The 51,167-nt window shown below is 71.1% G+C and carries 48 protein-coding genes and 1 pseudogene; 28 read left to right on the top strand and 21 right to left on the bottom strand.

Going from position 1 to position 51,167, the window contains the following annotated elements:
- Positions 1-127: 127 nt before the first annotated feature.
- On the bottom strand, positions 128-1,090 hold the full coding sequence (locus ACFYW9_RS36605) for a right-handed parallel beta-helix repeat-containing protein (protein WP_389159418.1): 963 nt from the start codon (positions 1,088-1,090) through the stop codon (positions 128-130).
- Positions 1,091-1,390: 300 nt separating this feature from the next.
- Here ACFYW9_RS36605 and ACFYW9_RS36600 point away from each other — a divergent pair, with 300 nt between their 5' ends.
- From ACFYW9_RS36600 to ACFYW9_RS36585, 4 genes are all read left to right on the top strand, one after another.
- A complete protein-coding gene (locus ACFYW9_RS36600; protein ID WP_389159420.1) occupies positions 1,391-2,917 on the top strand; it encodes a flavin monoamine oxidase family protein in 1,527 nt (508 codons plus the stop codon).
- Positions 2,918-3,095: 178 nt separating this feature from the next.
- Positions 3,096-4,034, top strand: coding sequence for a PAC2 family protein (locus ACFYW9_RS36595; RefSeq protein WP_328453617.1), 939 nt, complete (start codon positions 3,096-3,098; stop codon positions 4,032-4,034).
- A 76-nt stretch (positions 4,035-4,110) separates the two neighbouring features.
- Positions 4,111-4,743 (top strand): dephospho-CoA kinase, encoded by a 633-nt coding sequence (gene coaE / locus ACFYW9_RS36590; RefSeq protein ID WP_389159417.1) that lies wholly within the window; start codon positions 4,111-4,113, stop codon positions 4,741-4,743.
- 50 nt (positions 4,744-4,793) lie between these two features.
- The gene (locus ACFYW9_RS36585; RefSeq protein ID WP_351873043.1) at positions 4,794-5,174 is read left to right on the top strand and encodes a tetratricopeptide repeat protein; all 381 of its coding nucleotides are present in this window, start codon (positions 4,794-4,796) and stop codon (positions 5,172-5,174) included.
- Between the two features lie 63 nt (positions 5,175-5,237).
- On the opposite strand, the gene ACFYW9_RS36580 is transcribed toward ACFYW9_RS36585, so the two are convergent.
- A complete protein-coding gene (locus ACFYW9_RS36580) occupies positions 5,238-5,549 on the bottom strand; it encodes a DUF6343 family protein (protein ID WP_351873040.1) in 312 nt (103 codons plus the stop codon).
- A 93-nt stretch (positions 5,550-5,642) separates the two neighbouring features.
- On the opposite strand from ACFYW9_RS36580, the gene ACFYW9_RS36575 reads away from it, so the two are divergent.
- From ACFYW9_RS36575 to ACFYW9_RS36565, 3 genes are all read left to right on the top strand, one after another.
- On the top strand, positions 5,643-6,629 hold the full coding sequence (locus ACFYW9_RS36575; protein ID WP_389159416.1) for an acyltransferase domain-containing protein: 987 nt from the start codon (positions 5,643-5,645) through the stop codon (positions 6,627-6,629).
- 117 nt (positions 6,630-6,746) lie between these two features.
- Complete coding sequence (locus ACFYW9_RS36570) at positions 6,747-7,424, top strand: class I SAM-dependent methyltransferase (protein WP_351873034.1); 678 nt, start codon at positions 6,747-6,749, stop codon at positions 7,422-7,424.
- A gap of 106 nt (positions 7,425-7,530) precedes the next feature.
- Positions 7,531-7,980: a DoxX family protein gene (locus tag ACFYW9_RS36565; protein ID WP_389159415.1), complete on the top strand. Its 450-nt coding sequence runs from the start codon at positions 7,531-7,533 to the stop codon at positions 7,978-7,980.
- A 264-nt stretch (positions 7,981-8,244) separates the two neighbouring features.
- Here ACFYW9_RS36565 and ACFYW9_RS36560 read toward each other — a convergent pair whose 3' ends face one another.
- Positions 8,245-8,745, bottom strand: coding sequence for an RNA-binding S4 domain-containing protein (locus ACFYW9_RS36560; protein WP_389159414.1), 501 nt, complete (start codon positions 8,743-8,745; stop codon positions 8,245-8,247).
- A 407-nt stretch (positions 8,746-9,152) separates the two neighbouring features.
- Here ACFYW9_RS36560 and ACFYW9_RS36555 point away from each other — a divergent pair, with 407 nt between their 5' ends.
- From ACFYW9_RS36555 to ACFYW9_RS36545, 3 genes are all read left to right on the top strand, one after another.
- On the top strand, positions 9,153-10,511 hold the full coding sequence (locus tag ACFYW9_RS36555) for a M20/M25/M40 family metallo-hydrolase (protein WP_389159413.1): 1,359 nt from the start codon (positions 9,153-9,155) through the stop codon (positions 10,509-10,511).
- Between the two features lie 19 nt (positions 10,512-10,530).
- Positions 10,531-12,078 carry a YfcC family protein gene (locus ACFYW9_RS36550; RefSeq protein WP_389159412.1) on the top strand — a complete coding sequence of 516 codons (1,548 nt, stop codon included), beginning with the start codon at positions 10,531-10,533 and terminating at the stop codon, positions 12,076-12,078.
- Positions 12,079-12,143: 65 nt separating this feature from the next.
- Positions 12,144-12,947 (top strand): uracil-DNA glycosylase, encoded by an 804-nt coding sequence (locus ACFYW9_RS36545; RefSeq protein WP_389159411.1) that lies wholly within the window; start codon positions 12,144-12,146, stop codon positions 12,945-12,947.
- A 14-nt stretch (positions 12,948-12,961) separates the two neighbouring features.
- On the opposite strand, the gene ACFYW9_RS36540 is transcribed toward ACFYW9_RS36545, so the two are convergent.
- Positions 12,962-13,399 (bottom strand): RidA family protein, encoded by a 438-nt coding sequence (locus ACFYW9_RS36540; RefSeq protein ID WP_389159410.1) that lies wholly within the window; start codon positions 13,397-13,399, stop codon positions 12,962-12,964.
- 273 nt (positions 13,400-13,672) lie between these two features.
- On the opposite strand from ACFYW9_RS36540, the gene ACFYW9_RS36535 reads away from it, so the two are divergent.
- The 3 genes from ACFYW9_RS36535 to ACFYW9_RS36525 all read left to right on the top strand — a co-directional run bounded on the left by ACFYW9_RS36535 (position 13,673) and on the right by ACFYW9_RS36525 (position 17,405).
- Entirely contained in the window at positions 13,673-14,410 is a 738-nt protein-coding gene (locus ACFYW9_RS36535; protein WP_261703435.1) for a hypothetical protein, read from the top strand.
- A gap of 690 nt (positions 14,411-15,100) precedes the next feature.
- Complete coding sequence (locus ACFYW9_RS36530) at positions 15,101-16,999, top strand: FUSC family protein (RefSeq protein WP_389159409.1); 1,899 nt, start codon at positions 15,101-15,103, stop codon at positions 16,997-16,999.
- A gap of 232 nt (positions 17,000-17,231) precedes the next feature.
- A complete protein-coding gene (locus tag ACFYW9_RS36525) occupies positions 17,232-17,405 on the top strand; it encodes a hypothetical protein (protein ID WP_329299068.1) in 174 nt (57 codons plus the stop codon).
- Between the two features lie 171 nt (positions 17,406-17,576).
- Here ACFYW9_RS36525 and ACFYW9_RS36520 read toward each other — a convergent pair whose 3' ends face one another.
- Both ACFYW9_RS36520 and ACFYW9_RS36515 read right to left on the bottom strand, forming a co-directional pair.
- The gene (locus ACFYW9_RS36520; RefSeq protein WP_389159408.1) at positions 17,577-18,023 is read right to left on the bottom strand and encodes a hypothetical protein; all 447 of its coding nucleotides are present in this window, start codon (positions 18,021-18,023) and stop codon (positions 17,577-17,579) included.
- Entirely contained in the window at positions 18,020-18,835 is an 816-nt protein-coding gene (locus tag ACFYW9_RS36515) for an ATP-binding protein (RefSeq protein ID WP_389159407.1), read from the bottom strand. The genes ACFYW9_RS36520 and ACFYW9_RS36515 overlap by 4 nt, the downstream gene beginning before the upstream one ends.
- A 188-nt stretch (positions 18,836-19,023) precedes the next feature.
- Between ACFYW9_RS36515 and ACFYW9_RS36510 the strand changes: the two genes are divergently transcribed.
- From ACFYW9_RS36510 to ACFYW9_RS36500, 3 genes and pseudogenes are all read left to right on the top strand, one after another.
- On the top strand, positions 19,024-19,884 hold the full coding sequence (locus ACFYW9_RS36510) for a helix-turn-helix transcriptional regulator (RefSeq protein ID WP_328453649.1): 861 nt from the start codon (positions 19,024-19,026) through the stop codon (positions 19,882-19,884).
- A complete protein-coding gene (locus ACFYW9_RS36505) occupies positions 19,885-20,163 on the top strand; it encodes a DUF397 domain-containing protein (protein ID WP_326788416.1) in 279 nt (92 codons plus the stop codon). It abuts the gene before it with no gap.
- A 160-nt stretch (positions 20,164-20,323) separates the two neighbouring features.
- Positions 20,324-20,449 (top strand): annotated as a pseudogene (locus tag ACFYW9_RS36500) (SAM-dependent methyltransferase); the annotation flags it as partial.
- A 63-nt stretch (positions 20,450-20,512) separates the two neighbouring features.
- Here ACFYW9_RS36500 and ACFYW9_RS36495 read toward each other — a convergent pair.
- The 3 genes from ACFYW9_RS36495 to ACFYW9_RS36485 form a co-directional block, all read right to left on the bottom strand.
- The gene (locus ACFYW9_RS36495; RefSeq protein WP_389159406.1) at positions 20,513-22,006 is read right to left on the bottom strand and encodes a glutamate synthase subunit beta; all 1,494 of its coding nucleotides are present in this window, start codon (positions 22,004-22,006) and stop codon (positions 20,513-20,515) included.
- Positions 22,007-22,246: 240 nt separating this feature from the next.
- Entirely contained in the window at positions 22,247-22,726 is a 480-nt protein-coding gene (locus ACFYW9_RS36490) for an anthrone oxygenase family protein (RefSeq protein WP_351873005.1), read from the bottom strand.
- 441 nt (positions 22,727-23,167) lie between these two features.
- Positions 23,168-23,863, bottom strand: coding sequence for a DUF2293 domain-containing protein (locus tag ACFYW9_RS36485; RefSeq protein WP_389159405.1), 696 nt, complete (start codon positions 23,861-23,863; stop codon positions 23,168-23,170).
- 141 nt (positions 23,864-24,004) lie between these two features.
- On the opposite strand from ACFYW9_RS36485, the gene ACFYW9_RS36480 reads away from it, so the two are divergent.
- Positions 24,005-24,646 (top strand): uridine kinase, encoded by a 642-nt coding sequence (locus ACFYW9_RS36480; RefSeq protein WP_351872999.1) that lies wholly within the window; start codon positions 24,005-24,007, stop codon positions 24,644-24,646.
- Positions 24,647-24,767: 121 nt separating this feature from the next.
- Positions 24,768-25,205 carry a CBS domain-containing protein gene (locus ACFYW9_RS36475; RefSeq protein WP_326788422.1) on the top strand — a complete coding sequence of 146 codons (438 nt, stop codon included), beginning with the start codon at positions 24,768-24,770 and terminating at the stop codon, positions 25,203-25,205.
- 66 nt (positions 25,206-25,271) lie between these two features.
- Here ACFYW9_RS36475 and ACFYW9_RS36470 read toward each other — a convergent pair whose 3' ends face one another.
- Positions 25,272-26,399, bottom strand: a complete 1,128-nt coding sequence (locus tag ACFYW9_RS36470) for a magnesium and cobalt transport protein CorA (protein WP_389159404.1) — start codon at positions 26,397-26,399, stop codon at positions 25,272-25,274.
- A 224-nt stretch (positions 26,400-26,623) separates the two neighbouring features.
- Here ACFYW9_RS36470 and ACFYW9_RS36465 point away from each other — a divergent pair, with 224 nt between their 5' ends.
- Positions 26,624-27,418: a methyltransferase domain-containing protein gene (locus tag ACFYW9_RS36465; protein WP_351872993.1), complete on the top strand. Its 795-nt coding sequence runs from the start codon at positions 26,624-26,626 to the stop codon at positions 27,416-27,418.
- 62 nt (positions 27,419-27,480) lie between these two features.
- Here the strand turns inward: ACFYW9_RS36465 and ACFYW9_RS36460 are convergent, their stop codons facing one another.
- Together ACFYW9_RS36460 and ACFYW9_RS36455 are read right to left on the bottom strand one after the other, a co-directional pair.
- Positions 27,481-28,404, bottom strand: a complete 924-nt coding sequence (locus tag ACFYW9_RS36460; protein WP_389159419.1) for a carbohydrate kinase family protein — start codon at positions 28,402-28,404, stop codon at positions 27,481-27,483.
- Positions 28,405-28,475: 71 nt separating this feature from the next.
- Positions 28,476-29,381: a pseudouridine-5'-phosphate glycosidase gene (locus tag ACFYW9_RS36455; RefSeq protein ID WP_389159403.1), complete on the bottom strand. Its 906-nt coding sequence runs from the start codon at positions 29,379-29,381 to the stop codon at positions 28,476-28,478.
- A 329-nt stretch (positions 29,382-29,710) separates the two neighbouring features.
- Between ACFYW9_RS36455 and ACFYW9_RS36450 the strand changes: the two genes are divergently transcribed.
- On the top strand, positions 29,711-30,073 hold the full coding sequence (locus tag ACFYW9_RS36450; protein WP_351872989.1) for a cupin domain-containing protein: 363 nt from the start codon (positions 29,711-29,713) through the stop codon (positions 30,071-30,073).
- Between the two features lie 56 nt (positions 30,074-30,129).
- On the opposite strand, the gene ACFYW9_RS36445 is transcribed toward ACFYW9_RS36450, so the two are convergent.
- Complete coding sequence (locus tag ACFYW9_RS36445) at positions 30,130-30,684, bottom strand: methylated-DNA--[protein]-cysteine S-methyltransferase (protein ID WP_389159402.1); 555 nt, start codon at positions 30,682-30,684, stop codon at positions 30,130-30,132.
- Positions 30,685-30,759: 75 nt separating this feature from the next.
- On the bottom strand, positions 30,760-31,626 hold the full coding sequence (locus ACFYW9_RS36440) for a glycerophosphodiester phosphodiesterase (protein ID WP_389159401.1): 867 nt from the start codon (positions 31,624-31,626) through the stop codon (positions 30,760-30,762).
- Positions 31,627-31,904: 278 nt separating this feature from the next.
- Here ACFYW9_RS36440 and ACFYW9_RS36435 point away from each other — a divergent pair, with 278 nt between their 5' ends.
- The 6 genes from ACFYW9_RS36435 (at position 31,905) to ACFYW9_RS36410 (ending at position 40,339) form a co-directional block, all read left to right on the top strand.
- Positions 31,905-32,777, top strand: coding sequence for an MHYT domain-containing protein (locus ACFYW9_RS36435; RefSeq protein ID WP_351872980.1), 873 nt, complete (start codon positions 31,905-31,907; stop codon positions 32,775-32,777).
- Positions 32,778-32,816: 39 nt separating this feature from the next.
- Complete coding sequence (gene uvrB / locus ACFYW9_RS36430; protein WP_351872978.1) at positions 32,817-34,949, top strand: excinuclease ABC subunit UvrB; 2,133 nt, start codon at positions 32,817-32,819, stop codon at positions 34,947-34,949.
- Positions 34,950-35,108: 159 nt separating this feature from the next.
- Positions 35,109-35,687, top strand: coding sequence for a TerD family protein (locus tag ACFYW9_RS36425; protein ID WP_351872976.1), 579 nt, complete (start codon positions 35,109-35,111; stop codon positions 35,685-35,687).
- A gap of 43 nt (positions 35,688-35,730) precedes the next feature.
- The gene (locus ACFYW9_RS36420) at positions 35,731-37,758 is read left to right on the top strand and encodes a TerD family protein (protein WP_389159400.1); all 2,028 of its coding nucleotides are present in this window, start codon (positions 35,731-35,733) and stop codon (positions 37,756-37,758) included.
- A gap of 332 nt (positions 37,759-38,090) precedes the next feature.
- Positions 38,091-39,080 (top strand): TerC/Alx family metal homeostasis membrane protein, encoded by a 990-nt coding sequence (locus ACFYW9_RS36415; protein WP_389159399.1) that lies wholly within the window; start codon positions 38,091-38,093, stop codon positions 39,078-39,080.
- 158 nt (positions 39,081-39,238) lie between these two features.
- Positions 39,239-40,339 carry a calcium:proton antiporter gene (locus tag ACFYW9_RS36410; protein ID WP_389159398.1) on the top strand — a complete coding sequence of 367 codons (1,101 nt, stop codon included), beginning with the start codon at positions 39,239-39,241 and terminating at the stop codon, positions 40,337-40,339.
- A 25-nt stretch (positions 40,340-40,364) separates the two neighbouring features.
- Here ACFYW9_RS36410 and ACFYW9_RS36405 read toward each other — a convergent pair whose 3' ends face one another.
- Together ACFYW9_RS36405 and ACFYW9_RS36400 are read right to left on the bottom strand one after the other, a co-directional pair.
- Entirely contained in the window at positions 40,365-41,666 is a 1,302-nt protein-coding gene (locus ACFYW9_RS36405) for an MFS transporter (protein WP_351872965.1), read from the bottom strand.
- Between the two features lie 60 nt (positions 41,667-41,726).
- Positions 41,727-42,773 (bottom strand): S66 peptidase family protein, encoded by a 1,047-nt coding sequence (locus ACFYW9_RS36400; RefSeq protein ID WP_389159397.1) that lies wholly within the window; start codon positions 42,771-42,773, stop codon positions 41,727-41,729.
- Positions 42,774-42,874: 101 nt separating this feature from the next.
- On the opposite strand from ACFYW9_RS36400, the gene aroQ reads away from it, so the two are divergent.
- Positions 42,875-43,348, top strand: a complete 474-nt coding sequence (gene aroQ, locus ACFYW9_RS36395; protein ID WP_351872959.1) for a type II 3-dehydroquinate dehydratase — start codon at positions 42,875-42,877, stop codon at positions 43,346-43,348.
- 121 nt (positions 43,349-43,469) lie between these two features.
- Here aroQ and ACFYW9_RS36390 read toward each other — a convergent pair whose 3' ends face one another.
- The 5 genes from ACFYW9_RS36390 to ACFYW9_RS36370 all read right to left on the bottom strand — a co-directional run bounded on the left by ACFYW9_RS36390 (position 43,470) and on the right by ACFYW9_RS36370 (position 47,746).
- On the bottom strand, positions 43,470-44,237 hold the full coding sequence (locus ACFYW9_RS36390) for an amino acid ABC transporter ATP-binding protein (RefSeq protein WP_389159396.1): 768 nt from the start codon (positions 44,235-44,237) through the stop codon (positions 43,470-43,472).
- Positions 44,234-45,160, bottom strand: a complete 927-nt coding sequence (locus ACFYW9_RS36385) for an amino acid ABC transporter permease (RefSeq protein ID WP_389159395.1) — start codon at positions 45,158-45,160, stop codon at positions 44,234-44,236. Before ACFYW9_RS36385 ends, ACFYW9_RS36390 begins: the two co-directional genes overlap by 4 nt.
- Positions 45,157-46,041 (bottom strand): ABC transporter substrate-binding protein, encoded by an 885-nt coding sequence (locus tag ACFYW9_RS36380; RefSeq protein ID WP_389159394.1) that lies wholly within the window; start codon positions 46,039-46,041, stop codon positions 45,157-45,159. Before ACFYW9_RS36380 ends, ACFYW9_RS36385 begins: the two co-directional genes overlap by 4 nt.
- Before the next feature lie 349 nt (positions 46,042-46,390).
- Positions 46,391-47,047, bottom strand: a complete 657-nt coding sequence (locus ACFYW9_RS36375; protein WP_351872948.1) for an MBL fold metallo-hydrolase — start codon at positions 47,045-47,047, stop codon at positions 46,391-46,393.
- A gap of 9 nt (positions 47,048-47,056) precedes the next feature.
- On the bottom strand, positions 47,057-47,746 hold the full coding sequence (locus ACFYW9_RS36370; protein WP_389159393.1) for a maleylpyruvate isomerase family mycothiol-dependent enzyme: 690 nt from the start codon (positions 47,744-47,746) through the stop codon (positions 47,057-47,059).
- A 223-nt stretch (positions 47,747-47,969) separates the two neighbouring features.
- Here ACFYW9_RS36370 and uvrA point away from each other — a divergent pair, with 223 nt between their 5' ends.
- On the top strand, positions 47,970-51,008 hold the full coding sequence (uvrA, locus tag ACFYW9_RS36365) for an excinuclease ABC subunit UvrA (protein WP_389159392.1): 3,039 nt from the start codon (positions 47,970-47,972) through the stop codon (positions 51,006-51,008).
- The last annotated feature ends 159 nt before the right edge of the window (positions 51,009-51,167 follow it).

Raw genomic sequence — 51,167 nt, 5'->3', positions numbered from 1 at the left:
CCCCCCCCCCCCCCCCCCCCCCCCCCCCCCCCCCCCCCCCCCCCCCCCCCCCCCCCCCCCCCCCCCCCCCCCCCCCCCCCCCCCCCCCCCCCCCCACTTCCATGGGGGGTCGTTCTCCGGGAGGGTGTCAGGGCGTCACCGTGATGTTGGTGAGCCCCTTGCCGCCCGTCACCGTGTTCGAGGCGTACACGGTGGTCCTGCATCCGGTGCCGTAGTTGGTGACGTTGACCGCCAGCTGCTTGTCGCCCGTGGCGCCCCGCAGGTCCGAGGTGTTGCCCCGGAACACCGTGCCGCAGCCCCAGCCGGACTGCTGGGTGTGGGTCTCGTAGCCGTCGTTCGTCGTGGCCGTGCCCTTGTTGTTCTCCACGAGGACGTCGTTGCCCTTCACGTCGACCCAGGAGTCGTCGTAGTTGGCGCCGGTCAGGCCGCTGCCGTCGAAGGTGTTGCCGGTGATGCGCGCCCCCGTCGTGCCCTCCTTGATGTCGACGTTCTCGCCGCCCACGTCCGGCCCGATCGTGTTGCCGGTGATCTGGACACGGTCGCTCTTGTCCGAGGTCCCGCCGGCCGTGCCCACGTACACGCCCTCGCCCATGCCGCGGCCGTCGTTGCCGGTGTCGTAGATCTTCGAGTTGCTGATCACGCCGTCCGTGCTGGAGTTGCGGAAGTGGACGCCCTCCATGTCGAGGCCGTGGACGGTGACCCTGTCGACGACGACACCCTTCGCCGAGTCGATCATGATGCCCTTCTGGCCGCCGGTGACGGTGATGCCCTGGACCGTCCAGTACGAGGCGCCGTTGAGGTGCAGTCCGTAGCCGCCGCCCGCCGTGAGGACGGCCTTCGAGGAGCCGCTGAGGGTGATGCGGGAGCCCGCGCCCGCGGCCTTCGTCGCCTTGAAGTTGCCGGTGTACGTGCCGTCCGCGAGGTGGATCGTGTCGCCGGGGGCGGCCGAGGTGAGGGCGGACTTCAACTGGGCGGCGGTGGATACCTCGATGACCTGGGCCGCGTTCGCCGGAAGCGCCGCCGCCGGCGCCACGGCCGTGACCGCCGCGGCGCCGAGCAGGGGGATGAGAAGCGTGCGTCGGATGCGCATGTGGGGGGTGACCTTCCCGTCGGTTCGCAAGAGATTTGTTCTCGTACATGAACTTGGGGTGCCCATATGAACGTAGGGAGGTTGCGGGTCCGCGTCAAGGTCTGGACCAGGCCGGTGTGCGAGGAGGGAAACGTGTCGGATACACGAGTAACCGCAGGGCTGTAACGGGCCGTTGCCAGGATCCCCGGGTCATTCAAGATCGTGAGGGGAGTCGAAGGCATGGCAGCACACGAGCGACCGACAGCGGCGAGCCGGCGGGCGTTCCTGCGCAACGTCGGTCTGACCGGCGGCGCGGGCGCGATGTTCGCCACCATGGGAGCCCTCGGCCTTGCGCCCACCGCGCAGGCCGCCCAGCGCGAACAGCCCTTCCGCGCACCGAAGCCGGGCGATTTCACGCTCTCCGGGAGGGGGGCCGCGAAGGTCGTGATCGTAGGTGGCGGCATCGCGGGCCTCGCCTCCGCGTACGAGCTCGGCAAGGCGGGTTACGACTGTACGGTCCTGGAGGCGAGAGACCGCACCGGCGGCCGCAACTTCACCGTGCGCGGCGGTGACTCGACCACCGACCTGTACGGCAACACGCAGACGGCCCGGTTCGGTGAGGGTCAGTACATGAACGCGGGTCCGGCCCGCCTCCCGCAGTGGATGGTCACCCTCGACTACTGCCGGGAACTCGGCGTCCCCGTCGAAGTGTTCACGAATACGAACGCGGACGCGTACATCTACAACGAGTCGGCCGGCATGACCAGGCCGATGCGCCACCGGACCGCGAAGGCCGATGTCTACGGCTACGTCTCCGAGTTGCTGGCCAAGGCCACCGACAAGGGCGCCCTGGACAAGGAGCTGACAGCCGCCGACCGGGAGCGGCTCGTCGAGTTCCTCAAGGACTTCGGCGAACTCGGCGACAAGCTCACCTACGAGGGAGGTCCGCGCCGCGGCTACACCACCGTCCCCGCCGCCGCGGGGACCCCGGGCGTGCTCCTCGGCGACGTCCCGAGCGCCTCCGAGGTCTTCGCCTCCGGCGTCGGCCGGTACTTCTCCTTCGAGTTCGAATTCGATCAGGCGATGCTGATGTTCCAGCCGGTGGGCGGCATGGACCGGATACCCGAGGCACTCACCAGGGCGATCGGGGCCCACCGCGTCCGTACCGGAGCGGCGGTCTCCCGGATCACCGACAAGGGGGACGGCGTCACCGTCACATACACCCGGGGCGGGCGCACCAGGACCCTGGACGCCGATTTCTGCATCGGCGCCCTGCCGCCCAACATCCTCGCCAGGATCCCGCACAACCTCGGCTCCGGGGTCCAGAGTGCCCTGGAGGCGATCACCCCGCAGTCCGCGGGCAAGATCGGCCTCGAGTACCGGTCCCGCTGGTGGGAGCTCGACCACCGGATCTACGGCGGCATCACCGAGACCGACCTGGACGTCACCCACATCTGGCACCCCTCGTACGGCTTCCACGGCCGGCGCGGAGTCATGATCGGCTACTACAACTACGGCTCCGACGCCGACTCGTACGCGAAGCTCACCCCCAAGGAGCGCGAGAAGCGCGCGGTGGCCGCCGGCGTGAAGATCTACGGCGAGAAGTACCGCACCGAACTCGACTCGTCCTTCTCCCATCACTGGCGCCAGACGCCGCACCTGGAAGGCGCCTGGCACAGCACCCCCGGCGGGCCCGACGACGTTCGCTACAAGCCGCTGAACCGGCCCACCGGGCGGGTCTACTTCGCGGGTGACTGGCTCAGCTACACCGACGCCTGGCAGCACGGCGCCTTCACGTCCGCCCGCAACGCCGTCACCGCGCTCCACGCGCGCGTGCTGTCCTCGTAACACCCGTGTGCTGCACCGGCGGCGGTCCGCCGCCGGTGCCCCCACCGGCCCCCTGAACGCCTTCCAGCCGCTCGGGGAGGCCGGTGGACCGGCATGAGGCAGGGGTGCGGAGCACGGACGGGAATGTCCGTGCTCCGCACCACGTTGTGCCCTACGAACACGAGGAGGAGCGGTCACAGTGCTTGATCCGCAGGGTTTGTACGCATGGGAGCCGAAGGGCCTGGCCGTGGTCGACATGGCGCTCGCCCAGGAGTCGGCCGGTCTTGTCATGCTCTACCACTTCGACGGATACATCGACGCGGGCGAAACCGGCGAGCAGATCGTCGACCGGGTGCTCGACTCGCTGCCCCATCAGGTCGTGGCCCGTTTCGACCACGACCGGCTCGTGGACTATCGCGCCCGCCGTCCGCTGCTGACGTTCAAGCGCGACCGCTGGGCCGAGTACGAGGAGCCGACCCTCGAGGTACGGCTCGTGCAGGACGCCACCGGCGCGCCCTTCCTGCTGCTGTCGGGCCCCGAGCCGGACACCGAGTGGGAGCGCTTCGCCGCCGCCGTCCAGCAGATCGTGGAGCGTCTCGGGGTCCGCCTCTGCGTGAACTTCCACGGCATCCCCATGGGCGTCCCGCACACCCGCCCGGTGGGCCTCACCCCGCACGGCAACCGCACCGACCTGGTGCCCGGCCACCGCAGCCCCTTCGACGAGGCGCAGGTCCCCGGAAGCGCCGAGTCGCTGATCGAGTACCGCCTCATGGAGGCCGGTCACGACGTTCTCGGTGTCGCCGCGCATGTGCCCCACTACATCGCGCGCTCCCCGTACCCGGACGCGGCGCTGACCGTCCTGGAGTCCATCACGGCCGCGACCGGCCTGGTGCTCCCCGGGATAGCGCACGCCCTGCGGACCGAGGCGCACCGCACCCAGACCGAGATCGACCGCCAGATCCAGGAGGGCGACGAGGAACTCGTCGCGCTCGTCCAGGGCCTTGAGCACCAGTACGACGCCGCCGCGGGCGCCGAGACCCGCGGCAACATGCTCGCGGAGCCGGTGGACATCCCCTCGGCGGACGAGATCGGCCAGGAGTTCGAGCGCTTCCTGGCGGAACGCGAAGGCGACGCCTGACCCCCCTCTCGGGCTCCCGGGACTTCCGGGCTCCCGGGCGGAGGGCCTGTCAGTGGCAGGGCCTAAGCTGCGAGGCATGCTGAAGGTGGGTCTGACCGGTGGCATCGGCGCCGGCAAGAGCGAAGTGTCACGGCTGCTCGTCGCGCACGGCGCGGTGCTGATCGACGCGGACAGGATCGCGCGGGAGGTCGTCGCGCCCGGAACTCCCGGGCTGGCGGCGGTCGTCGACGCCTTCGGCGAGGAGGTCCTCGCCGCGGACGGCGGCCTGGACCGGCCGAAGCTCGGCTCGATCGTCTTCGCCGACCCGCGGAAGCTCGCCGTCCTGAACTCGGTCGTGCACCCCTTGGTCGGCGCCCGCTCGCGGGCCCTCGAGGACGCCGCGCCCGAGGACGCCGTCGTCGTCCACGACGTACCCCTGCTCGCGGAGAACGGCCTGGCCGCGCTGTACGACCTCGTGATCGTCGTCGACGCCCGCCCCGAGACCCAGCTCGACCGTCTCGTCCGCCTGCGCGGCATGACGGAGGAGGACGCCCGCGCGCGCATGGCCGCACAGGCCTCCCGCGACAAGCGTCTGGCGATCGCGGACATCGTCATCGACAACGACGTGCCCCTGGAGACACTGGAGCGGCGCGTACGGGACGTATGGGCCGATCTCGTGCGCAGAGCCCGCCACCCCCAGGAGCAGCGCCCGGAGCAGCGCCCGGAATAGCGCCCCTCCGGAGGGGCGTTGAACCCTTGCAGCGAGGGAAGGACTCTGCCGTGCCCGAGACCAGCGGATCGATCGGACGAACTCCCGAGACGCATGTCATCGACTTCCGCGCCGCCGAGCAGCTGCTCGCCGCGCGTGATCCGCGGGGTGCGGTGAAGCTGCTCGACCCTGTCGTCGCCGCGCACCCGGAGAACACCGCGGCCCGGCTGCTGCGCGCGCGTGCCTTCTTCGCCGCCGCGCAACTGCGGCCCGCCGAGCTGGAGTTCACGATCGTCCTGGAGCGCGAGCCCGACAACGCGTTCGCGCACTTCGCGCTCGCCCGGACCTACGAGCGCCAGCGGCGCCCCGAGCAGGCGAAGCGGCACTTCAGACTGGCGGCCGCGCTCGACCCGCAGCCGCAGTATCTGCGGGCGGCGCGGTTCGACGTGTAGCGCGTCCGCGCGAAGCGGCACGGCCGCCCGCCGTTTCCCGCGAATCGGCACCGCCCGGTCGTTTCAGGGGTGCGAGGGCCTGGACGGCCGGCGGCGCTCAGGCGGCCGGTACGCGCGCCGGTCGTCCACGGGCTCGTACGGTGGGACGTCACGGCCCGGCTGGTAGTGCGGGCCCTGCCTGATGTGCCGAAGGATCATGGTCATGTCGACCGTGACGATCACCCACAGCGCGGCACACGCGGCCGCCCACCCCGGACGCCCCACCAGGATGAACGCGACCGTCCCGAAGATGGCCCAGATCAGGCCCCAGACGCTCAGCCAGAAGCGCATCCGCAGAGCACTGCGCGCCGTCACCGGTTCACTGCCCGTACGCATCAGGATCACCACTCCTACGAGGAAACGTACTCTTCGTGGTGCACGTTCACCAAGGGGAGAGCGGTCGGGCGACGGCCGCCGGGGGAGGCGACGGTGCTGCTGAGGACGCTGCGGGCGGACGCGAGGACCGCCGAGTGGCTGAGAGACCTGGAGAGCGAGAGTTCCGACCTCCGGGAAGCGGCGCTCCCGGACGCCGACGCGTTGCCGGACGTCCTGCTCGACCTGTCCGTGCCCCATGAACACATCAACGAACTCGTCGCACTGCGGTCCCGGTTCACCGCCGATCCGGAGGCCATGACCCTCCTCGCGCGCTGCGTCACCCGCTTCGTACGGGACATGGGGGACATAGGGAAGGGCTGGGAGCCGCCCGCCTTCCCCGCGACGACGGGACTTCTCGGGCGCTGCTTCCCTCTGTACGTCTTCATAGCGGCGCTTCCGTACGTCCGCGCCCATCACCGGGAGCGCGGGGTGCCCGAGGACGTCTCGCGGCGCACGCTCGCCGACCTCGGCCGTCATGTGTCCGTGCACCACAGAAGGGCCGGCGGTCCCGGACTGCTGTTCCCCTGGTGGATCGCCCTGCACTTCCACGGCGAGCTGTTCCAGCTGGGCCGGCTCCAGTTCCAGCGCGTCCTGCTGGGGCGGCGCACGGCCGGTGCCGCCGAGGCGGCGGGGCTGGCCCTGGACCCCGGCGCCCCCTGTCTGAGCCTGCACATCGCCGACTTCCGCGGCCCGCTCTCCCCGGACGCGTGCGACCGCTCGCTCGACCTGGCGCGGGAGTTCTTCGGCCGCCACTACCCCGAGGAGCGCCACGGGACGGCCGTCTGCGACTCCTGGCTGCTCGACCCGCAGCTCAAGCGGTATCTGCCGGCCGACTCCAACATCATTCGCTTCCAGGACCGCTTCCACCTGGTGCACGAGGAGAGGACCCCGGACGACACGATGCCCGTCGGCTTCGTCTTCGGTGATCCGGAGCTCCCTCTCGACGAACTGCCGCGGCGCAACAGTGTGGAGCGCGCGGTGGCCGACCATCTGCGCGCGGGCGGGCACTGGTACGGAGGACGGGGCTGGTTCGCGCTGTAGTCCGTCCCGCCGGGCCCGGACTCGGACGGATGTCCCTCGAACATGCCACCCGAACGAGTGACCGCAGGAGGGAACGGGCTTGCGGAAGCCGTCCGTTGGACGGGTATGAGGATCGAAATGCGTCAGGGGTACGAGGGCACGGGACCGGGTGCCATCACACCGGACGGCTGCGCGGTCGAGCTCTACACCCGTCTGCCCGTCGGAACCGAACCGGACATCATCACCGCGGCCGTGCCCGCCGCCTCGCACATCCTGGAGCTGGGCAGCGGGGTCGGCCGGATGACCCACCCGCTCCTGGAACTCGGTTTCGCGGTCACGGCGGTGGACGAGTCCGCCGAGATGCTGGAGCACGTCCGAGGGACACGCCGCATACGCAGCAGCATCGAGGACCTCGACCTCGGCGAGACGTTCGACGTCGTGCTGCTGGCGTCGTTCCTCGTGCACGCCGGGGACGTCCGGGTGCGACGGGCGCTCCTGGACACCTGCGCCCGCCATGTCGCGGACGACGGCTGTGTGCTGATCCAGCGCGAGGGCGAGAACTACCACACCGATGTGCCCCGCGAGCGCGCCGACCCGTCCGGATTCGTCGTGCGCATCCTGTCCGCCGAACCCGTCGGGGACGGGGTCGACTCGGTGCGCGCGGAGTACACGTTCCCGGACGCCACCTGGACGCAGACGTTCCTGTCCCGCCCTTTGACGAAGGAGGCATTCGAGGAGGCGCTGGCGGAGGCGGGGCTCAAGGTCGACCGCTATCTGACGGACGACGGGACATGGGTGAGGGCCGTGAAGGGGTGAGCGGCGGCCGCCGGGCGCGACAAATCCCGTTCAGCGCCGATGAGTTCCCGGCAGCCCCCGGGTCTACCTCTGTGAAAGCAGCCACCGCTTCCCACAGGAGACCACCGTGTCCGAGACCACCGTCCCCCTCACCGCCACCCGCGCCGCCCTCACCCCCCGCTCCCGTGCCGCCCGGATCTCCCTGACCGCCCTCCAGGTCGTCCTCGGCCTCTTCTACGCGTTCGCGAGCGCCCTGCCCAAGCTGATCGCCCACCCTTCGGCGACGGAGTCGTTCGACAAGCTGGGCTGGGGCCACACCGGCATGTACATCATCGGCGCGCTCGAACTCGCCGGAGGCCTGGCCCTGTTGATCCCGCTGCTGGACTCGGCGGCCGCGCTGGCGCTGAGCGCTCTGATGGTCGGTGCGTTCATCGTCAATGTCACCGTCGTCCACGGCCCGTACGTGGCGACCCCGCTGATCCTGATGCTCCCGCTCGGCCTGATCGCCTGGGCCAGGCGCGGCCACACGACCGAACTGCTCCGCCTGGTACGCCGGCGGGCCGGACGCCGGGCGTGACGGCACAGCAAGGACGCAGGGCTCCTCCGGAACGGGGGAGCCCTCGATGCCGTACGTCCATGCCCGCCGGGGAATCGGCCCGTGCACCGGAGAGCCGGCCGGTGAGTCGGCCCGCGCACCGGTGCGGCGGCGTTCAGGACGACCGGGAAGCCGAGACGGTGCCGGAGCGGCCCGACGAACCAGGGCCCGACGAACCGGAGCGGCCCGACGAACCGGAGGCGGGGGCGGGACCGGGAGGGGGGAAGTCACGGGCGCGGGGAGGGGTCAGTGGCGGGAGGAGCCTCCGGACCCGGTCGTGCCCGGGGACTTGGCCGAGCCGCTCGGTCCCGTGGAGGGGCCCGAGGTTCGCACGGGGCCGGACGAACCCGTCTGCATTCCCCGCAGACGTTCCATGTCGCGGCGGTCCCGCTTGGTCGGGCGTCCCGCGCCCCGGTCCCGGACACCCGCCGGAGCCACTGCCTCGCGCGGCGGAGGCGGCGGACTGTTGTCGACATAGCATTCGGCGGCGACGGGCGCGCCGACCCGCTTGCGGATCACGCGCTTCACGACGACGACCCGTTCGCGGCCCTCGTGCCACGCGCGCACCTCGTCGCCGACGCGGACCGAGTACGCGGGCTTGACACGCTCCCCGTTGACCCGAACATGACCGCCCTTGCAGGCCGTGGCACCGATCGAGCGGGTCTTGACGAGACGGACGGACCAGATCCAGGCGTCGACCCGCACACTCTCGCCGCCGGCGGGCCCCGCGGCGACGGCGGCCCTCACGGCGGCAGCGGTCGGGGAGGCCGCCGTGACAGCGGCATCGGAGCCGGTCCCGGACTCGGTCCCGGAGGCGCCACCTGACTCGGTCCCGGAAGCGGTCCTGGAGCCGGTCCCGGAGGCCGCCGTGGCAGAAGCCCTGGAGCCGGTCCGGCCAGTCCCGGACTCGGTCCCGGGCTCGGCCCTCGAACCGGCCGTGGCGGTCCTCCCGGCGTTCGCGCCGCGCCCGCCTTCGGTCCCCGCGCCCTTCATCTCCCCGTCAGCACCCTGAGAAGCCATGACCCGACTCTAATGCCCGCGGCCCGGGACACCGCATGTCTTTTCCGTCGCACGGACCACACCGGATGCGTCGCTCCCGGGGCGGGCGGAGGCTGTCGGTGAAGCCGTCCGGGGAACAGGAGAGGGGACCGAGGATGGAGACAGCAGCGAAGGTCGACGTGCTGATGGACGGCCTCCGCGCCGATCTGGAACGCCTCGCGGCCATCCCCTCCGTCGCGTTTCCCGGCTTCCCGGCCGAGCCGGTGCGGGAGGCCCACGATCTCCTCGTGGGCATGCTGCGGGACGCCGGGGTGGAGCGGGTCGAGAGCATCGATCTTCCCGGCACCGCCCCCGTGATCTTCGGGGAGATCCCGCCGCCGGACCCGGACGCGCCGACGGTCCTCCTCTACTCGCACTACGACGTGCAGCCCCCCGGGGACGAGAGGCTGTGGCTGTCGCCGCCCTTCGAGCCGACGCCGGTCGAGGGCGGTCTGCGGGCCCGCGGGATCGCCGACGACAAGTCCAACGTGATAGCTCACCTGGGGATGCTCCGGGCGTACGAGGGGCGGCCGCCGGTCGGGGTGAAGATCGTCTTCGAGGGGCAGGAGGAGTACGGCAGCCCCTTCGACGACTATCCGCCCAGTGATCCCGGGCGGTTCGCGTGCGACGCGATGGTCATCGCCGACCTGGGCAATCTCCGCCCCGGCAGCCCCACCCTGACCACCGCGCTGCGCGGTGCGGCCGAGGTCGTGGTCGAGGTGCGCACCCTCGACGAGCCCCGGCACAGCGGGGAGTTCGGCGGTGCCGCGCCGGACGCCCTGCTCGTGCTGCTGACCGCCCTGTCCACGCTGCACGACGTGGAGGGTGATGTGGCCGTGGCGGGGCTGCGCCGCGAGGAGTGGCGCGGAACGACGTACACCGAGGACGAGTTCCGCGAACTCGCCGGTGTCCGCGACGGGATCCCGCTGATCGGCAGCGGAAGTCTCGGCGAGCGGCTGTGGAGCGGGCCCGCGATCACGGTGATCGGCCTGGACGCGCCGGGTGTCGAACACGCGGCCTCCGCCGTCGTCCCGTACGCGCGCGCCAAGCTCAACCTCCGCTTCCATCCGCGCCAGGACGCGAAGGAGGCGCAGGCCGCGCTCGTCGACCATCTGCGCTCGCTGCGTCCCTTCGGCGTCCCGCTCACCGTCACACCGGGCGACACGGGCCCCGGCTACAAGGCCTCGACCGGCGGCCCCGCCTATCGCGCCGCGCTGACCGCGCTGCGCGAGGCCTGGGGCGAGGAGCCGTCGTACATCGCGACCGGTGGTTCGATTCCGCTGGTCAACGGGCTCGCACGGGCCGCACCCGACGCCGAGGTGCTGCTCTTCGGGGCGCAGGACAGCATGTGCAACCTGCACGCGCCCAACGAGCGCGTCCTCTTCTCGGAGCTGCGCAACACCGTGGTGGCGATGTGCGCCTTCGTAAGGGAGTACGCGGCAGGCTTCCGCGCGGGAGCGGGGGAGAGCGCGTGAGCGTGGACGGGACGGGCCGGTGACCACCCCGGCAGGCACCGAGGCGCCCGGCACCGAAGAGCCGCCGCACCAGCGCAGGTTCACGTTCCCGAGCGCGCTGACCGTCCTCGCGATCGTCACGATCGCCGTGTGGGCACTGGCGTTCCTGATCCCGGCAGGACAGTACGACCGCACGCCCGAGGGCCGGCCGATCCAGGGCACGTACCACCGCGTCGACTCGGGGCAGAGTTTCGTCGACCGCCTCAACGACCTCTTCCTCTCGCCCGTCAACGGCCTCTACGGAATCCTGGACGAGAAGACCGCGCAGGTCGGGCCGGACTTCGCCGGCGAACTGTACGGCAGCGCGGGCGTGTTCCTGTTCGTGCTCGCCATCGGGGCGTTCATCACGGTGGTGTTCGCGACAGGCGCGCTCGACCGGGGCATCGGCCTCCTCGCCCACCGGCTGAGGAACCGTGGCGCGCTGCTCATCGCGGGCATCATGCTGGTGTTCTCGGTGCTCGGCACGGTGGAGGGCTTCGCCGAGGAGACGCTGGGGTTCTACGGGCTGATCGTGCCGTTGATGCTGGCGCTCGGCTACGACCGGATGGTGGCGGTCGGCACGATCATCCTCGGCACGATCATCCTCGGCGCGGGCATCGGGGTGCTGTGCTCGACGGTGAACCCGTTCGCGACGGGCGTCGCTTCGTCCGCCGCCGGTATCTCGCTCGGCGACGGCATCGTGCTGCGGTTCGTGATGTGGGTCGTGCTGACGGCGGTCACGATCGGGTACGTCATCCGGTACGCGCGCCGGGTGCAGCGGAGCCCCGACCGCTCGATCACCGGGTTCCTGCCGGGGGACCGCGAGCACGCCCAGGACGCGGCCGGAGAGGTTCCCGAGCTGACCGGTCTGCACAAGGCGGTCCTCGTCACCACGGCGCTGGTCTTCGCCTTCATGATCTTCTCCGTCGTGCCGTGGTCCAGCGCGCTCACCGGCGAGGCGGACGCGCGGCCGTACGGGTTCGAGCTCGGCTGGTCCTTCCCCGAGCTGGCGGCGCTGTTCCTGTGCGCGGCGGTGCTGGTCGGGGTGGTGGCGCGGATGGGCGAGCAGAAGCTGAGCGCGACGATCGTCCAGGGTGCCGCGGACTTCATCTCGCCCGCGCTGGTGATCGTGCTGGCCCGCGGGGTCACCGTGATCATGAACAACTCGAAGATGACCGACACGGTTCTGCACTCTATCGAGGGCATCGTGGAGGGCACCTCCTCCAGTCTCTTCGCGATCATCGTCTTCATCGTGAACCTGCCGCTGGCCTTCCTCATCCCCTCCACCTCCGGCCACGCGACCCTCGCCATGCCGATCCTCGCCCCGCTCGCCGACTTCGCGGGCGTCTCCCGGGCCGTCGTCGTGACCGCCTGGCAGGCCGCCAGCGGCTGGATGAACCTCTGGGTCCCCACCACCGCCGTCACCATCGGGGGCGTCGCCCTCGCCAAGGTCGGCTACGACAAGTACCTGCGCTTCATCTGGCCCCTCCTCGCCCTCCTCTTCCTGCTGATCTGCGGGTTCCTGGCGCTGGGGGCGGAGATGACGTAGCACCCGGCGAGGTGGGGGTCCGCGCGGCGGATCCGGCGTGGGCGGGCCGGCCGTACGGTGGTGATGTGCACAGCGGCGCTCCGGCGGAGGACGCGGCCCGTTCCGCCGATCTCACCGTGCTCGACGGGCGGGTCGCCGGCTGCCGGGCCTGTCCGCGGCTTGTCGCGTGGCGCGAAGAGGTGGCCGCCACCAAGCGCGCCGCCTTCGCCGGCCAGACGTACTGGGGGCGTCCGGTGCCCGGGTTCGGGCCGCCCGACGCGTCCCTCCTCGTCGTCGGGCTCGCCCCCGCAGCGCACGGCGGCAACCGGACCGGGCGGATGTTCACCGGGGACCGGTCGGGTGACGTGCTGTACGCGGCGCTGCACGACGTCGGGCTCGCCTCGCAGGGCATCTCGGTGAGCGCCGACGACGGACTGGAGCTGTACGGGGTGCGCGTCACCTCTCCGGTGCACTGCGCGCCACCGGCCAACAGGCCGACGCCCGAGGAACGGGACACCTGCCGACCCTGGCTCGTCAGGGAACTGGGGCTGCTGCGGCCCACGCTGCGCACGGTGGTCGTCCTCGGAGCCTTCGGCTGGCAGGCCGCCCTGCCGGCCCTCGCGGAGGCGGGCTGGACGGTGCCCCGGCCACGCCCGGCGTTCGCGCACGGGGCGCGGGTGACGCTCGTACGGCGGCCGGAACCGGACGGCACGGGTACCGGTACCGGCATCGATGCCGGTACCGATACCGCCCCCGCTTCCGTCGAGCTGTTCGGGTGCTTCCACGTCAGTCAGCGGAACACCTTCACCGGGCGCCTCACGCCGGTGATGCTGAGGCAGGTCCTGACCGCGGCGGCGGAGTCCGCGGGGCTGACGACGCGCCCCCCGTGAGTGTTCCGCGGGTGTCAGGCGAGGTCGGGCCCACTGCCGGCCGTCGGTTCGGTCCCGGGGACGACGGCGGTCGCCGTGATCTCCACGAGCTGCCCGGTGTACCCGAGACAGGCCACGCCGAGCAGGGTCGAGGAGTGCGGGCCGATGCTCAGCCCCGAGGCCTCGACGACATTCCAGACCGCGGACAGCACCGCGGGCTCACCGCTGACGACGTACACGTCGGTCGACACGACATGGGCCATGTCGCTCCCCACCGCGCGCAGCTGCTCGTCGAGGTTGGCCAGTACCTGCTCGGCCTGGCGTACGGGATCGCCCGCGCCGACCAGCTTCCCGTCGGCGTCGAGCGGCACGGACCCGGCGAGGAAGGCGAGCTTCGTACCCGCCTCGACGACGGACGCGTGCGCGTAGACGGGCGGCGCGAAGAGGCTGGGAACGGTGACGCGCTGGACCATGGGGGCTCCTGTGGGTGGGGTCCGCCGACGGGTGGCGGACAACCTGCCGATGATGCGGGTCCGGCACGGGCCCGCGCACCTCCATTACCGCCGACGGCGCGCCGGTCGCGGCGGACGGACGCGGCGCCGACCGACGCGCGGCGGACGGGAATGGGACGAACCGGCACGGGGCGGACGGGCATGGGGCGAACCAACACGCGGCGGAGGCGCTGGGCCCGTCCCGGGCGAATAATCCTTCGAGTGATCCCCGTCGGCGCTGCTACGGTCACCGACGTGGCGAAACTCAATCAGATCATCGCAGTGGAGAAGGGCATCAAGTCCAAGTCCCATCAGGACCTGACGGCTGCTCATCATGGCCTGCAGAAGCCCGCGTTGCTCGCGGGCATCTCGCGGACGTACCAGCCGAAGGACGAGGAGGGCGAGCAGCTGCCGCCCGAGTCGACCCGGGTCCAGGTGCAGGCCGAGGACGTGCTGCGGGCCACCGCGGCGACCCTGACGCGGCTGTTCGACGTGACCGCCACCAAGGACTGGGCCAACTGCGCGGCGAGGGCCGATGTGGTGGTGGACGGGCGCGTACTCGTCGCCGAGGTGCCGGTGTCCTATCTGCTCTTCCTCGAGAAGCAGCTCACCGATCTCAACACCTTCGTAAGGAAGCTGCCCGTCCTCGACGCCTCCGAGTCCTGGGTGCGGGATCCCTCCACGGACGCCTGGAAGACCGAGCCGGTGCGGACCCTTCGTACGAAGAAGGTCCCGCGGAACCACGTCAAGGCCGAGGCCACCGAGAAGCACCCGGCCCAGGTCGAGGTGTACTACGAGGACATCCCCGTCGGGTACTGGACGACCGTCAAGTTCTCCGGCGCCCTGCCCGCGCGGCGCGTGAACGAACTCCTCGACCGTGTCGAGAAGTTGCAGCAGGCGGTCAAGTTCGCCCGCGAGGAGGCCAACGGCGCGGATGTCGTCGACCAGCGCGTCGGCGACGCCGTCTTCGGCTACCTGTTCGCACAGGGGTAGCCTTTGAACTCCCCGGCCACAACGCACCGCGGCCGGGGTGCGCGAGGAGCGCAAGCTGAACCTGAGGCTTGTCGTGAATGCACGGTTCCAGTGGAGGTTCGAGTCCTCCCCGCGGCACCAAGCGGCACTCCGGATCCACGGAGTGTCCACGCGCCGCGGTAGCCCAACTCGGCAGAGGCAGACCGTGATCAATCTCAGACTATTGCTCCAGACTCAGCATTCGCCGCCGATCGCCGGATCGACCGGGCCCAGGCCCCAGTACGCCGAGATGCTGGTTCAAGTCCAGTCCGCGCAGCTCGATGCGTGGTGGTCCAAAGGCAGGACGCGGCGACATAACGACTGACCTGGGTCCTCAAGCGTGCTGGCGTGCGACATGGCGGCATCTCAGGGTCCGGGGGCCGGCTACGCCCTCGGACCCGCTCCTCCTCCCTCCCGAAACTCTCCACGCCCGTCCCCCGTGAATGCTCCCGAAGCTGTTCACGCCGGCCGCGCCGTGGATTGCTCCCGCAGCTCGCCATGCCCGTCCCCCCGTGGATTGCTGTTGAAGCCCGCCACACCCGTCCCCCGTGAAATGTCACGTCGCGGAAATCCGCGCGTTCGCCGTCCGGGGACGACGCGCACTACCCTGGTAACGACACGAGCCCGGCCGACGTCGCCCGAAGGCACCCGCCCTCGCCCGACAGGAGCCCCGTGCGCATCACCCCCCTCGCCGTACCGCCCTGGCTCGCCCATGCCCTGCGCGCCCAGCGCGGACCGGTCCCCTGGAACGCGGTCGTGCGGGGTGCGCTGGCCTCCGGGCCGTTGCTGCTCGCGGCCGTCCTGAGCGGGCGTACCTCACTCGGAGTGATCGCCGCCCTCGGCGCCATGCTGACGGGGATCAACGACCGGCCGGGCAGCCGACGGGTCGCCGTCGAACGGCTCGGAGTACCGGCCCTCGCCGGGGCCACCGGTCTGCTCATCGGTTCGTACGCCGGACAGCACACCGGCGCCGTGGCGCTCACCCTCGTTCTCACCGGGCTCGGACTGCTCGCCGGAGCCGTCAGCGCCGTCGGACCCGTGGCCTCCGGGGCCGGCACCCAGCTCCTGGTCGCCTCGGCGATCGGGGCCGGGATGCCGTTGCCCGAACCGGGCTGGGTGCGCGCGCTGCTCTTCCTCGGCGGGGCCGGCTGGCTCCTCGCGCTGCGGCTGGCGCTGCCGACGACCGCGGTGAACACCGGCGACTACCGCTTCGACGGGGAGCGGGACGCGGTCGGCGGTGTGTACGACGCCATCGCCCGGCTGCTGCTCGCCGTGGGCGGACCCGACGCGACCCGGCGGCGCGTCGCGCTGACCGCGGCCCTCGACCACGCGCAGGACGCGCTCGACGGGCCCCGGCTGCGGCGGTACGCCAGTTCCGCTGCCGAGCGGCGGCTGCACGCGCAGTACGCCGCCGCCCTGCCGCTCGCCGAGGCCGCGACCGCGCTCGCCTGGGCGGGCGAGGCCGTGCCCGCACGGGCCGCGGAGGGCCCACGGCGGCTCGCCGTCGCGGTCCGCACCGGCGCCCCCACCGGGCCGCTGCCGGCGCCCGCCGTCCCCGGCGCCAGGTCCGGCCCGCCCGGCGGCACACCCGTCGTGCCCGCGCTGCGCGCCCTCCACGAGGCACTGCTGCATGCCGCCGAGACCTTCGACCGGGGCTTCGGGAACGCCCTGCACAACAGACGGCGTACCGCTGCCTCCCTCGTCCGCACCGCGATCGGTGCCGCGGGCCGCGAGTACGGCCTCCGGGTCGCCCTCTGCTTCGGCGCGAGCGTCGCCGTGGCACAGGCCCTGCACCACGCGCGCTGGTACGGCAACCACCCGCACTGGTACTGGCTCCCCGCGACCGCCGTCTTCCTCGTCAAGCCCGATCTGGGACCGCTCGCCTCCCGCGTGATGTGCCGTGCGGCGGGCACCGTCCTCGGCGCGGTCGTCTTCGCGGGGCTCGCCCTTCTGCTGCCGCGGCCGGAGGGGTTCGTCGCGCTGGTCGCGGTCAGCGGCGCCCTCATCCCCGTCGCCACCCGGCACTTCGCCGCGCAGACCGCCGTCGTCACGGTCCTCGTCCTCGCCCTGGTGATGGTCGGCGGTGAGCCGCAGGCTTCCTGGAACCGGATCGCGGAGACCCTGCTGGCCTGCGCGATCGTGCTGCTCGTCGGACATCTGCCGACACTCGGGCAGCGTGGCGGGACCGTGCGGGCGAGGCTCACCCGGGCCGGCGAGGCGGCGGACGTCTATCTCGCCCATGTGCTGAGCGACGGTACGGCCCGCGACCGTACGGGCCGCTGGGTCCTGCGCCGTGAGGCCTATCGCGCGCTCGCCGAGGCCCGTGCCGCGATCGATCTCGCCGCGGCCGAACTCCCCGCCCTGGCACGGCACTCCGAGGGCACCGGCGCGGTCGCGGCCACCCTGGAACGGCTCGTCGACACGACCACGGCGTGCGCCGTGCAGCTCGACGACACCGGTCGGCTCACGCCCCGGCACACCGAGCGGATCGCCGAACTCCTCGGCGAACTGGCCGAGCGGCGCGAGCACGCGGGACTGCGGACCGCGCCCGCGCGGCCCGTCGCGGTGTGACGCTCGGGGCGCGGGTGCCGTAGAGCCTTGGGGACAGGACACCCGAGGGCGACCGACCGAGGAGTCGGCCGGCGGAAGAGCCGGCTCACGCGAGGAGAAAGAGGACCCGCGGGGTCCGTCGCGGCTGTGCTGCTGCCTGGTGTGGACTTCGTCTCAGTACCGTCACTGCCCGAGCCGTTCACCCCACGGCAGGCGTTTAACTCTCCACAGCGGCGTGACATGGAGGTAGACGGTGAACGGGCGAATGGTGCTGGAGCGCTTTCCCGCAGGAGGACCACGGGGGTCGTGGCCCGCGGAGGAGTTCGCGCAGGCGCGCCGCCAGGAGGGCCAGGCGGCGGAGGTCGTCATGGACCTCGCCTCCGACGCGTTCCTGGTCGTCGTGGGCGGTGCCGACGGCGTCGATTGAGGGGGCCGGGACCACTTGCCCCGGAGACGGGGCAGTCGCCGTCTCCGGCGCCGGAAGCCGTGCCGCTCGTGACCCTGGACGATTCAGGCGCGTCCCCGTCGGTCGCTCACGTCGGGCCGGTCGCCTCAGGTCGCATCGGCCGCTTCGGTGCCGGCGGTCGCGAAAGGAGCCTCACGCGCTGACCGGACGTGACCAGGCGGGTGTCGTGCCCGTGACCTGGCACACCGCCAGATACAAGGGGATCGGCGGGGTATACGGAAGCGTGCCATCCGGTTTGTGGATGAGCCCGGGAATCCGAGGTGCGTCCGGCACGACCGCCCCCGTGACGTAGTGGGCGGGCGTCGGCCACTCCAGGGCGACATCGGAGTCGGAGGGAACGATCCACCACCAGTGAGCCCCGTCGGCGTAGACGCAGCCCACGCGAGGCAGTCGCGACAGCAGCAACGGGCCGAAGCGGGCCGGCACCGACACCGCGTCGCAGCCCAGCGGCACGTGCATGCCCTCGGGAACGGGGAGACGCCTCGGCGGCCCGGGCTGTCGCCGTCCGCGGCTCACGCGGACCAGCGTGTCCAGGCTCAGGGCCCGCGCCGCGGGCCCCGCCGCAGACGTACGGCTCACAGGCTCTCCCGATCCCGATCCCGATCCCGATCCCGATCCTGTTCCTGGTTGTGCTCCCGACCCGGTTCCCCAGCCTGACGGGGATCGCCGTTCCGACGTGGATCCCCGTCCCCACAGGGATCCCCGTCCCGCCGCCGATCCCCGTCGCCGTTCCCGTTCCGGACGGAGGGAGGCTGGGGGTTCCCCACGGTTCCCGCCCCCCAGGATCCCTCCGCTCCGGTGCCCCGACCGTCGTTCGGGGGCTTCTTCGCGCTCCAGCCGAGGTCCGCCCGCGGGCCGGTGCCCGCTTCGGGCGAACCCGGTTCGCGCCCGGTGTTTTCGGCCCGGTCTGCCGAGCGCGGGATCTCCGCCCACACCAGCAGACCGGGCCCGGTGTCCTGGGCCCCCCAGGCCCTGGACACTGCCGCGACGAGAAGCAATCCCCTCCCGTGCTCCTCGTCGGGCCGCTGAGGAGAGGGATGCGGCTCGCCAGGAGCGCACCCCTCGTCGCACACGGCTATGCGCACCACGTCGTCGGCGTCGCGCAGTTCGCAGATCACGCGTTGCCCGGCGGCATGGACGATCGCGTTGGTGACCAGTTCCGAGACCACGAGGGTCGCCGTGTCACAGGTGTCCTCGCACACCGCCCAGCCGGCCAGGCGGGACCGGGCCAGGCGTCTCGCCTGTGCCACGGAGCCCGGGTGTGCGGCCAACTCGAAGCGGAACCGGCGCTCGGCGGCCGCGTGGGGGCGCTGCCCCATGGCGGCACGGAGACCGGACCGGTCTTCGGCGGCGTCTGTTCCTAACGGCGCGGACGGAATCACGCTTGCCACTATCGCGTCGCCGCGAACACTTGGCAAGACTCACTCTGAAAAATGCAGAGTGCCGTGTGACGCTGTGGGGGCGCGTGGCACACTGCTGGCAACAGCTAGCGAAGCGGCGCCAGTTGGGATCGTCGAGGCGGACGAGGAAGAACCCGGACGGCGCCGAACGGGCTGCCCGGACTCAGTGGAGGTGGGACGTGAGCGAACCGCGGTCCGCGCCGACGGTCGGCCAGGTCGTTCTCGGACGGCGACTGCTGGACCTGCGGGAACGCGCGGGTCTCAAGCGTGAGGAGGCCGCGCGGATCCTGCGTGTCGCCCCCGCGACGGTCCGCCGGATGGAGATGGCCGAGGTCTCCCTCAAGATCCCGTACCTCCAGCTCCTGTTGAAGTCGTACGGCGTCGGTGACCAGGAGGCCGAAGCCTTCGTCCGGCTCGCGGAGGACGCCAACAAGCCCGGCTGGTGGCAGCGGTTCCACGACATCCTGCCCGACTGGTTCTCCATGCACGTCAGCCTGGAAGGCGCCGCCTCCCTGCTGCGCTCCTACGAACCGCACTTCGTTCCGGGCCTGTTGCAGACCGAGGACTACGCGCGCGGCGTCCTGAAGGCCGGAGCCATCGGGCAGACCAGGCCCGAGGACATCGAGCGTCATGTCGCGCTGCGCATGCAGCGCCAGAACCTGCTCACGCGCGAGGACGCGCCCCGGATCTGGGTGGTGATGGACGAGACGGTGCTGCGCCGCACCATCGGCGGCCCCGAGGTGATGCGCGCCCAGATCGACAAGTTGCTTCAGGCCACGAAGCTGCCCCATGTGACGTTGCAGGTGATCCCGTTCTCCTCGGGTCCGCATCCCGGCACGTACGGGCCCTTCGTGCTGTTCCGATTCGCCATGCCGGAACTCCCGGACATGGTCTACAGCGAGTACCTGACCGGCGCTGTCTACCTGGACGCGCGTTCCGAGGTGGCGACCCACCTGGAGGTCATGGACCGCATGGCGGCCCAAGCCGCTACGGCACATCGCACGAAGGAGATCCTCCGGGATCTCCGCAAGGAGCTGTGAATGGAACGCGTCACGCCGGAACGCATCAACCCGCGAATAGGCAACGTGCGCATCTACAACGGAATGCCCGCCCGTGAACTGGGCAGCGAGGGCTGGCACAAACCGTGGAGCGGAGGCAACGGCGGCAACTGCCTGGAGGCGATGAAACTCGCCGACGGCCGTATCGCCGTACGCCAGTCGGCGGACCCGGACGGTCCCGCCCTCATCTACACGCCCGGCGAGATGACCGCTTTCATCGAGGGTGCGAAAGCGGGAGAGGCGGACTTCCTTCTCTCCTGAACGACTTGCTTTCTGTTTTCCACGACTTCCCTGAATTTGGCTCTGAGCTGATCACTTACCACGGCGCGGACTTACGGAGACCGTCATGACCGGGCAGCCCCCGACCGGAACGGACACCGGTAAACCGCATCCGGCACGGACGTACGACTGGCATCTCGGCGGCCTCGACCTGGTCGAGCCGGGCGTCGCGGTGGTCCACGAGCGGCACCCGGAACCAGGTGAACCGGTCCCGGGTCAGGACGACGGGACCATCCCGGGATACGGAGCGGTGGCACGCAGACCGTAGGCCGCTCAAGGCGCCACGGTCCGAAGGCGCGACCGGCGCGACGGTCCGCGTGCGCGGCCCGTGCTACGCGGTCATGGGGCGGTCGTACGGTCCGATCGGTGCCGGCAGACGCGAGCGGGCCGCCCCGCTGAGCGCCCGGTCCACCGCCGCGGCGACCGCCCGGCCCTCGGCGATGGCCCACACCACCAGCGACTGCCCGCGCGCCGCGTCCCCCGCCGCGTACACCCCGGGAACGTTCGTGCCGAAGTCGGCGCCGCGGGCGATCGTGCCGCGCGGTTCGAGTTCCAGCCTCAGCTGGTCGATCACACCGTCGTGCGGGTCCGGGCCGGAGAAGCCGAGGGCGAGCAGGACGAGGTCGGCGGGCAGGGTCCGCGCGGAGTCGGGGATCGGGCGGCGCCCCTCGTCGACCTCGACGAGACGCAGCGAGCGCACCCGGCCGTCCGCGTCCCCCTCGAACCGGAGGGTGGACGCTGCGAAGAGCCGGGCGTCCGCGTCGGCGGCGGGGGCCGTGCCCAGCGCGCCGGCTTCCTCGTGCGCGGCGGAGAGCCGGTAGATCTTCGGATACGTCGGCCACGGCTCGGCGTCATCGTCGCGCTCGGCCTCCGGCTGCGGATAGATGTCGAGCTGGGTCACGGAGGCGGCGCCCTCGCGCACCGCGGTCCCCAGACAGTCGGCGCCGGTGTCACCGCCGCCGACGATCACCACGTGCCTGCCCGCCGCGGACAACGGGGAGACCTCCAGATCCCCCTCGCACACCCGGTCGGCCAGTGGGAGGTACTCCATCGCCTGATGGATGCCGGACAACTGTCTGCCGGGTACGTCCAGTTCGCGCCAGGCGGTGGCGCCGAGCGCCAGAATCACGGCGTCGTAGCGGGCCTTGAGCTCGGCGGCCCCGATGTCGGTTCCGATCGCCGTCGACGTGCGGAACTTGGTTCCCTCCGCTCGCATCTGGGCCAGCCGGCGGTCCAGATGCCGCTTCTCCATCTTGAACGCGGGGATGCCGTACCGCAGCAGACCGCCGATCCGGTCCGCTCGTTCGTACACGGCCACCGTATGACCGGCCCGGGTCAACTGCTGTGCCGCGGCGAGCCCGGTGGGCCCCGACCCGACGACCGCGACCGTCCGCCCCGAGAGGCGGTCCGGCGGACTCGGCGGTGTGAACCCGTCCTCCCAGGCGCGGTCGGCGATGGCGACCTCGACGTTCTTGATGGTGACCGCCGGCTGGTTGATCGCCAGCACACAGCCCGCCTCGCACGGAGCGGGGCACAACCGCCCGGTGAACTCGGGGAAGTTGTTCGTGGCGTGCAGCCGGTCGCTCGCCGCCCGCCAGTCGTCGCGCGAGACGAGGTCGTTCCACTCGGGGATCAGATTGCCCAGGGGACACGCGTCGTGACAGAAGGGGATGCCGCAGTCCATGCAGCGGTCGGCCTGTTTCTCGATGATCGGCAGCAGGCTTCCGGGAACGTACACCTCGTTCCAGTCCCGTACCCGCTCCGGGATCGGCCGGCGCGGATACTCCTGGCGTGGTGTGGTCAAGAAACCCTTGGGATCGGCCATGGCCGTCTCCCTCATGGACGCGTACGAGGGGGTACAGCCGCACGGACATGGGCCGTCCTCGGCCACGGAATCCGGGCAGCACTCCTTTCCAGCCACGATACGTCGCCCGCGCACCCGCCGCCGCCCCGGACGGCAACGGGCCGAGGACCCGGATCCGGACGACAGCGAGCCGAGGACTAGGACCCGGGCGGTCGTGGGCGGGGCGGCGCGACGCACCGGGGCGGGAGAGGGGCGCAGGGCTCAGGCGAGGGCGAGCGCGTAGGACACCGCGGCCGCGGCCGAGGCGACGGTGCGGACGTGGTTCCACATCGTCCACTGGCGCACGAACACGGGCCAGTAGGCGGCGGCCTCCGGGGTCTCGGGGTCCAGCTTCAGCAGCGCGTCGTTGCGTGGGACGTTCGCCGCGATCGTCACCCCGAACGCCCCGAACAGATACAGCGCGCTGCCGAGCAGCAACTCCACCGTCCCGTCGTCCGGCAGCAGCACGAACGTCACCACCGCCAGCACCGAGCTCAGTACCGCCGACCCGATGAACACCACCATGAACGGGGGACGGACCGCGGCGACGTTGATCGCGTTCATCGCGGCGACTCCCTGCGACGGTGGCAGCTGGGCGAGGGCTCTCATCACGAAGGTCGAGAAGCCGCAGAACACCCCGGCCGTCAGCCCACAGCCGAGCACTCCCAGCAGGGTCAGCACGAAATACGGTCCATCGATCATGTCCACTCCCGTGTCGAACCGGCCGGAGCCAAGATCCTGCACAGTGCCGGCCGTCATCTCAAGCGAAATCCCCCACGCCGGCAACGGCCATGGCCGAGCGCCGCACACCCATGCGCGACCGTCTCCGCCCGCCCGCCCACCGTCCCCTCACGCCCCGGCCGACCGCCCCGCGACGCCCGCCCACCGTCTCCTCGCATCGCCGCCGACCGCCCCGCGACGCCCGCCGGCCATCCGATCGCACGGCAGCCGACGCCCCGGGACGGTTGCCGGCCGTCCGATCGCACGGCAGCCGACGCCCCGGGACGGTTGCCGGCCGTCCGATCGCACCCGCGTGAACCCTTCGCCCGTGCCTGGCTCTTACCCCGCGCGAGCCTCCGAGCCTTCCCGCGTTTCCCCCGCCCTCGCTCGTACACCCGCGCCCGCACCGGGGTGCCCCTTCGCTCACGCCTGTGCGGTGATGCCGTCGCGCCATTCCCAGAGCCTCGTGTCCACCGTCGCCGCGATCCGGCGGCGTGCCTCGTGACGCGAGACGCCACTCATCAGCAGATGGTCGTACGGGGTCTCCGTGTGCCGTACCGACGCGCGGACCGCCGCGGTCACCGCCGCCTCGGACAGCGCGCGGCCCGCCGAGCTGCGCCCGACCCGCCCGCTGCCGCGTACCGAGGCGTGTGCGGCGATCGCTCGTGCCCGGTCGGCCGGACAGGCCGGGAACAGCCGGGATATCTCCCGCGCGAACGCCTCCGTGAAGCGGACGTCCTCCGCCTCCCGGCGCCGCGCGTCCCGTGCCCGGCGTCGCCGCCGTGCCTCCGCGTCCGCCAGGCACCGTTCCTCGGCCAGGGCGAGCGCCGCCTCCTCGACCATGACGCCCTGCCGCTCGTAGCGCCCCCGCCGCCGGTTGAACCGCACCACCACCGCCGACAGCGTGCTGCCCTCCCGCGATCTGCGGGTCAGCGCCGTGTCGCCGCGCGGCAGGAACACCAGGTGTCCGAGGTCCGCGCAGTCCAGACACCGGGGCGCCCCCTCCTCCAGCACCAGCAGCGGGAGCGGCCCGCTCCGGCACTCGACGCAGTGCCGCTTCCTGAGCGGCTGGACGACGAGAAGTCCGTTCCGGCGCGGGGGCTCAGCGATCGGTGCCATACGCGGTTCCTTCCCCGGACGGGTACCGCATCTACGTCGTCGGGCGATACCCGTGTATGACGCACGCCCCGGCGGCCCGCTGCCCTCCCCGTCCGCTCGCGGCCCGACGCACCGGCCGGGTCCCCTCACGCGCGCGGCATCATGGGGCCTGTGCGACTCGAAGCGATCACCTGGGAACGGCTCGGCGACCACCTCGCCGATCGTCTGCTCGACCTGAAACCGCAGGACGGCAGCCCCTGGCCACGCGTCGCCTTCGACGGAGCGCCGGCCGCCGGCACCGGCGAGCTCGCCCGGCGCGTCTTCGAGGCGCTGCGGGTACGCGGCCGTCCCTCGCTGGTCGTCGGCACGCAGGACTTCCTGCGTCCCGCGTCGCTCCGGCTCGAACACGGTCACCAGGACGTCGAGGCCTACTACGACGGCTGGTTCGACACCGGCGCCCTGTGGCGCGAGGTCTTCGGCCCCCTCGAACCCGGCGGCGACGGCAGGGTCCTGCCCGACCTCCGGGACCCCGTCACCGACCGGGCGACCCGCAGTCCGTACGTCCAACTCCCGCCCGGTGGAATCCTGTTGCTCCACGGCCCCCTCCTGCTGCGGCACTGGTTCCCGTTCGACCTCAGCGTCCACGTACTCCTTTCTCCGGGTGCCCTCCGCCGCCGTACTCCCGAGGCGGATCACTGGACCCTGCCCGCGTTCGCCCTCTACGAGAGGGAGGTGGGTCCGGACGCCGCCGCCGACGTCCTGGTACGGGCGGACGACCCCCGCCACCCGGCCTGGAACGGCTGACCGGGGCCCGGATCCACGGATCTCCAGGTGCGTGGCCCCTAGGGCGCGGCGAGAATATAGGGCGCCGGGACTAGCGGTGTGTTCCGCGCCGCGCCGGCCGTCCGGCACCGGGAGGTACTTCATGACCACCGCCGGAGACATCATGCACCGTGGTGCCCAGTGGATCCCCGCCCACGAGACCCTGGACCGCGCCGCCCAGCTGATGCGCGAGCTCAACGTGGGCGCGCTGCCCATCAGCGACCAGGACGAACGCCTCTGCGGCATCCTCACGGACCGCGACATCGTCGTCGGCTGTGTGGCCATGGGCCATGACCCCGCGCAGGTCACCGCGGGTGAGATGGCCAAGGGCACACCGCGTTGGATCGACGCGGGCGCCGATGTCGGTGAAGTGCTCCAGGAGATGAAGGGGCACCAGATCCGCCGGCTTCCGGTGATCGAGGACAAACGACTGGTCGGCATGATCAGCGAGGCCGACCTCGCCCAGCACCTGAGCGACGAACAACTCGCCGCGTGGGTCGAGAGTGTCTACGCGAGGGGCGCGGGCAGCGCGACGGGATGACCGGACGGTCCTCCGGCCGTCGGCACCACCGCGACCGACCGGCCGGACGTTCCGGCGAGGCCGGTGTCAGAGCCAGCCGTTGCGCCGGAACCCTCGGTAGAGGATGAAGCAGCCGACGGATATGGCGCCGATGACGATGGGGTAACCGAACCTCCAGTGCAGTTCGGGCATGTTGTCGAAGTTCATGCCGTAGACGCCGCAGACCATGGTGGGGACGGCGATGACCGCCGCCCATGCCGTGATCTTCCGCATGTCCTCGTTCTGCGCCACCGTCACCTGCGCGAGATGCGCCTGCAGGATCGAGTTGAGCAGTTCGTCGAAGGCGGCTATCTGCTCGGTGACCCGCAGCAGGTGGTCGGAGACGTCACGGAAGTACGCCTGTATCTCCGGGTCGACCACGCGGGTCGGCCGGGTCGCCAGCTCCTGGACGGGCCGGGCGAGCGGGACCACGGACCGCTTCAGTTCGAGGAGTTCACGCTTGAGCTGGTAGATGCGGCCCGCGTCGGCGCGTGCGCCGTTCGGGGCGAACACGTCGGCCTCGACCTGGTCGATGTCCGCCTGGACGGAGTCCGCGACGCTCACGAACTCGTCGACCACATGGTCCGCGACCGCGTGCAGGACCGCGGCCGGCCCCTTGGACAGCTGCTGCGCGTCGGACTCCAGCTCCTCGCGCAGCGGGCCCAGGGATCCGTGGCGTCCGTGCCGCACGGTGATGACGAAGTCCGGACCGACGAACACCATGATCTCGCCGGTGTTCACCACCTCACTGTTCGCCGTCAACTCCTTGTGCTCCACGTAGCAGACCGTTTTGAACACCGCGAACAGCGTGTCGCCGTACCGCTCCAGCTTCGGACGCTGATGAGCCTCCACCGCGTCCTCGACGGCCAGGGGATGCAGGTCGAAGAGCTCCGCGATGCCCGCGAACTCGACGTCGGTCGGTTCGTGCAGCCCGAGCCAGACGAATCCGTCGTCGCGCTTGCGGATCCGCTGCACGGTGTCCACCAGATCGCGGCCCTCGGGGATGCGCACGCCGTCCCGGTACGCCACACAGTTCACCACCGAGGAGCCCAGCGGGGACCGGGCGGGGTGACTCAGGTCGACACGGCGGCTCCGCCGTGTCAGCCGTGCCACTCTGCGAAGACCGTCGACCGCGCCGAGAGCCGTCACCCTCCGCAAATTCCCTGCCATGGACATCTGGATCTCCTCGCGTGGATCTCCCCGGGCCGCACTCTGCGCCTGGCACGCCAGTGTGCCAGGCCTGGTCGGACACCGGAAAAACCTGTGGGAACGGAGCATTCCGTTCCGGTGTGCGGACGGCTCGGACGGACGCGGCGGGACGGCCCCCTCGCGCGACGTCCGTGCCGACGACGGGAGCGTCGACGATCCGCGATGAGCAGGTCGACTGGGATGATCTCCTCATGACGCGAGCCGACGGGTATCTCCTCGACAACCAGCAGACGGAGGCGGGCCGGCGTTTCGAGGCCCTCGCCACTCTCTTCGACCCCACGACGTTCCGGCACTTGGAGCGCTTCGGCGTCGGGTCCGGCTGGCGCTGCTGGGAGGTCGGGGCGGGGGGCACGTCCGTCGTGTCCTGGCTGGCCAAGAAGGTGGGGCCGACGGGGAAGGTCGTCGCCACCGACATCGACACCTCGTGGGCGGCCTCCGTGGCACGCTCGCCCGTCGAGGTCCGCGTCCACGACGTGGGTGCCGAGGAACCGCCGGGGGAGGGTTTCGACCTTGTGCACGCCCGGCTCGTACTGGTTCATGTGCCTGACCGGGAGCGCGCGTTGCGGTCGATGGTCAAAGCCCTGCGGCCCGGCGGCAGGATCCTCGTCGAGGACGCGGATCCCGCCCTGCAGCCGCTGCTCTGCCCCGAGGAGTACGGCCCCGAGCAGAAGCTCGCGAACCGGCTGCGCCAGGGCTTTCGCTCACTGCTCGCCGATCGCGGTGCCGATCTCGCCTACGGACGCAAGCTCCCGAGGCTGCTCCGGGACGCGGGGCTGCGGGGTGTGGAGGCCGACGCGTACTTCCCCGTCACCTCACCCGCCTGCGAGGCCCTGGAGTCCGCCACGGTCCGTCAGATCCGCGACCAGCTCGTCACCGCGGGCCTGGCGACCCAGGAGGAGATCGACCAGCACCTCGCGAACGTCGCCACCGGGTCCATGGACCTGGCGACCGCGCCGATGATCTCGGCCTGGGGGCGCAAGAACTGAGCGAGGGCGACGACGGCGGGCCCGGTCGGCCGCACGTGTACGTCGTCGCGTGGCCGAGGCGTTCAGCGGCCGCGTGTCTCCCCTTCGCCTCGCCCGGCACTTCCCGTGGGCGGCCGTCCGCCGACCCGTTCCACCGCCTTCGCCCCGGCCGCGCACCCTGCCCCCGCCGCCTCTTCGGGGCCGGCGCCCATGAGCAGTGCCGCGAGGAACGCGCCGGTGAACGCGTCCCCGGCGCCCGTCGTGTCCCGCGGCGTCGCCCGCAGCGCCGGGACATGGGCCCGGACGGATCCGGAACGGGCGACCACGGCGCCGTCACTGCCCAGCTTGGCGACGACCAGGGGGAAATGGCGGCTCAGCTTGGCGGCCGCGTCGGCCGGATCGGGCAGCCCGGTCAGCAGACACGCCTCGTCACGGCTGGGCAGCAGGACGTCCACGCCCGCGCAGAGTTCGAGAAATCGGTCCACGCCCAGCTCGGTGAGGAATCCCGCCGACGCCGGGTCGACGCTCACCGGCACACCACGCGCCCGCGTCGACTCCAGCACCGCGGACACCAGAGCCCGGCTCGGCCCGGAGAAGAACAGGTAGCCCGACAGGTGCAGCCGCGCGACCCCGTCGAGCAGCGAGGGCGACCAGTCGCCCGGTGCCAGCCGCAGTGACGCCCCGCTGTCCGTGAGGAACGTACGCTCCGCCGACGCACCGCCGTCCACCAGGCAGACCACCGTCCCGGTCGGTACCTTCGGATCCGCCACCAGGAGAGGCCGCACGCCGCTCGCCGCCAGTTCGCGTTCGTGCCACGCGGCGGCGTCGATGCCCACCCGGCCGAGCAGCCGTACGTCGGCACAGCCTTCGTGCACGGCCCAGCACGCGACATTGGCGCCCGCGCCGCCCGGCACGGTCCGGATGGCGGCGACCGTGTCGGTGCCGGCCGCCAGCGGTCCGCGATGCCGGGCGACGACATCCGTGACCACGTCCCCGACGACGAGCAGAGCGCCTTCGGCGAGGCCGCCTAGGTCAGCAGCCTCGCCACCGCCGGCCTGGACGCCCCGGGCCGTGTCGCTCACGCCCCCGCCCAGGCCGCCGCGATCCGTCCCGCGAGGCGCACGTTGCCGCGAACCGCCGCCAGATTGGCGGCGAGTGAGGCGCCGTCCGTGTGCCGGACCAGATAGGAGAGCAGGAACGGCGTCACCGCCTGTCCGGTCACACCCTCCGACTCGCACGCGCGCAGCGCCTCGGCGAGCACGCGCGCGTGCAGCACGGGATCGAGCTGCTCCTCCTCGGGTACGGGGTTCGCGACGACCAGCGACGAGTCGGGGGCGTGCAGCGCGTCCTGGGCACGCATCACCTCCGCGACCTGCTCGGGAGAGTCGAGGGTCCAGTCCACGGAGTGCCCCGAGTCGGACAGATAGAAGCCGGGGAACCGGTCCGTGCCGTACCCGGCCACCGCCACGCCCAGCGTCTCCAGGCGCTGCAGTGTCGCGGGCACGTCCAGGATCGACTTGACCCCGGCGCACACCACCGTGATCCGGGTACGTGCCAACAGGCCCAGATCGGCGGACTCGTCCTGGGTCACCGTCCACTCGCGGTGGACACCGCCGAGCCCTCCCGTCGCGAACACCCGCACCCCCGCGCGGGCCGCCAGAAGTGCGGTCGCGGACACGGTCGTCGCCCCGCTCGCCCCCGCGGCCACCGCGAGCGGCAGGTCACGGTGGCCCAGCTTGCGGATGCCGTCCTCGTTCGCGACCCGCTCCAGCTGGCCCTTGTCCAGGCCCACGTGAGGCCGGCCGTCGAGCACGGCGATCGTCGCGGGAACGGCGCCCTCCTCGCGGACCACGTCCTCCAGTTCGAGGGCGACCTGCAGATTGCGCGGGCGCGGCAGCCCGTGGGCGATGATCGTGGACTCCAGGGCCACCACCGGCCGACGCGCGTCGAGCGCCTCCCGCACCTCTTCGGACGTCACGATCACGCGCCTGCCTCCTGTTGCCGGTCGACGTTCCTCCCTGATCTCTGGCGAGCGGCGCGCCCGGCCAAACCCTTGCGACCCGCGTCGTACGGCACTCGCCCCGGAGGGTACGGCGGACAACTCGCCACGACTCGGCCATGTCGTCGTGCGGACAGGCGATCCGGCCGCCTCGGCCGACTTCCACGAAACGGCCGTCGGGTGCCTCCTCCACCCCGGGAAAAAAGGGGGCACTCCACACGCGCGGGAGCGGACCTTCGAACCGGTTTCGATACGGCCGGGCGGGGCGACCCTCGGCGCACCGGGTGGAGGGCGAGCCCTTAGGGTGTCCGCTCATGACCATGTACTCCCAGGCCACGCCGTCGTTCGCCGTGCACATTCCCGACGCCGAACTCGAACCCGAGCCGCTGGACCCGGCCCAGATCGTCTCCGGCGACCCCGCCGTGACGGGCAAGGTGCTGTGGGAGTCCGCCGACGGCAAGCAGCTGCGCGGCATCTGGCAGATCACGCCCGGCGTGGTGACCGACACCGAGGCCGACGAACTGTTCGTGGTCGTCAGCGGCCGCGCCACCATCGAGGTGGAGGGCGGCGACGTCATCGAGGTGGGTCCCGGCGACGCGGCGTTCCTGCGCGAGGGCGACCGCACGACGTGGACCGTCCACGAGACGCTGCGCAAGGCGTACCACATCAGTCTCTGAGGATCGGCGGACCGGACACTCCACCGCACCCTTTGCCGCCGGCCCTCGCGGCGACCTCAGAACAGCGGTTCCGGGAGGACGCCTTCGAGGGCCAGCAGTTTCCGCTTGGTCTCCAGACCGCCCCCGAAGCCGCCGATGCCGCCGTCGCTCTCGACCACCCGGTGGCAGGGCACCACGACCGGCAGTGGATTCGAGCCCATGGCCACCCCCACGGCCTGGGCCGCTCCGGGCGCGCCCACCCGCCCCGCCAGGTCGCCGTAGGCCACGACGGAACCGAACGGGACGCCCGAGTTCAGCTCACGCAGCACCTGGCGGTTGAACCCCGAGATCAGCGACCAGTCGAGCGGCAGGTCGAAATCGTGCCGCTCGCCCGCGAAGTACGCCTCGACCTGGCGTATCGCCTCGGCCAGCAGAGGGGACCCGGGCGCCTCGACCGGCTCGGAGCCCAGTCGGGACGCGAGCCGGCCGAGCGCCTTGTCGCGCACCGTGTCCGAGGCGTGGAAGACGACATTGACCAGGCCGTGGGGCGTCGCGGCGAGGAGCAGCGGACCGATGTCCGTGCCGACGACGGACCACACGATCTGCTGCTCGTACCGCCCGTGGCTGTTCATGCGATCCACCGTACGGCCCGCCACTGACAACGCCCGGGCACACCCGGAACCGTCCGCACCCCGGGTGGTGGCCTGCTAGGGCAGGGCCGCGCGGATCACGTCGGGCGTGTTCGTGATGACGCCGTCCGTGCCGAAGGCCGCCAGGCTCCGCGCGGTGGCCGCGTCGTCCACGGTCCAGGCGAAGACCTTCAGCGGGCCGTGCGGGCCGTGGAGCGCGTGGACCGCCGAGACGTAGCCGGACGAGAGCGAGCGGTGATCGGAGTTGATCTGGTCGGCGAACCGCGCGTACCAGGGCAGCCGCGCGACCGGAGGCGTCCCCAGGAAGGCCGTCGTGATGCCGGGCCGCAGCCGGTGCACGGTCCGCACACTGTCCGCGCTGAAGCTCTGGACGATCAGCCTGTCCCGCAGATGCACCGGATCCAGCCAGCCCTGGTTGTTCAGGAGCCTGAGCGTCTGCCGCTCGATGCCCGGATACAGCTCAGGGTTCTTGATCTCCAGGACGAGTTTCTGATGGTTGCGCGAGACGCGATCCATGTACTCCCACAGCGTCGGAACCTTCGCGCCCGCGAACCGAGGGCCGAACCAGCTCCCGGCATCCAGACGGGCGATCTCGGCCGTGGTGAAGTCCTTGACCTTCCAGGGGCTCCGGCCGGGATAGACCGCCTCGACGTCGGTCGTGCGCTCCAGTGAGGCGTCGTGGAGGACGACCAACTGGCCGTCGAGGGTGCGCTGGACGTCGTTCTCGACCCATTCGAACCCCAGCTCGGCCGCCCGGTCGACGGCGGCCAGCGTGTTCTCCGGAGCGTAGGCCGAGGCGCCGCGGTGGGCGACGACCAGCGGTGCCGTGGTCCGGCCGCCGGCCTTGGCGTGCGGGCCGGGCAGTATCAGAACGGCTCCCCCGAGAAGCGCGGCGGTCGTGGCGGCGGCAACGCGCGCGTGCATGCGTTCTCCTCGCGTCGGACGATCACGGACAGCACAAGATTGACAGCAGAGAGTCGACACAGGGGGGAAGGGAGATGGCCGCGGATTGAATGGAGTTGTCCAAGTCCGCTCGCTGCCACCGCACAACTGGGGAGAGGTCGTGATTGTTTGCAGGATTATCGTTCGACCATTCCGGTGGGGTCGTACTCTCTGCCTCAACCCGGTCCGCTCCGGCGGTCGGGGCCGCGGGGGTGTTTCGGACAGTTCCAGGAGTAACAGGGCGGGAAAGGCAGCCGCGCATGCAAGGCACGGTCGACGGCTTCACCTACGGACTCGTCACACCGCTGGTGGCGTATTTCATGGCCTGCCTGGGCGGGGCGCTGGGCCTGCGCTGCACCGCCAGGTCCATGCTCGTCGGCGGTTCCTGGCGGGCCGGCTGGCTCGCCCTCGGCTCGGTCGCGATCGCCTCCGGCATCTGGACGATGCACTTCATCGCGATGATGGGTTTCACGGTCGAGGAGAGCCCCGTCCACTACGACCGGCCGACGACGTTCGCGAGCCTGGGCGTCGCGGTCCTGATGGTCGGCGCCGGGATCTTCATCGTCGGCTACCAGGGGGCGACCGGGACCGCGCTCTTCACCGGAGGGACCGTCACCGGCCTGGGCATCGCCTCGATGCACTACCTGGGCATGGCCGGGATGCGGCTCAACGGGAAGCTCGCCTACAACACCCTCACCGTCTCCGCCTCGGTCGTCATCGCCGTCGTGGCCGCCATCGCCGCCCTCTGGGCCGCCGGGCAAGTGCGTGGATTCCTCTGGAGCGTGGGTGCGAGCCTCGTCATGGGGCTGGCCGTCAGCGGCATGCACTACACGGGCATGGCGGCGCTCAGCGTGCATCTGCACGGCCCCGCCGACGGCAGCCCCGCCGGGGACTCGGCGGCCTCACTGCTCGCGCCCATGATGATCGGCCCCCTGGCCCTCCTCTGTCTGGCGGGCGTCGTCGTGGTGTTCGATCCGCAGATGATCGTGGGCAAGCCCGACCGGCGCCCCGCGGAGATCCGGCGTCCGGGCGTCCCGGCCCACCCCGGCCCCGTGCACACCGGCCGCCGTCCGGCCGTCCGCCCCGTGCGGGAACGCGCCTACCGCCGCTCGAGGACCCCGCAGAGCAGGTGATCCGGCCCGGTTGTCAGTGCGGGGTCGTACGGTGGATCCATGCGGCCAGTATCCAAGATCGAACGTTCGGTGGCGCCCTTCGAGGTCATCAGCCACTTTCAGCCGAGCGGTGACCAGCCCACGGCCATCGCCGACCTGGAGAAGCGCATCCGCGCAGGTGAGAAGGATGTCGTCCTGCTGGGCGCGACCGGCACCGGCAAGTCCGCCACCACCGCGTGGATGATCGAGAAGCTCCAGCGCCCCACGCTCGTCATGGCGCCGAACAAGACGCTGGCCGCCCAGCTGGCCAACGAGTTCCGTGAGCTGCTGCCGAACAACGCGGTCGAATACTTCGTGTCGTACTACGACTACTACCAGCCCGAGGCCTACGTCCCGCAGTCGGACACCTACATCGAGAAGGACTCCTCGATCAACGAGGAGGTGGAGCGCCTGCGCCACTCCGCGACCAACTCGCTGCTGACCCGCCGCGATGTCGTCGTGGTCGCGTCGGTGTCCTGCATCTACGGTCTCGGTACTCCGCAGGAGTACGTGGACCGGATGGTCAACCTCAAGGTCGGCGACGAGATCGACCGGGACGCCCTGCTGCGCCGCTTCGTCGACATCCAGTACACCCGCAACGACGTCGCCTTCGCCCGCGGCACCTTCCGGGTCCGCGGCGACACCATCGAGATCTTCCCGGTCTACGAGGAGCTCGCGGTCCGCATCGAGATGTTCGGCGACGAGATCGAGGCCCTGTCCACGCTGCACCCGCTCACCGGCGAGGTCATCAGCGACGACGACCAGATCTACGTCTTCCCCGCGTCCCACTACGTCGCCGGTCCCGAGCGCATGGAACGCGCCGTCAACGACATCGAGAAGGAGCTGGGGGAGCGCCTCGCCGAACTGGAGAAGCAGAGCAAGCTCCTGGAGGCCCAGCGCCTGCGCATGCGGACGACGTACGACATCGAGATGCTCCGCCAGATCGGCTCCTGCTCCGGGGTCGAGAACTACTCGATGCATTTCGACGGCCGTGAACCCGGCTCCCCGCCGAACACACTGATCGACTACTTCCCGGACGACTTCCTGCTCGTCATCGACGAGTCGCACGTCACCGTGCCGCAGATCGGCGCGATGTACGAGGGCGACGCCTCCCGCAAGCGCACTCTCGTCGACCACGGCTTCCGGCTGCCCTCCGCCCTGGACAACCGCCCCCTGAAGTGGGAGGAGTTCCAGCAGCGCATCGGCCAGACCGTCTACCTCTCCGCGACCCCGGGCAACTACGAGCTCTCCCGCTCGGACGGCCACGTCGAGCAGATCATCCGTCCCACCGGCCTGATCGACCCCCAGGTGGTCGTCAAGTCCACCGAGGGCCAGATCGACGACCTGGTGCACGAGATCCGGCAGCGCACCGAGAAGGACGAGCGCGTCCTGGTCACCACGCTCACCAAGAAGATGGCCGAGGACCTCACGGACTACTTCCTGGAACTGGGCATCCAGGTGCGCTATCTGCACAGCGACGTCGACACCCTGCGCCGCGTCGAGCTGCTGCGCGAACTGCGTGCCGGCGAGTTCGACGTCCTGGTCGGCATCAACCTGCTGCGCGAGGGCCTCGACCTTCCCGAGGTCTCCCTGGTGGCGATCCTCGACGCCGACAAGGAGGGCTTCCTGCGCTCGGGGACCTCCCTGATCCAGACCATCGGCCGCGCGGCGCGCAATGTCTCCGGCCAGGTCCACATGTACGCGGACAGGATCACCCCGGCCATGGAGAAGGCCATCGAGGAGACCAACCGCCGCCGGGAGAAGCAGATCGCCTACAACACGGAGCGGGGCATCGATCCGCAGCCCCTCCGTAAGAAGATCAACGACATCGTCGCGCAGATCGCCCGCGAGGACGTCGACACCGAGCAACTGCTCGGCTCCGGCTACCGCAAGACGAAGGACGGCAAGGGAGCCAAGGCCCCGGTGCCCGCACTGGGCGCCAAGGCGACCCGCGCCGCCAAGTCCGCCAAGGCCAAGGACGCCGTGCCGACCGACCGCCCCGCGGCCGAGCTCGCCCAGCAGATCGAGGACCTGACGGAACGGATGCGCGCCGCGGCGGCCGACCTCCAGTTCGAGATCGCGGCCCGTCTGCGTGACGAGGTGTCCGAGATGAAAAAGGAGTTGCGGCAGATGAAGGAGGCGGGGATCGCCTGACGGCCCCGCCGCCTGCGCCGGACCCGGAAGACGCGCGGTGTGTTGCAAGACCGACACAAAGTCCGCCCCAGGGTTCGGCGCTGTCAGTGCCGCTGCGTAGGGTTCTGTTCATCCGCGGACTCCGCGGCAACAGGGGACAGTTCGAGAGGGGAACAGCGCGTGACGGTCAACATGACCAAGGGTCAGGCCATCAATCTGCAGAAGAACGACGGGGGCACGCTGACCGCGGTCCGTATGGGCCTCGGCTGGCAGGCGGCCCCCCGGCGCGGCCTGTTCGGCTCGCGCACCCGGGAGATCGACCTCGACGCGTCCGCCGTGCTCTTCGCGGACAAGCAGCCCGTCGACGTGGTGTTCTTCCGTCACCTCGTCAGCGACGACGGCTCGGTGCGGCACACCGGCGACAACCTCGTCGGCGGCGTGGGCCAGGGCGGAGACGACGAGGCCATCCTCGTCGACCTGCAGCGCATCCCGGTCCACATCGACCAGATCATCTTCACCGTGAACTCCTTCACGGGCCAGACCTTCCAGGAAGTGCAGAACGCGTTCTGCCGTCTGGTCGACGAGACCAACGGCCAGGAACTCGCCCGCTACACGCTGGCCGGCGGCGGCCAGTACACGGCCCAGATCATGGCCAAGGTGCACCGGTCCGGAACCGGCTGGCAGATGACGGCCCTCGGCACGCCGGCCAACGGCCGCACGTTCCAGGACCTGATGCCCGCCATCCTGCCGCACCTCTGAGCGGCCGACGCACACGTACACAGCGACATAGGGGGACAAGACGATGACGGCCGAGCTGGTCAGGGGGCAGAACCACCCGCTCTCCCAGGTCCGTCTCGAGGTCCGTATCTCGGCCGGGAAGCCGATCGTGGCCGGGGCCACGCTCAGCGACGAGCAGGGCAGGGTCCGGGGCGTCGAGTGGGTGGCCCATCCGGGCGCGCCCACGCTTCCCGGGCTCGAGGTCTCCAAGCAGGCGGCGGCCGACCACCGGCTGGCCTTCGACCTCGACGCCCTGCCGCAGGCCGTGCACCGGGTCAGCGTGCTGCTCGCGCTGCCCACCGGTGTCGGCGGGCCTGTCCGGTTCGGCGCCGTCGCCGCCCCCTTCGTCGCGGTCACCGGCCTCGACGGACTCGAGGTCGCCAGCTACACCCTCACCGGACTGGACGCCGAGTCCGCCGTGGTGGCCCTGGAGCTCTACCGCCGGCAGGGCGCCTGGAAGGTGCGCGCCGTCGGCCAGGGCTACGCGGGCGGTCTCGCCGAACTCCTCGCCGACCAAGGGCTTCCGGAGGCCCGGCAGCTCGCGGTCGGCATCAACGAAGCCGTGGCCCAGGGCCTGGCGCGGTCGGTGGCGGCACCCCCGCCCCGCACCCCGGACGCGGACCGGTCACGGCAGGCCGCCGCCTCGGCCCCGGGACCGGACCAGCCCTACGCCGGACCCGGACCCCAGGGCACCTCAGGAACCGTGCCACCGCAGCAGACCCCGTACACGACCGGCCCGCAGGGAGCCGCGGCTCCGCAGACCGGTCGTCCGGGGACCCCCGCGCAGCCCGACCCTTCCTCGGTCGCCCAGCCGCCGTCGCCCAGCGCCGGTGGCCCGGTCAACTACAGCCACCCCGGACGGCAGACCGCCGCTCCGCCGCCGCCCCCGCCGACCGCTCCGCCGGCCCAGCCCGGACAGCCCGCGCAGCCCGTCGCGGGAGACGCGACCGGCTGGTCCATGGAGGAGCGGCTGTACAACCAGGTATGGGGGATGTTCGAGGACCTGGCCCGGACCGTCGCCGCGTACCGCAGCGCCGTCGACTTCGCCGACTCCCGCATGGAGAAGGAGCTCGACCAGGTCCTCTCCGACCCGCGCAGCCGGATCGGAGGGCAGGGCGACGCCGCTCGCGAAGCCGCCCGCGCCAAGCACACGCTGCTGGTCGACCAGGCACGGGTCGCCCTCGACCGGGACCTCGCCCAGCTCGCCGCCGAGGCCGAGGTCGTGGAGCCCGCGCTGCCGACGGCGTACGCGAGCTGGGACAATCCGGTCTGGCATGCCTACCGCGCCCCCATGGAAGTACCCATGGCCCTGCGGCTCGGAGATCTCCGCCTGCCCGAGACCGAGAACCTGAGCATCCCCATGCTGGTGCGTCTGCCGCTGGAGAGGGGCCTGTGGATCGACAGCGGTCGCACCTCCCTGGAAGGCACGCTCGCCGACTCCGACCAGGTGCGCCGCCTCGCCGTGGACACCGCCGTGGCGCACGCGGCCCGGCTGCTCGCCGTGTATCCCGCGGGCGAGTTCACCGTGCATGTCATCGACCCGGCCGGCACCGGTGCCTCGTCCCTCGCGCCCCTGACGCAGTCCGGGGTGCTCGGAAGCCCTCCGGCCGCGGGTGCCACGGGCGTGGCTGACGTACTGCGACGTCTCACCCAGCGCGTCGACCTGGTGCAGATGGCGTTGCGCGGGGGAGCGGCCGACTCGCTGCCGCCGGATCTCGACACCGCCGAGCAACTGCTGATCGTCAACGACTTCCCGCACGGTTTCGACGACCGTGCCGTCACCCAGCTCCGCTACCTCGCGGACGAGGGGCCGGCCGTCGGCGTCCATCTGATGATGGTGGCCGACCGGGAGGACGCGGCGGCGTACGGACCACTGCTCGACCCTCTGTGGCGGTCGCTGCTGCGGATCACACCGGTGCCCGACGACCATCTCGCCGATCCGTGGGTCGGGCACGCGTGGACCTACGAGCCCTCGCTCGTCCCCGCGAACAGCCAGGTGCTCCAGCGGGTCCTGGCGGCGGTGGCGGCGGCCCGCCGGTCCTGGAACCGCTGACCCGATCCGGGCGCCTCCGGACCCTGGTGAACCTTCGGACGGCAAGGCCGAGGGGCTTCACCAAGCAACCGTAAAGTGCTCTGAGCACGGGACTTGGTCTTTCTTTTACCAACCCCTTTACCTTCTCTTGGTGATTCGGGTACTCTTTTTCCATACGGAGGGGAGTACTCCCTACCTGCTGCGACGCACCCGTCAATACGGATCGAGTCAGATCCCGGGGCGTCGGCCCGCAGGCTCCCGGGCGCATCCAGCGCCCCGGCAGCCGCGGGCGGAAGAGACCTCCGGTAGCGCGACGACGCTGAAATCTGCCGTTACGAACTGCCGGAGGCGCAGTGGATGTTTCCCTGACCCTGTGGGTCCTGACCATCGTGGGGCTGGCCGCACTGATCGCGGTCGACTTCTTGATCGGCCGCAAGCCGCACGACGTATCGATCAAGGAAGCCGGAATCTGGACCGTCGTCTGGATCGCCCTCGCCGGGCTGTTCGGACTCGGACTGCTCCTCTTCGCCGGCGGACAGCCGGCCGGGGAGTTCTTCGCCGGCTTCATCACCGAGAAATCGCTGAGCGTCGACAACCTCTTCGTCTTCGTCCTGATCATGGCGAAGTTCGCGGTGCCCTCGAAGTACCAGCAGCGCGTACTCCTCGTGGGCGTCCTGATCGCCCTCGTCCTGCGCGCGATATTCATCGCCGCCGGCGCCGCGATCATCGCGAACTTCGCCTGGGTCTTCTACATCTTCGGCGCGTTCCTCATCTACACCGCCTGGAAGCTGATCCAGGAGGCCAGGGCCGACGAGGACGAGGAGGAGTTCGAGGAGAACAGGCTGCTCAAGGCCGCCGAGCGGCGGTTCGGCGTGGCCGACCGCTATCACGGCACCAAGCTGTGGATCCGCCGGAACGGCAAGCGCGTCATGACGCCGATGCTGGTCGTGATGCTGGCGATCGGCACCACCGACGTGCTCTTCGCCCTCGACTCGATCCCCGCGATCTTCGGCCTGACCCAGGACCCGTACATCGTCTTCACGGCCAACGCCTTCGCGCTGATGGGCCTGCGACAGCTGTACTTCCTCATCGGCGGCCTGCTCAAGAAGCTGGTCCACCTCAGCTACGGCCTGTCGGTCATCCTCGGATTCATCGGCGTCAAGCTCGTCCTGCACGCACTGCACGAGTCCGGCGTCCATGTGCCCGAGATATCCATCCCGGTCTCGCTCGGCGTGATCTGCGCGGTCCTCGTGGTCACCACGATCACCAGCCTGACCGCCACCAGGAAGCAGGCGGCACGCGAGCGGTCCGAGGGCGCTCCGAAGGAGAGCATCGACGTGTGACCGTGCCGAACGCGGCGACGGTCACCCCCCCGGGAGCGGCACGCGGGGAATCGCCCGCCACCGCTCCCGGTGCCCCTCCGGGCTCGACCGCCGCGATTCCGGATCGTGCCCCGCACCGCCGGAGTGCGGGGCACGCCGCCGACTGCGACGATCGCGGCATGATCGTTCGGCTCAGGTCACTCGTGACACGGTGGACCGTCGTGGTCCCCGTGATCGCGGTGGTGCTGCTGGCTCTCACCTGGGGGCGGGACCTGCCGGGCGCGGTCGTCGCACTGGTGACACTGGTCCTCGCGGGTTCCGTGCTCGCCGCGGTGCACCACGCCGAGGTGGTGGCCCACAGGGTGGGGGAACCCTTCGGATCCCTCGTCCTCGCCGTCGCGGTCACGATCATCGAAGTCGCCCTGATCGTCACCCTGATGGCGGACGGCGGCGCCAAGAGTTCGACACTGGCCCGCGACACGGTGTTCGCGGCCGTGATGATCACCTGCAACGGGATCGTCGGCGTGTGTCTGCTCGTCGCGTCACTGCGCCACGGGCTCGCCGTCTTCAACGCCGAAGGAACCGGAGCCGCCCTGGCGACCGTCGCGACGCTCGCCACACTCAGCCTCGTCTTCCCGACCTTCACCACGAGCAAGCCGGGCCCGGAGTTCTCCGCCGCGCAACTCACCTTCGCCGCGGTCGCCTCCCTGGTGCTGTACGGCCTGTTCGTGGCGACCCAGACCGTCCGGCACCGTGACTACTTCCTGCCGATCACCCGGCAGGGCGAGGTCATCGACGTGGACGAGCACGCCGACGCGCCGTCGGCCCGCCAGGCGAGGTTCAGCCTGGGACTCCTCGGCCTGGCCCTGGTCGGCGTGGTCGGCCTCGCCAAGGGCGTGTCGCCCACCATCGAGTCCGGGGTCGAGGCCGCGGGCATGCCGGCCGCCGTGGTCGGTGTGATCATCGCGCTGCTCGTGCTGCTCCCCGAGACCATCGCCGCGCTGCGCTCCGCCCGCAGGGACCGGGTGCAGACCAGCCTGAACCTCGCCCTCGGCTCGGCGATGGCCAGCATCGGACTGACCATCCCCGCCGTCGCCCTGGCCTCGCTCTGGCTCTCCGGACCACTCGTTCTCGGCCTCGGCGCCACCGAGATGGTGCTGCTCGCGCTGACCGTGGTCGTGAGCTCCCTGACGGTCGTTCCCGGGCGGGCCACCCCGCTTCAGGGCGGCGTTCATCTGGTCGTGTTCGCCGCCTATCTGGAACTGGCCGTCAACCCGTGACCGGCACTCATTCCGTGACCGGCACTCACTTCGTGACCGGCACGGCCGTCAGCCTGGGCACGGGCCGGGTCTCCGGCAGCAGAGCGAAGCACCCGAGGCTCAGCAGCGCGATCCCCGTCAGATAGGCGGCCACGCCCCACGGCACGCGCTCCCCGCTCGCCACCGCCGTCGCCACGACCGGGGTGAGCGCGCCCCCGAGGACCCCGCCCAGGTTGTACCCGAGAGCCGCGCCCGTGCAGCGCACCCGCGGCTCGTACAACTCCGGCAGATAGGCGGCGATCACCGCGAACATGGTGACGAAGGCGATCAGCGCCACCAGGAAGCCGAGGAACATCAGCAGGGGTTCGCCGGTCGACAGCAGCCCGATCATCGGGAACATCCACAGCGCGGCGCCCGCGCAGCCCGCCATGCACAGCGGCCGCCGGCCGTAGCGGTCTCCCAGCAGGGCCACCAGGGGCGTCAGAGCCCCCTTCACCACCACCGCGGCCATGATGCAGACCAGCATGACCGTGCGGCTCACGCCGAGCCGTTCGACACCGTAGGCGAGCGCCCAGGTCGTCACCGCGTAGAAGACGGCGTATCCGACCGCGAGTCCGCCGGCCGTCAGCAGCACGAGCCGCCAGTGGTCGCGCGCCACCTCGGCCAGCGGCACGCGCGCGTGGTCACCCATTTCGAGGAACCGCGGACTCTCCTCGAGCGAACCGCGCAGCCACAGCCCCGCCGCCGCGAGCACCCCCGCCGCCCAGAACGGCACCCGCCAGCCCCACTGCGCGAACTGCGCGTCGGACAGCGTCGACGACAGCGCCAGCATCACGCCGTTGGCCAGCACGAACCCGAGGGACGGACCGATCTGCGGGAAACTCGACCACAGCCCGCGCCGCCCGGCGGGCGCGTGCTCGGCCGTCAGCAGCACCGCCCCGCCCCACTCGCCGCCGAGTCCGAGCCCCTGGAGAAAACGCAGCACCAGCAGCAGTACGGGAGCCGCGGCACCGATGCTGTCGTACGTCGGAACACAGCCGATGGCGACGGTGGCCGCGCCGGTCAGCAGCAGTGAGGCCAGCAGCACGGGCCGCCGCCCGCGCCGGTCCCCGATGTGCCCGAACAGCACCGAGCCCAGCGGACGGGCGACGAACCCGACGCCGAACGTCCCGAAGGCCGCCAGCGTGCCCGCGAGCGGCGAGAACGTCGGGAAGAACAGCGGCCCGAGAACCAGCGCCGCCGCCGTCCCGTAGACGAAGAAGTCGTAGAACTCGATGGCCGTCCCGGTCAGTGACGCGGCGGCGAGCCGCAGCATGGAAGGCGCCCTTACGGTGCGTACGTCGTGCATGCCGGATCAACTACCCACAGTGACCGGTGGTTACGGGGGCGTGCGGGAGCGCGGCGTGCGTCAGTAGGTGACGGTGATGCGCCGGGCCGGGCCGTCGACCCGGACGGTCCCTCCATAGGGGATGACGACCTGCGGATCGGTGTGTCCGAGATCCACATCGAGGACGACCATCATGTCCGGGGCGTATACGCCGACGGCCCGGAGGACCGCTTCGCGCTGGTCGCGGGCGTAACGGGCCCTGTCCTCCGGGGCGAGGGGCCGCTCGAACGACCACGCCTTCGGGCGGCCCATCAGGAGGGCCGGAAAGCGCCGCAGCAGGCCGCGCTCGCCCATCGAGCGCAGGATCCGGAAGACGTCGTCGGCCCCGGGCATGTCCTCCGAGGTCTCCAGGAAGAGCACGTGACCGTCGTACACGGAAGGATCACGGGCGATCTCGCGGTCGGCCATCAGCAGCCACGACAGGATCTCGATGTTGCCGCCCCAGGAGCGGCCCTCGACCACCCGGTCCGGACGGATCCAGGTCCACCCCGTGCCCGGCTCGGTCCGGGGCTCGGCGAGGAAGCTCTCCGGCGCCTCCCACGGCACGTCCACCTCGCGGAAACGGCCGGCGGGACGCAGCTCGTACGGCCCGGACGTGAACAGGGCGGTCCGCAGCGACTCCGCGGTCAGCGGGTCCATGGCACCGGGCCGGCCGAGCTCGCACATGACCGTCGCGCCGTGATAGCCGACGATCCCGGCGTTCCACAGGTGGACGAGGAGGTTCGTGTTGTCGCTGTACCCGAAGAACGGCTTCGGATTCGCGCGGATCAACTCACGGTCCAGCAGCGGCAGCACGGTGATCTGGTCGTCGCCGCCGATGGACGCGATGACCGCCTTGACCGTCGGATCGGCGAACGCGGCGTGGATGTCGTCGGCCCGTTCCCGAGGCGTCGACCCCATCCTCCGGGTCGACGGGTATTCGACCGGTTCCAGGCCGAACTCCTTGCGCAGCCGCTCCAGGCCCAGTTCGTACGGGAGCGGCAGGAGGCCGGGCAGACCGCTGGACGGCGAGATCACGGCTATCCGGTCGCCGGGTACGGGCTTGGGAGGGTACGCGGGCGTCGTCATGGCGAGAGCGTACGAGCCGTCACCCTTTCGGTGCATCGTGATAAACCGGTCCCGAGCAGCGGTCCTTGACGGGCCGGCAGACCCGAAGGACCGGAGGAAACGTGCCCCGCACCCTCGCCAACGCCCCGATCATGATTCTCAACGGCCCCAACCTGAACCTCCTCGGGCAGCGGCAGCCGGAGATCTACGGTTCCGACACGCTGGCGGACGTCGAGGCGCTGTGCGCCAAGACGGCGGCCGCACACGGTGGCACGGTGGACTTCCGGCAGTCCAACCACGAGGGCGAGCTGGTGGACTGGATCCACGAGGCCCGCCGGAATCACGCGGGGATCGTCATCAACCCGGCCGCCTACTCGCACACCTCCGTCGCCATCCTCGACGCGCTCAACACCTGTGACGGACTTCCGGTGGTGGAGGTCCACATCTCCAACATCCACCAGCGTGAGGAGTTCCGGCACCACTCGTACGTCTCGCTGCGTGCCGACGGGGTCATCGCGGGCTGCGGCGTGCAGGGGTACGCGTTCGGGGTGGAGCGGGTGGCGGCGCTCGCGGGAACGGGGCGCGCGGACACCTGACCACGGCTCGCCGGGCGGACAGCCGAAGCCGCGGACGTCCGACTTCGCGCCCGCCGGAGACCGTCGCCGGCTTCGGGGCCGCCCGGCCCCGGGCGCCCAGGGGGGCACGGGCGTCAGGGGTTCACAGGCGTCCCGCCTCCACGATCCGCCTGAGGAAGCGCCGGGTGCGCTCCTGCCGCGGGTCCCCGAAGACCTGCTCGGGCGTGCCGCGCTCCAGGACCACGCCCCCCTCCAGGAAGCAGACCTGGTCCGAGACCTCACGGGCGAAGCCCATCTCGTGGGTGGCCAGGACCATGGTCATGCCGTCCGCCTTCATGTCACGGACCACGTTCAGCACCTCGCCCACGAGTTCGGGGTCCAGGGCGGCGGTGATCTCGTCCAGAAGGAGCAGTCTGGGGCGCACCGCCAAGGCACGGACGATCGCGGCCCGTTGCTGCTGGCCACCGCTCAACCTGTCCGGGTATTCGGCCGCCTTGGCGCCGAGTCCGAGCCGTTCGAGCAGTTCACGCGCGTGTGCCTCGGCGTCCGCGCGGCTCACGCCGTGCACCCGGCGCGGGGCGAGGGTGATGTTCTCCAGGACGGTCATGTGCGGGAAGAGGTTGTACGCCTGGAAGACGACGCCGATCCGCCGGCGCACCGCGTCCTGGTCGGCCCGCGGGTCGGTGATCTCCTCGCCGTCCAGCCAGATCGCGCCGTCGTCGATCTCCTCCAGGAGGTTGGCGCAGCGCAGCAGCGTGGACTTGCCGGAGCCGGAGGCGCCGATCAGCGTGGTCACGGTGTGCGGGGCGACCTCCAGGTCGACGTCCCGCAGGACGACCGACTCGCCGAAGGTCTTGCGGACGGACTCCATCCGCAGCATCGGGCCGTCGGGGACGGGGGCCTTGCTCATACGATGCCTCCCTGGCCGCGGCGCCGGTCCATACGGGCGGTGACCCAGTCGGTGAAGCGCGTCATGGGGATGGTCAGGGCCACGAAGAGCAGTGCCGCGACGATGTACGCCGTGTAGTTGAGGCTGCGGCCCACGATGATGTCCGCGGAGCGCATCGCCTCCACCGCGCCGCCGATCGAGACGAGGCTGGTGTCCTTCTGCAGGGACACCATGTCGTTGAGGAGCGGCGGGACCTGGCGGCGGACGGCCTGTGGCAGCACCACATGGCGCAGGGTCTGCCGCGTGGTGAGGCCCAGTGAACGTGCCGCGGCCCGTTGCGAGGGGTGCACGGACTCGATGCCGGCGCGGACGACCTCGGCGACGTACGCCGAGTACGTCAGCACCAGTCCCGCACCGCCGAGCAGGACGGGGTCGTTGGTGACGCCCTGCAACTGGAGCGCCGGGACGCCGAACACGACGATCGACAGACAGATGATCAGCGGCAGACCGCGGAAGAAGTCGGTGTACGCGGTGGCGAGGGCGCGCACCGGCCAGTACACCGGTCCCCGCAGCGTTCGCGCCACGGCTGTCAGGGTGCCGAGCACCAGCACCACGACGCCGCACACCACGAAGAGCCGGAGGTTCAGCCACAGGCCTTCGAGGACCTTCGGGAACGCCTCACGCGCGAACGACGCGTCGAAGAACGTCTCCTTCGTGCGCGGCCAGCCCGGCGCGTCGACGACGACGAGGTACAGCACCACGGCCGTGACGAGCGTGGAGAGCGCGGCCACCGCCGCCGACCGGCGGGCCCGGCGGCGGCGGTGGCGCTCGCGCTCGATCCTGCGCGGCGAGGGGACGTACGCCTCGTGCCCGTCGGTGGTGTCGCCGCCGGGCGTCTCTCCGTCGGCGGCGTCCTCTCCCGACTCCTCCTTCGTCGCCGTCACTTGAGCACCGGGGCGTCGACGGCCTCGGACAGCCACTGCTTCTCGATCCTCGCGAGCGTGCCGTCCGCGCGCAGGGCGTCCACGGCCTTCGTCACGCAGGAGGTCAGGGCACTGCCCTTGTCGAGGACGAGTCCGAACTGCTCGGGTGTGCCGCCCTGGTTCTCGAACTGTCCGACGATCCTCGCGTCGGTCACCTCGGCGGCCGTGATGTAGAAGGCGGTCGGCAGATCGGTGACGATGGCGTCGACCTGGCCGTTCTTCAGCGCGGACTTGGCCTGGTCGTTCTTCGCGTAGGCGGCCGCCTTTTGGTCCGGCTTCACCACGTCGTCGATGTAGTTCAGGCTGGTGGTGCCGACCTGTGCGCCCAGCTTCAGATCCTTGAGGTCCGTGAGAGTCGTCGCCTTCGCGGCCTTGGAGCCCTTCAGCGCGATGACGGCCTGGCGCACGTCGTAGTAGCCGGACGAGAAGTCCACGGCCTTCTTGCGCTCGGAGCTGATCGACACCTGGTTGATGTCGAAGTCGAAGGTCTTGGCGCCGGGGGCGAAGGCCTTGTTGAAGGGCACGCTCTGCCAGACGACATCGGCGTCGGCGTAGCCGAGCCGCTTGGCCACGGCGTACGCCACCGCCGACTCGAAGCCCTTGCCGTTGGCGGGTTTGTCGTCCTTGAACCACGGCTCGTACGCGGGCTCGTCGGTCGCGATGGTGAGCTTGCCCGCGGCCTGGGTGCTCAACGAGCCCTTGGCGCAGGCCTCGGCGGTGCTCCCGGAAGCCTTGCCGGATGCCTTGTCCTCGGGCTGCGGGGCACAGCCCACGGCGAGGGCGAGCAGGGCGACGGTTCCGGCGGACGCGGCACGGCGCAGGGCGCGTTGGGGTCGATGCATGGCGGGAGAGTGGCAGCGAACGAGGCCAACTGTCCAGGTCACAGCGGTAATTGTCCGCATGGTGGGAATGCGTGTTGCAGCCCTGTGAACACTGCGGTCACAGCCGCCCCGCGCACCCGGTCCGGTCACCGCCGGGGGCGGCGGGGGAGTGGGGCCGGGGCCGCCGGCCGAGGGCGGGATCGGGGGCCGGCGGCCCTGCCGCCCAGGAGCCGTCATCCTGCGCGGGGCCGCCTCCAGTGGACTGCACCGGTGAAGGACAGGGGAGCGCGCGTGAGGCACCGGCGTGTGCGCTCGGTTCACACGGGGCGCACGCGAGGCCTCGCGCCCCGCGTGCCGCCCGTGCTCGTGTTCACCACCCGCGCGCGTGCCACTCCGGCAGATGCGGGCGCTCGGCGCCCAGCGTCGTGTCGTTGCCGTGGCCGGGGTACACCCACGTCTCGTCCGGCAGTACGTCGAAGATCCTCGTCTCGACGTCGTGGATGAGACGGGCGAAGGCTTCCGGGTCCTTGCGCGTGTTGCCCACGCCCCCGGGGAAGAGACAGTCGCCCGTGAACACGTGGGGGTGACCGTGCGGGTCGTCGTAGACGAGGGCGATCGAGCCCGGCGTGTGCCCGACCAGGTGGCGCGCGGTGAGTTCCACGTTGCCCACCTTGACCGTGTCGCCGTCCTGGAGGGGGACGTCCGTCGGTACCGGGATGCCGTCCGCGTCGTCCCTGCCCGCGTAGGTGCGCGCACCCGTGGCGGCCACGACCTCGGCCAGCGCCTGCCAGTGGTCGCCGTGCTGATGGGTGGTCACGACGGACGCGATGCCGTCGTCGCCGATCAGGGTGAGCAGTGTCGAGGCGTCGTTCGCCGCGTCGATCAGGAGTTGCTCGTCGGTGGCCCGGCAGCGCAGCAGGTACGCGTTGTTGTCCATGGGGCCGACCGCGACCTTGGAGATCATCAGGTCCTGCAGCTCGTGCACGTCGGCCGGACCGCCGACCGTCACCGCTCCGCTGTACGTCATGACGGCAGCCTATAGCGGAGGCAGCGCCGGAAGCGGGCCGCCGCGTGCCGTCAGACCGGAGCCGTCGCGGCGGCCGCAGAGCCAGCCCAGCAGATCGGCCGCCGGTCCGTGGACCTGGACCGGCCCGCCCTCGGCGCCGCCGCCCGTGGTCCACTCCCGGCCGTCCGCGGAGGCCAGCGCCGTGGAGGGCACGTCCTGGTGACCGGCGAACCGCTCCGCGAGGAAGGCGATCTCCCGGGTCACGAACTCCTCCGGCAGGTCCTCCAGCTCGTACCCGATGCCCAGATCCACGTGGTGCAGGTCGACCTCGACCCAGCGCCGGAACGGCACCCGGGCCGCGGAGTCGGTGACCCCGTTGCGCAGCGCCACCGTGCGGGACCAGTCCGCGGGAGCGGCTCCCGTCCGAAGGAAGCGGGCCCCGCTCTCCCGCAGGTCCGCCAGCTGTGTCTCCAGGGGGCGCGGCGCGTCCCGTTCGATGTCGGCGTCCCGCGTGCTCGCGGAGGCGTACATGGGACGCCCCTCCAGGACGTTCACCAGGGCGTCGGCGTTGCGGGACAGGTGGGCGAGCACATGCCCACGGCTCCAGCCGGGAAGCCGTGACGGCTCGGCCACGGCGGCGTTGTCCAGTTTGGTGACCGCGGTGAGCAGTCGTTCCGTCGCGTCACGTACAGACGCCAGGTCGCGCACATGATCCATCATGAGGTCGACCCTAGCCCCGCCACACGATCGGGTGAAGCTGGTCGGCCACCCCCGTAAATCGAATGCGCGTGCTATACGCTCGTCGGTGGCGTCGGGCATGCTGGATGGCCCGGGATTGTTGTGAACCAGCGAAAGCAACCGGCGCTGTCAGTGGCTCGCCCTAGTCTGAGAAGGCGGGGGCCCGCGGCCCCTGTCACTTCTCTCAAGAAAGGTACGGACCGGCGTGGCCGACCGTCTCATCGTCCGTGGAGCGCGCGAGCACAACCTGAAGAATGTCTCGCTCGACCTCCCGCGCGACTCGCTCATCGTCTTCACGGGCCTGTCGGGGTCGGGCAAGTCCTCCCTCGCCTTCGACACGATCTTCGCCGAGGGCCAGCGGCGCTACGTGGAGTCCCTGTCCTCGTACGCCCGGCAGTTCCTCGGCCAGATGGACAAGCCGGACGTGGACTTCATCGAGGGGCTCTCCCCGGCTGTCTCCATCGACCAGAAGTCGACCTCGCGCAACCCGCGCTCGACGGTCGGCACCATCACCGAGGTCTACGACTACCTGCGGCTGCTCTTCGCGCGCATCGGCAAGCCGCACTGCCCCGAGTGCCGCCGTCCCATCACGCGCCAGTCACCGCAGGCCATCGTCGACAAGGTGCTGGAGCTCCCGGAGGGGAGCCGCTTCCAGGTCTTGTCGCCGCTGGTGCGCGAGCGCAAGGGAGAGTTCGTCGACCTCTTCGCCGACCTCCAGACCAAGGGGTACAGCCGTGCCCGGGTCGACGGCGAGACGATCCAGCTCAGCGAGCCGCCGACCCTGAAGAAGCAGGAGAAGCACACCATCGAGGTGGTCATCGACCGTCTCACGGTGAAGGACTCCGCCAAGCGCCGTCTCACCGACTCCGTGGAGACCGCCCTCGGCCTGTCCGGCGGCATGGTCGTGCTCGACTTCGTCGACCTCCCCGAGGACGACCCCGAGCGCGAGCGCATGTACTCGGAGCACCTGTACTGCCCGTACGACGATCTGTCCTTCGAAGAGCTGGAGCCCCGCTCCTTCTCCTTCAACTCGCCGTTCGGCGCCTGTCCCGAGTGCACCGGCATCGGTACGCGGATGGAGGTCGACCCCGAGCTGATCGTCCCGGACGAGGACAAGTCCCTCGACGAGGGCGCCATCCACGCCTGGTCGCACGGACACACCAAGGACTACTTCGGCCGGCTGATCGGCGCCCTCGCGGACGCGCTGGGCTTCCGGACCGACATCCCCTTCGCCGGGCTGCCGCAGCGCGCCAAGAAGGCCCTGCTCTACGGCCACAAGACGCAGATCGAGGTCCGCTACCGCAACCGGTACGGACGCGAGCGCGTGTACACCACGCCCTTCGAAGGGGCCGTCCCCTTCGTCAAGCGGCGCCACAGCGAGTCCGAGAGCGACGCCAGCCGCGAGCGCTTCGAGGGCTACATGCGCGAGGTGCCCTGCCCCACCTGTCAGGGCACGCGGCTGAAGCCGCTGGTCCTCGCGGTCACGGTCATGGAGAAGTCCATCGCCGAGGTCGCCGCCATGTCCATCAGCGACTGCGCGGACTTCCTCGGGAAGCTGAAGCTCAACGCACGCGACAAGAAGATCGCCGAACGCGTCCTGAAGGAGGTCAACGAACGGCTGCGCTTCCTGGTCGACGTGGGCCTCGACTATCTGTCGCTGAACCGCGCGGCCGGCACCCTCTCCGGCGGCGAGGCCCAGCGCATCCGTCTGGCCACCCAGATCGGTTCCGGACTCGTCGGCGTCCTGTACGTCCTCGACGAGCCCTCCATCGGTCTGCACCAGCGTGACAACCACCGGCTGATCGAGACCCTCGTCCGCCTCCGCGACATGGGCAACACGCTCATCGTCGTCGAGCACGACGAGGACACCATCAAGGTCGCCGACTGGGTCGTCGACATCGGCCCCGGCGCGGGCGAGCACGGCGGCAGGGTCGTGCACAGCGGCCCCTTGAAGGAGCTGCTCGCCAACCCCGAGTCGATGACCGGCCAGTACCTGTCGCGCAAGAAGGAGATCCCGACCCCGGACGTCCGCCGCCCCGCCGACCCGGGCCGCAGGCTCACGGTGCACGGCGCCCGTGAGAACAACCTCCAGGACATCGACGTGTCCTTCCCGCTGGGCGTCCTCACCGCCGTCACCGGCGTTTCGGGTTCCGGCAAGTCGACCCTGGTCAACGACATCCTGTACACGCACCTGGCCCGCGAGCTGAACGGCGCGAGGAACGTGCCGGGGCGCCACACGCGCGTGGACGGTGACGACCTCGTCGACAAGGTCGTGCACGTGGACCAGTCGCCCATCGGCCGCACGCCCCGCTCCAACCCGGCGACGTACACCGGAGTCTTCGACCACGTCCGCAAGCTGTTCGCCGAGACCACCGAGGCGAAGGTGCGGGGTTATCTGCCCGGCCGCTTCTCCTTCAACGTCAAGGGCGGCCGCTGCGAGAACTGCTCCGGCGACGGCACCATCAAGATCGAGATGAACTTCCTGCCGGACGTGTACGTCCCCTGCGAGGTCTGCCACGGGGCGCGCTACAACCGGGAGACCCTGGAGGTCCACTACAAGGGCAAGTCCATCTCCGAGGTCCTGGACATGCCGATCGAGGAGGCGCTCGGCTTCTTCGAGGCCGTGCCGGCGATCGCCCGTCACCTCAGGACGCTCAACGACGTCGGCCTCGGCTACGTCAGGCTCGGCCAGTCCGCGCCGACGCTGTCCGGCGGTGAGGCGCAGCGCGTCAAGCTCGCCAGCGAGCTCCAGAAGCGCTCCACCGGCCGCACCGTGTACGTCCTCGACGAGCCGACCACCGGACTGCACTTCGAGGACATCAGCAAGCTCATCACGGTGCTGTCCGGTCTGGTCGACAAGGGCAACACGGTCATCGTCATCGAGCACAACCTCGACGTCATCAAGACCGCGGACTGGGTCATCGACATGGGACCCGAGGGCGGCAACGGCGGCGGTCTCGTGATCGCCGAGGGCACCCCCGAGGAGGTCGCCGGCGTTCCGGCCAGCCACACCGGCAAGTTCCTGCGCGAGGTCCTCGGCGCCGACAGGATCAGCGACGCCGCTCCCGTGAAGGCCCCGCGCAAGACGGCCGCCAAGAAGACGGTCGCCGCCGGGACGACGGCGAGGAAGACGGCCACGAAGACCGTCAACAGCACGGCCACCAAGAAGGCGGCCGCGGCCAAGAAGACCGCCGCCGAGAAGGTGACCCCCGCGAAGAAGACCACGCGGGCCCGAAAGGCCTGACCCGACCGGTCCGCTCCGCCGGACCGGCCGGCCATGTCGCGGGGGGGGGGGGGGGGGGCGGGGGCCGCCGGCGGGGGGGGGGGGGCGCCGGGGGGCCCCCCCCCCCCCGCCCCCCGGCGGGGGGGGGGGGCGGGGGGGGGCGCGCGGGCGGGGGCGGGG

The sequence above is a fragment of the Streptomyces sp. NPDC002698 genome, assembly GCF_042888945.1.
GTDB lineage: Bacteria > Actinomycetota > Actinomycetes > Streptomycetales > Streptomycetaceae > Streptomyces.
This window is presented reverse-complemented; position numbering and strand designations above follow the sequence as displayed.

Excerpts from the sequence above, each read along its gene's own strand:
- ACFYW9_RS36605 (WP_389159418.1), bottom strand. The coding sequence starts at position 1,090 with ATGCGCATCCGACGCACGCTTCTCATCCCCCTGCTCGGCGCCGCGGCG.
- ACFYW9_RS36600 (WP_389159420.1), top strand. The coding sequence starts at position 1,391 with ATGTTCGCCACCATGGGAGCCCTCGGCCTTGCGCCCACCGCGCAGGCC.
- coaE (WP_389159417.1), top strand. The coding sequence starts at position 4,111 with ATGCTGAAGGTGGGTCTGACCGGTGGCATCGGCGCCGGCAAGAGCGAA.
- ACFYW9_RS36580 (WP_351873040.1), bottom strand. The coding sequence starts at position 5,549 with ATGCGTACGGGCAGTGAACCGGTGACGGCGCGCAGTGCTCTGCGGATG.
- ACFYW9_RS36570 (WP_351873034.1), top strand. The coding sequence starts at position 6,747 with ATGCGTCAGGGGTACGAGGGCACGGGACCGGGTGCCATCACACCGGAC.
- ACFYW9_RS36555 (WP_389159413.1), top strand. The coding sequence starts at position 9,153 with ATGGAGACAGCAGCGAAGGTCGACGTGCTGATGGACGGCCTCCGCGCC.
- ACFYW9_RS36540 (WP_389159410.1), bottom strand. The coding sequence starts at position 13,399 with ATGGTCCAGCGCGTCACCGTTCCCAGCCTCTTCGCGCCGCCCGTCTAC.
- ACFYW9_RS36505 (WP_326788416.1), top strand. The coding sequence starts at position 19,885 with ATGGAACGCGTCACGCCGGAACGCATCAACCCGCGAATAGGCAACGTG.
- ACFYW9_RS36495 (WP_389159406.1), bottom strand. The coding sequence starts at position 22,006 with ATGGCCGATCCCAAGGGTTTCTTGACCACACCACGCCAGGAGTATCCG.
- ACFYW9_RS36490 (WP_351873005.1), bottom strand. The coding sequence starts at position 22,726 with ATGATCGATGGACCGTATTTCGTGCTGACCCTGCTGGGAGTGCTCGGC.
- ACFYW9_RS36485 (WP_389159405.1), bottom strand. The coding sequence starts at position 23,863 with ATGGCACCGATCGCTGAGCCCCCGCGCCGGAACGGACTTCTCGTCGTC.
- ACFYW9_RS36480 (WP_351872999.1), top strand. The coding sequence starts at position 24,005 with ATGGGGCCTGTGCGACTCGAAGCGATCACCTGGGAACGGCTCGGCGAC.
- ACFYW9_RS36475 (WP_326788422.1), top strand. The coding sequence starts at position 24,768 with ATGACCACCGCCGGAGACATCATGCACCGTGGTGCCCAGTGGATCCCC.
- ACFYW9_RS36470 (WP_389159404.1), bottom strand. The coding sequence starts at position 26,399 with ATGTCCATGGCAGGGAATTTGCGGAGGGTGACGGCTCTCGGCGCGGTC.
- ACFYW9_RS36465 (WP_351872993.1), top strand. The coding sequence starts at position 26,624 with ATGACGCGAGCCGACGGGTATCTCCTCGACAACCAGCAGACGGAGGCG.
- ACFYW9_RS36450 (WP_351872989.1), top strand. The coding sequence starts at position 29,711 with ATGACCATGTACTCCCAGGCCACGCCGTCGTTCGCCGTGCACATTCCC.
- ACFYW9_RS36445 (WP_389159402.1), bottom strand. The coding sequence starts at position 30,684 with ATGAACAGCCACGGGCGGTACGAGCAGCAGATCGTGTGGTCCGTCGTC.
- ACFYW9_RS36440 (WP_389159401.1), bottom strand. The coding sequence starts at position 31,626 with ATGCACGCGCGCGTTGCCGCCGCCACGACCGCCGCGCTTCTCGGGGGA.
- ACFYW9_RS36435 (WP_351872980.1), top strand. The coding sequence starts at position 31,905 with ATGCAAGGCACGGTCGACGGCTTCACCTACGGACTCGTCACACCGCTG.
- uvrB (WP_351872978.1), top strand. The coding sequence starts at position 32,817 with ATGCGGCCAGTATCCAAGATCGAACGTTCGGTGGCGCCCTTCGAGGTC.
- ACFYW9_RS36420 (WP_389159400.1), top strand. The coding sequence starts at position 35,731 with ATGACGGCCGAGCTGGTCAGGGGGCAGAACCACCCGCTCTCCCAGGTC.
- ACFYW9_RS36410 (WP_389159398.1), top strand. The coding sequence starts at position 39,239 with ATGATCGTTCGGCTCAGGTCACTCGTGACACGGTGGACCGTCGTGGTC.
- ACFYW9_RS36405 (WP_351872965.1), bottom strand. The coding sequence starts at position 41,666 with ATGCACGACGTACGCACCGTAAGGGCGCCTTCCATGCTGCGGCTCGCC.
- ACFYW9_RS36400 (WP_389159397.1), bottom strand. The coding sequence starts at position 42,773 with ATGACGACGCCCGCGTACCCTCCCAAGCCCGTACCCGGCGACCGGATA.
- ACFYW9_RS36390 (WP_389159396.1), bottom strand. The coding sequence starts at position 44,237 with ATGAGCAAGGCCCCCGTCCCCGACGGCCCGATGCTGCGGATGGAGTCC.
- ACFYW9_RS36380 (WP_389159394.1), bottom strand. The coding sequence starts at position 46,041 with ATGCATCGACCCCAACGCGCCCTGCGCCGTGCCGCGTCCGCCGGAACC.
- ACFYW9_RS36375 (WP_351872948.1), bottom strand. The coding sequence starts at position 47,047 with ATGACGTACAGCGGAGCGGTGACGGTCGGCGGTCCGGCCGACGTGCAC.
- ACFYW9_RS36370 (WP_389159393.1), bottom strand. The coding sequence starts at position 47,746 with ATGATGGATCATGTGCGCGACCTGGCGTCTGTACGTGACGCGACGGAA.